This is a genomic window from Myxococcota bacterium (genome assembly GCA_041389495.1).
In the GTDB taxonomy this organism is placed as follows: Bacteria; Myxococcota_A; UBA9160; order UBA9160; family UBA4427; genus JAWKRT01.
Genome location: JAWKRT010000002.1, coordinates 1134996 through 1192076 on the forward strand (window position 1 = coordinate 1134996; position 57081 = coordinate 1192076).

The following is a 57081-nucleotide window of genomic DNA, read 5'->3' on the forward strand; positions in this document are numbered from 1 at the left end:
GCCCTCGCCGAACAGCAGGTTCGCCTCGCGGTCGATCTCGTGCGTGCGCACGAAGCGCGCCACCGCGCGACCGCGCTCGCGCAGCGCCGGCCCCCGCTCGAGCACGTCGACGCGCACGCCGTGGAGTGCGAGCACGTGTGCGGCGAAGACGCCGGCCGGCCCGCTCCCGACGACCACGGCGCGCCGCCCGCGCCAGCCGGGCTGCGCGTCGGCGACCTCGAGCCGCGCGGGCGGAGGGAGCTCGCGCGCGCGGTTCGCGGACACGGCGCGCGCGATCGCCGCGCGCGACGCCGAGCGGGCGACGGCGACGTCCGCGTGGACGACGAAGCGCAGCGCGTGCGCGCCGCCGCGCCGCCGCGCGTCGAGCGCCTTGCGCGCGACCCGCAGGTGCTCGACCTCGTGCGCGGCGATTCCGAGCGCCGCGGCGGCGCGCGCGCGGAGCGCGCTCTCCGGCTCGTCCGTGCCGAGCTCGAGCGCGAGCACGCGCAGGCGCGCGTCCGCATCCGCGTGCGCGCTCGCGGTGCGGTCGCGGTCGCCGGCGCGGTCGCGGAGTGCGTCGTCGTCGGGGGCCACGGCGCGCGGAGCATATCCCGCCCCGCGTCGCCGCCGCGCTTCAGCGGGCGAGGGCGGCGAGCGCCTCGGCCGTGCGCTCCCACGTCGCGCCCGCGTCGGAGAGGGGTGCGGCGAGGAGATCGGTCATTCCCGCGTCCGCGTAGCGCGCGAGCGCGCCGGCGACGGCGCGCTCGTCGCCGACGATGCACGCGTCCGCGATGTCGTCGGTGCCGCCGAGCTCGACCATCCGCCGGTAGCGCGGGAGCTGCATGTACGTCGCGAAGTGCGCGCGCGCGGCGTCGCGCGCGCGCGCGGCGTCGTTCGTCACGAGCACCGGGACGACGCCCGCGATGCGCGGCTCGGGCCGGCCCGCGTCCTGCGCGGCGCGGCGGAGCTCGGGCGCGATCGCGCGCTCGATCGCGCGCGGCGGGCTCCACGTCGCGATCGTGCCGTCGGCGAGCGCGCCGGCCGCGCGCAGCATGAGCGGGCCGAGCGCGCCGACGAGCACGCTCCCGAGCGGGCTCGCGCCGGGCGTCCCGTAGATCGAGCCGACGCGGAAGAGCTCGCCCTCGAACTGCACGAGGCCCGCGTGCTCGCGCTCGCCGGCCGGCGCGGCGCCCGCGCGCAGCGCCGCGTCGAGCACACCGAGGTATTCGCGCACGTGCTGCGCCGGGCGCTCGTAGGCGAGCCCGTGCATCGCGATCACGGCCTCGTTCGAGCAGCCGATGCCGAGCTCGATCGGGCGCCCGATCGCGGCCTGCACGGTCGCGGCCTGGCGCGCGAGCGCGAGCGGGTGGAACAGGTAGGTCGGGATCACGGCCGTGCCGAGCGCGATCGCGCGCGTCGCGTCGCCCGCGGCCTGGATCGAGGCGAGCGCGTCGAGCGACCAAGGCAGGTAGGGCACCCACGCGCTCGCGAAGCCGAGCGCCTCGGCGCGCTGCGCGCGCGCGCGCACCTCGGCGACGTCCGACCCGCCGCCCCACGTCTCGGAGACGAAGATCCCGATGCGCACGCGCCTTCCTCCTGCCGCCGCACGCACCGGCTCGGGTGCGCGCTCCCGCCTTGCCCGGGCCGCGGCGCGCATGGTATCGACGGCGGCGCGCGAGAGGGGGAGCGAATGCCGGGTGTGCCCGCGACCGCCGAGGACGTCGATGCGCGCTGGCTCGAGGCCGCACTCGCCGCGCGCCACCCGGGCGTGCGCGTCGCGGGCGTCGAGCTCGTCGAGGCGCACGAGGCGACGAACGCGCACGCGCGTCTTCGCGTCGCGTACGAGGCGGACGCTGGATGCCCGGCGACGCTCTTCTGCAAGCTCCTGCCGACGCGGGAGCCGACGCGCGCCGCGATCGCCGCGACCGGCATGGGCCTGCGCGAGGCGCTCTTCTACGAGCGGCTCGCGCACCGGCTCGCGCTCCGCACGCCGGCCGTGCACGCGGCGCTCTGCGACGAGGCGACGGGCGCCTTCGCGCTCCTGCTCGAGGACCTGCGCGCGACGGGCTGCACGATCTCGACCGGGCCGGAAGGCGTCGCGCCCGACGCGGCCGCGCGTGCGCTCGAGGAGCTCGCGCAGATGCACGCTCGCTATGCGAGCGCCGAGCGGCGCCGCGCCGAGGCCGGGTTCGTGCGCGCGCCCGACCCGCCGAGCGACTACGGCGTGACGCGTCTGCGCTACGGGCTCGACCACCACCGCGAGCGGCTCGCTCCCGCCTTCGCCGAGCTCGCCGAGCTCTACGTCGCGCGGCGCGACGCCGTGCACGCGGCCTGGGAGGACGGGCCGCGCACCGTCGTGCACGGCGACACGCACGTCGGGAACCTCTTCGACGACGCCGGCCGCACGGGCTTCCTCGACTGGGGCATCGTGCACGTGGGCACGCCGCTGCGCGAGGTCTCCTACTTCCTGACGATGGCGATGGCGGTGGACGACCGCCGCGCGCACGAGCGCGACCTGTGGCGCGTGTGGCTCGACGCCTTTGCGGCGAACGGCGGCGAGCCGATCGCGTTCGACGACGCGTGGCGCGCGCACCGCCTCCACGCCGCCTACACCGTGCCCGCGAGCTGTCAGGTCGTGACGTTCCCCGACGACGCCTCGCCGGCGCGCCGCGTGTTCGCCGACGCCTTCCTCGCGCGCGCCGAGGCCGCCGTCGAGGATCTCGAGGCGCGCGCCGCGCTGCGCGACCTCAAGGGGGTGTGAACGCGTCGCGCGGCGGGCCGAGGCGCCGGACGAGGGCGACGAGCGGGAGTGCGGCGAGCGAGAGGGCGGCCATCGCGCCGAGCGCGAGCGGGTAGTCGAAGCGCGCCGCGAGCGCGCCGACCGTCCACGCCGACCACACGCTGCACAGGTTGATGCCGCCCATGTACGCGCTGAACTGCGTGCCGCCGAGGCGCGGGTCGGTGATCTCCATGAAGAGCGCGTAGGCGCTCGCGGTGTAGATCCCGAACAGCAGGTACACGAAGCCGAGCGTCGGGAGCAGCAGCGCGCGCGGCACGCCCGCGCCCTGCGTCGCCGCGGCGGCGAGGGCCGCGACGCCGAGCGCGAGCACGCCGATCGCCGCGGCGAGCGCGTGCGCGCGATCGCGCGGGCCGTCCGACAGGCGGCCTCCGACGAGCGCGCCGATCGCCATGCACAGCACGCCCGGGCCCGCGAAGAAGGCGCCGACGTCGGTCTTGTCGAGGCCGCGGTCGATCAGCAGCGGGCCGGCGACCGTGCCCGCCGCCTCCATCGCGGCGCCCGCGACGACGGCGATCGCGAGGCCGAGCCACGTCACGGGACGCCGCAGCACCTCGAGGAGCCCGCGCGCGAAGCGACCGAAGCGCTCGCGCGCGCTCCCGCCGACCGCGCTCGGCGCTTCGCGCGCGAGCCACACGAACGCGCTCGACGCCCACACCACCGCGACGAGCGCGAGCACGACCTCGCGCGCGCCGACCACCGCCTCGGCGGCGAGCGCGAGGCCGCCGAACGCGGCGCGCCCGGCGAGCATGCCGAGCTGCATCCAGGCCGTGGTCGCGCCGCGCTCGCGGGCCGGCGTCGAGGCGACGGCGAGCGCGTCGATCGCGACGTCCTGCGTGGCCGCCGCGAACGCGTGCGCGAGCAGCGCGACGAGCAGCAGGTCGTAGCCGGCGACGGGGTCGAGGCCGGCGATCGGGAGCAGCGTCGCACCCATCGCGAGCTGCGCGCCCGAGATCCACGCGCGCAGCCCCGCGCGCCGCGGTCGCAGCGCGTCGACGAGCGGCGCCCACAGGAACTTGAAGGCCCACGGCAGCGTGAGCAGCGCGGACAGCTTCGTGACGTCGTCGATCGCGACGCCGGCGTCGCGCAGCCGCGTCGGCAGCGCCCACCACACGTAGCCGATCGGCGCGCCCTCGGTGAAGTAGAGCAGCGCGAAGAACGCGCGACGGCCGAGCGTGCTGGCGAGCGGGTCGGGGCGCCGCGGCACGCGCTAGACCGAGCGTCCCGTCCCGTCGTCGGCCGTCCAGTGGACGGAGTAGAGATCCTTGCGGCGGTCGGTCCAGGGGCGGACCGTGCCGTTCGCGCGGTTGCGCTGGAGCAGCTCGACGTCGACGTCGTGCACGAGCACCGTCTCGATGTTGGGCGTGCTCTCGGCGGCGATCGCGTCGCGCGCGAAGCCGACGTCGGACGGCGTGAAGATGCCGCACTGCGAGTAGTGGATGTCCGCGTTCTCGACCGAGGGCAGGTTGCCCGCGCAGCCCGCGATGGCCACGTAGCACTGGTTCTCGATCGCGCGCGCCTGCGCACAGCTTCGCACGCGCAGGTAGCCGAGCCGGTCGTTGGTGTTGAACGGGACGAACAGCACGTTCGCACCCTGGGCGACCGCGATGCGCGCGAGCTCCGGGAACTCGATGTCGTAGCAGACGAGCACCGCGATCTTCCCGCGATCGGTGTCCATCACGTTCACGCGGTCGCCGCCGCGCACGCCCCACCAGCGCGCCTCGTTCGGCGTCACGTGGATCTTGTACTGCCGGTCGATCGTGCCGTCGCGGCGGAACAGGAACGAGACGTTGAAGAGCCCGTCCTCCTCCTCGACGAACTGCGAGCCGCCGATCACGTTCACGTTGTACTTCATCGCGAGGTCGGACATGAGCTCGAGGTACTGCGGCGTGAACGCGGCGAGCTTGCGCGCCGCGAAGCCCGGCTGTCGCTCGTCGAGGAACGAGAGGAGCTGGGTGGTGAAGAGCTCGGGCAGGAGGACGAAGTCGGCGAGGTAGTCGCCCGCGGTGTCGACGTAGTAGCGGCACTGCGTCGCGAACTCCTCGAACGAGTCGATGCGCCGCATGAAGTACTGCACGAGCCCGATGCGCTGGTTCCAGACCGAGCGCAGGTGGCGGCCCGGGTTCGGGCGGTAGTCGAGGTTGCGCCACTCGAGGTAGGTCGCGTAGCCGCGCGACTCGACGTCGCTCGGCAGGTAGTCGGGAATCAGCCCCTGGAGCGCGAAGCCGTTCGCGAGCTGCGCGGTGAGGACCGGGTCGTACAGGCTGCGCTCGATCACGCGCTCGACGTACTCGCGCGCGGTCATGTCGTCGGCGTGGTCGCCGTAGCCCGGGATGCGGCCGCCGATGATGATGCGCCGCAGGTTGTGCTCGCGCGCCACCTGCTTGCGCGCCTCGTAGAGGCGCCGCGAGAGCCGGTATCCGCGGAACTCGGGGTCGACCATGATCTCGATGCCGTACAGCGTGTCGCCGTCCGGATCGTGGTTGCGGATGAAGCCCGAGTCGGCGATCTCGCGCCAGCTGTGCCACGCATCGTAGTCGCCGAAGTCGACGATCAGGCTGCTCGACGACGCGACGACCTCGCCGTCGAACTCGATGCAGATCTGGCCTTCGGGGAAGGTCGCGAGCTGGCTCTCGACCTGCGCGCGCTCCCACGTCTGCGCGCCGGGAAAGCACTTCTCCTCGAGCGCGACGAGGGCGTCGAAGTCCTCGAGGCGGATCTTCCGCACGACGAGCTTCGACTGGAAATCGTCGAGATCGAGGTCCTTCACGCGGCGCTCCCTTCTCGCGCGACGTCGCGGGGAGAGTGGGCTCTCGCGGTCGCGCGCGATGCGACCATAGCGCGCGAGTGATTCCGGGTGCGGAAGCGCGGTGCTTCACGCGGCGTCGAGCAGCGCCTCGATCGCGAGCCGTTCCTCCTCGGCCGGTGCGCGCACGACGCGCCAGGGGTCGCCGATCTCCATCGTCGCGCGCTCGCGCGCGTCGTAGCGCGGCCAGTCGCCGAGGCCCGGCGCATCGCACGCGGGCGCGCCCCCGTGCGCGAAGCGCCCCCACGCGTCGATCATCGCGTCGGACACGGCGCGCGCGGACGGCGCGTCGCCGACGAGCGCGGGCGCCGCGTCGAGCGTGCCGAAGACGAACGGACAGTCGAGCGCGTGGCACGCGCCGAGGGCGCCGTCCTGCAGCGGCGAGGCCCACGTGAAGCGGTACGCGTAGGCCGCGTGGCCGCGCGCGGCGTGCAGCGCGGCGATGCGCGCGGCCGGCGTGCGCATCGCGAGATCGGCCTGGATCGCGTAGACGAGGTCGAGCCCGTCCGTGCTCTCGCCGCGCGCCGCGCGCCCGGCGCGGAACACGTCGACGAGCCGCTGCGCGCGCGCGCGGTCGCCGCACGCGCGGCCGGGCAGCTGGCCGGCGAGCGCGTTCGCGACGGCGTCCGCCGGGATGTCGATGCGGGGCGCGCCGTACTTGTAGAGCTGGAGCTCGTCGCGCGTCGTCCCGACGACGAGCGGAACGGGTGCGAGGCGCCCCGCGTGCGCAGCCTCGAGCGGGGACTCGGGGAGCACGTCGCCGTCGACGACGGGCGCGAAGAACATGCCCGTTCGCCAGAGCCGCTCGGTCGCGACCTCCTCCTGCGCGTCGAGCAGCGCATCGGCCGGCGCGTGCGCAAGCGCGCGCGCGTCGACGCCCAGCACGTCGAGCAGGCGCGCCGTGCGCTCGCGAGCCTCCTGCGGCAGGAGGAAGCCGTCCGGAGCGCCGCTCTGTGCGATCGCGCCCGCGAACAGGCCGCGCGCGCGCGGCATCGCGAGCAGGGCGTGGATGCTCCCCGCGCCCGCCGACTCGCCGACGACGGTCACGCGCGAGGCGTCGCCGCCGAACGCGCCGACGTGCGCGCGCACCCACTCGAGCGCCGCGACCTGGTCGAGCAGGCCGAGGTTCGCGCAGCGCGGCGCGCCGGGCGGCCCGCTCGCATCGAGGTAGGCGAAGCCGAGCGCGCCGACCCGGTAGTTGCACGTCACGACCACGGCGTTCGCGCGCGCCGCGAGCCGCAGGCCGTCGTACGTCGCGGCCGCGCCCGTGCCGGTCTGATAGGCGCCGCCGTGCAGCCAGAAGAGGACGGGCCGCGGCCCGTCGGCGTCCTGCGGCGCATCGACGTTCAGCGTGAGGCAATCCTCGGAGGTCGCGACGAGCGGCGTCATGCCGAGCAGCTCGGTGAGCGGCGTCGCACGCTGCGGCGGCGCCGCGCCGTAGCGCGTCGCGTCGAACGGGGCGGCGCCGCGTGCGGCAGGCGGCGGCGCGGGCGGCGCGAAGCGGAGCGCGCCGACGGGCGGCGCGGCGTACGGAATCCCGCGGAAGCGATGCACGACGCGCTCGCCGAACGTCGCGCGGATGCCGCGGAAGCTCCCCTGCGCCGTCGTCGCGACGGGCTCCGTGCTCATGCGCACGATCCTACCCGAGTGGCCGGCGCGCGGGTGTAGACTCGCGCGCCGTGTCGCACGTGACCCGCTACAGCGTGATGCCGATTCCGCCGGTCGAGGCGCACACGACGTGGTTCGACGCCGGCGCCGTGCGCGTCGGCGTCGAGTACCGGCTGCTCACCGACGCGATCGCGGCCGCCGCGACGCTCGACGCGGCGAGTGGCGACGAGCGCGGCCAGACGGAGGCGCTCGACGACTGCGGGGTGTCGCTGCACGTGGTCGCGACGCAGGACGGCGAGGAGCGCGAGCTCCTGCGCTTCGACTGCTTCCGCGAGGATCCGCACTACCACTACGTGTCGTGGCGCGAGCGCGCGAACGACATGATCCACCTCGACCCGGTCGCCGACGGCGACCCGCTCGCGTGGGCGCTCGAGCGCCTGCGCACGCGCCTCGCGCCCATGCTCGCGCGCGCGGGCGCACCCGAGGTCGCGGCCGCGCTCGACGCGCGCGCGCTCGACGCGGCGCTGCCGCGCATCGCCGAGTGCGCCTATCGCGCGCGCTTCGCCGAGCGCGACGCGCGCGCGTTCGAGGCCGAGGCGCTCGCGCGCGCCGGAGGCGCGCGGTGAGCGTCGGCGCCGGCGAGACGCGCGCCGCGCGGCTGCGCACCGAGCTCGGACACCCCGTGATCGACGCCGACGGGCACGTGATCGAGACGCCTCCCGTCTTCATGCCGTTCTTCGAGGACTACGTCCGCGACATCGCGGGCGGCGACATGGTGAAGCGCTTCCGCGCCGTCGGCGGGATGGACTTCGACGACATGGTGCTGCGGCCGTGGAGCGGCCTCTCGTGGAAGGAGCGCCGCGCCGCCTGGGCGACGCGCCCGTCGTGGTGGTCGCTGCCCGCCGCGAACTCGCTCGACCGCGCGACGAGCCACCTCCCGAAGCTCCTCTACGAGCGGCTCGACGACTTCGGCATCGACTTCGCCGTGCTCTACGGGAGCCGCACGCTCACGACGACCGCGATCCGCGACGCCGAGGTGAGGCAGGTCGCGTGCCGCGCGCTGAACGCGTTCAACGCGGACGCCTACGCGCCGTACGCGAGCCGCATGACGCCGGCCGCGCAGATCCCGACGCACACGCCGGAGGAGGCGATCGCCGAGCTCGAGCACGCCGTGGGCGGGCTCGGGATGAAGGCGATCATGATCAACGGGCTCGTGCACCGGCCGATCGGCGGCGAGGCGGCCGCGCACGACCCGCGTCTGCCGAACTGGGGCTCGGGGAGCGGCGAGCGCATCGATGCGCTCGGCATCGACGCCGAGTACGACTACGACCCGTTCTGGCGTCGCTGCGTCGAGCTGCGCGTCGCGCCCGCGTCGCACACGCCGGGCATGGGCTGGGGAAGTCGCCGCTCGGTGTCGAGCTACATGGCGAACCACCTCGGCTCGTTCGCCGCGAGTGCCGAGGCGGTGTGCCGCTCGCTCTTCATGGGCGGCGTGACGCATCGCTTCCCCGAGCTCGCGTTCGGGCTGCTCGAGGGCGGCGTCGGATGGGCGTGCATCCTGTTCGCCGACATCGTCTCGCACTGGGAGAAGCGCAACAAGGAGGCCATCCACCACCTCGACCCGAAGCGCATGGACGTCGACGCCATCGTGCGGCTCTTCGACGAGTACGCGGATGCGCACTTCCACGCGGGCGTGCCCGGGCTCGCCGAGAGCCTCGCGAAGCTCGAGCCCGAGCCGCCCTTCCTCGACGAGTGGGAGGCCTGCGGCATCGAGCGGCGCGAGGATCTCGCCGCGCGCTTCGTGCCGCACTTCTACTTCGGCTGCGAGGCGGACGACCCGACCGTCGCCTGGGCGTTCCGCGCGGCCTCGAACCCGATGGGCGCGCGGCTGCGCGCGATGTTCAGCTCGGACATGGGGCACTGGGACGTCCCCGACATGAGCGAGATCCTCTGCGAGGCCTTCGAGCTCGTCGAGCACGGGCACCTCGGGCCCGACGACTTCCGGGACTTCGTGTTCGCGAACCCCGTGCGCTTCTACACGCGCGTGAACCCCGACTTCTTCCGCGGCACGCGCGTCGAGGCCGAGGCTGCGCGCGTCGTCGCCGCGGAGCGGGCGCCGGCCTAGCATGCAGCCCCTCTCCGGAAGGGTCGCCGTCGTCACCGGCGCGAGCCGCGGCATCGGCAAGGGCTGTGCGATCGAGCTCGGCGCCGCGGGCGCGACGGTCTACGTCACCGGCCGCAGCGTGCGCGAGGGCGATGCGCCGCTCCCGGGCACCGTCGGCGCGACGGCGGCCGCGGTCGACGAGGCGGGAGGGCGCGGCATCGCCGTCGCGTGCGACCACCGCGACGACGCGCAGACCGAGGCGCTCTTCGAGCGCGTCGAGCGCGAGCAGGGCCGCCTCGACGTGCTCGTGAACAGCGCCTACGTCGTGCCGCGCGAGCTCACCGCGGGACGGCCGTTCTGGGAGACGCCGCTCTCGAACTGGGACGACATGGTCGGCGTCGGCACGCGCGGCGCCTACGTCGCGACGCACTGTGCGGCGCGGCGCATGGTGCGCGCGCGCGACGGCCTCGTCGCGAACGTCTCGAGCTCGGGCGCCGCCGAGTACGCCTGGCACGTCGCCTACGGCGTCGGGAAGTGCGCGCTCGATCGCCTGACGGCGGACGCCGCGCACGAGCTCCGCGCGCACGGCGTCGCCGTCGTCTCGCTCTGGCCCGGGCTCGTGATGACCGAGCGCATGGAGGGCGCGGCGAAGCGGCTCCCCACGCTCGACTTCACGACGGCCGAGTCGCAGCGCTTCACCGGCCGCGCGATCGTCGCGCTCGCTGCCGACCCCGGTCGCCTGCGCTGGAGCGGACGGGCGGTCGCCTCGCGCGAGCTCGCCGACGTCTACGGCTTCACCGACGTCGACGGCCGCCTGCCCGCGGGCCCGCTGCACGACCGCCCGGGCGGCGCGCACTAGCGCGCACCCGCGCGCGGTTCTGACGAAGCACCCGCGCGCTGCGCCGCGAAGCCGGCCTCACTCGTCGGGCGTCGTCTCGGATCCTTCGCTCCCGCTCGCCGCCGGCTCGCCGCGCACGGTCACCTTCGCGCGCAGTCCGACGTGCACGACGACGGCTCCGGCCACGCAGCGCACGGCGCTCGCGCTCTCGTACTCGACGCCGCGCGTGATCGAGACGACGTCGACGAGCGCGTCGCCGCCGGCGGCGCGCGCCTTCTCCTGCAGGATGCGGAGCGCGTCGAGGAAGGCGGCCTCGCAGGCGGTCGCGTCCGAGCGCAGCGCGCCGCTCGAGGTGCGCTCGACCTCGAGCGTCGAGAGCGTGCGCGCGACGGGCGGGTGCGGCTCGCCCTTCAAGAAGAAGGGGACGTCGAGCAGGAAGTCGCGCGCGCGTTCGGTCGCGGCGACCTCGCGCGCGTTCACGAAGCGCTCCGTCTCGCGCGCGCGGGCGGGTGCGGCGGCGACGACGAAGGCCAGACCTGCGAGCAGGACGAGCGGGAAGAGCGGAGCGACGCGGCGGAGCGGCGACATGGGTGCGGGCACCTCGGCGGCGCCGCGACGAGCGCGCGAGCCGGAGCCCGGGCGCGCGAGCGCGGCGCGAGGGTGGGGGAGGGCGCGCCGAGTCTAGCGGCGCGCGGCGCATCCTCGGCCGCCGCGCCGCCGCGCGCGCTCGGCGCGTGTCCTCGCTGCGGGGCGACCCGGGCCGTTCGGCCCGTCGGCGCCCGCCCGCGGCGGGCGTAGGCTCCGCGCGTCGTGAGCACGCAACGCGCCGCTCGGCGGGAGCGCTCGCGCGACGCCTCCGCCGTCTGCGCGGCGGCGTGGCGCGCCCGTTCCGGATCTTCGATGCTCCCCCGGTTCCACCGCCGGGGCCAGCGTGAAGATCCTCTCGTGCGAAGACCACGATCTCCTGCGCGACGGCCTGCAGCACGTGCTGGCCGACCTGCCCGGGACGCCGGAGCTGCTCGAGGCGAGGAACGCGGCCGAGGCGCGCGCGCTGCTGCGCGAGGCGGGCGACGTCGCGCTCGTGCTGCTCGACCTCGGGCTCCCGGACGTCGATGGTCTCGACCTGCTCGCCGAGCTGCGCGCCGCGCATCCGGCGACCGCCGTCGCCGTCTTCTCCGGCTCCGAGCGCCCGAGCGACGTGCGCGCCGCGCTCGACCGCGGCGCGCAGGGCTACATCCCGAAGTCGGCGAGCCGCTCGGAGCTGCTCGCCGCGCTCTCGAAGATCCTCGATGGCGAGGTGTTCGTGCCGAGCGGCCTGCGCGCGGCGGCGGAGGCGCTCGCGTCGACGCACCTCACGCCGCGGCAGCGCGACGTGGCGGAGCTGCTCGTGCGCGGCCTGACGAACCGCGAGATCGGCGAGCAGCTCGGCATCCATCTCGGCACCGTGAAGAAGAACGTCGAGGCGATCCTCGTCGCGCTCGACGTCACGAACCGCACCGAGGCGGTGCTCGTGCTGGTCGAGCGCGGGATCGTGGCGCCGCCGCGCGCGGGAAGCTAGGCCGGCGCCGGCGGCCCGCGCGATGAACCGGCTCGACCGCGCGCTGCTCCTCCTGCTCACGCCCGTGTGGCTCGTCGCCTTCGCGCTCTCCGTGCGCTCGCTCGGCCGCGACGAGGTGGTCGCGCCCTTCCGCGCGACGGGCGCGGCGAGCGCTTCGGCCTACCCGCGCGTGTCGCGCATTCCCGAGTGGACGATCGTTCCCGATCGCGCGGCGGAGCGGCTGCGCGCGGGCGATGCGCTCGTCGAGATCGGCGGCGTCGACGCGCGCGGCGCGTCGGCGCCGCGCGCGATCGCGCTCGCGTGGGACGGCATGGATGCGAGCGGCGCGCTCGCGCTCGTCGTCGAGCGCGACGGTGCGCGCCTGCCGCTCGTCGCGCGCATCCCCGGCACGATTCCCAAGTGGCCGGTGCTCGCCGTGTCGCTCGCATTCGCCGCGACCGCGCTCGTCGCGCTGCTGCGATTCCCGCACCTGCGCGTCGCGCGCCTCGGCTTCCCGGCGCTGATGGGGGCCGCGATCTGGACGGGGAGCTACTTCGGGACGACCCCCGCGGAGTGGCTCGCCGCATTCGCGCTGCGGGCGGGCTCGCTGTGCTTCCTGCAGCCCGCGGCCGTGCGCGCGCTGCGGAGCTTCCCCGACGGCGTCGACCGCGTGCCGTGGGCGCGGGGCTGGCCCGCGCTGCTCGGTCTGAACGGCGTGCTGCTCGTCGACGGAACGATGGGAGGCGTGCTGCCGGATGGCGTGGCGAGCCAGGCCGGCCGGGCGTTCGCCGTCGTCGGCGGCGCGCTCTTCGCCGCGATCTGCGCCGTGCGCTACCGCGCGGCGAACCGCACCGACCGGCGGCGCTTCAAGTGGCTCTTCCTCGGCGTGCTCGTCGGCACGGCACCCGGGGCGATGGTGGCGCTGGCGTCGGCCGTGCGGCCCGAGCTCGGGCGCTGGTTCCTGCCGAGCCAGCTCGCGCAGCTCGCGATCCCGCTCGCGCTGTACGTCGGCGTGACGCGCCATCGCCTCTTCGACATCGACCGGCTGCTCGACGCGACGGTCGTCGCCGTCGCGGGGCTCGCGCTGCTCGTCGGCGCGGCGCTCTTCGCGGGCCCGGCTGCCGCGCGCGCGCTCGAGGCGGCGGGGCTCTCGGGCGGCGCGGCGCGCCTCGCGCTCGGCGTGGGCGGCGCCGCGCTCGTCGCGCCGGCCGCGCTCGCCGCGCGCCGCCGGCTCGACGACTGGGTGCTCCGCGATCGCCGCGCGCGCCGCGCGCGCGCACGCGCTGCTCGAGCCGCTCTCGCGCTGCGAGAAGCTGCGCGAGGTCGCCGAGACGGCGGCGGCCGGGCTCGCGGACGTGCTCGGCGCGCGCGGCGCGGCATGTCGCGTCGAGATCGACGGCCGCGTCGCGTGCGAGGTCGCCGTCGGTGAGGCGCCGGCGCTCGCGCCGCCGGCGACCGCAGCGGATGCGTTCCCAGCGACGAGCGCCGCGCGCGCACGCGGTGGCGTCGAGCGCCGCGCGGGGGCGTGCTCGTCGCGCCGCTCGAGGCGACGGCCGACGGCCGCCCCGTGCGCGGCGCGCTCGCGCTCGCGCCGCCGCGCTCGGGCGAGGACTTCGAGGACGAGGACGCCGCGCTCGTCGCCCTCGTCGCCGCGCGCGCGGCGGCCGCCGCGGCGTCGGTCGAGGAGCGCGGCCTGCTCTCGCGCACGCGCGCGCGCAACGTCGCGCTCGGCGAGGAGAAGGCGCGCGCCGAGCGCGAGAGCGCGGAGAAGACGCGGCTGCTCGCGGCCGCGAGCCACGATGCGCGTCAGCCGCTGCAGGCGCTGCGCCTCTTCCTCGGCGCGCTCGAGGCCTCTGCCGCCGAGCCGTCGCAGCGCGAGCTCGCGCGCAAGGCGCAGCTCGCGACGCTCTCGCTGCAGCAGTCGCTCGACGCACTGCTCGACGAGGCGCGGCTCGAGGCGGGCGTGCTCGCGCCGCGCGTCGAGGCGGTCGCGCTCGCGAGCGCGTTCGCCGAGCTCGAGGCGACGTTCGCGCCGCTCGCGCGCGCGAAGGGCCTCGCGCTCGAGGTCGAGCCGAGCGATGCGCTCGTCGAGAGCGACCCGGCGCTCCTGCGCTCGATCCTGCAGAACCTCGCGGCCAACGCGGTCCGCTACACGGACGCGGGGCGCGTGCGCATCGCGGCGCGCGCGGTGGACGACGAGCCCGGCGCCGCGCGCGCGGGCGGCGCGGGCGACCCGCGCGTCGAGATCGAGGTCGCGGACACCGGGCGCGGCATCGACGGTGAGGAGCTGCGCGACGTCTTCGACGCGTGGCAGCGCGGCGAGAGCGCGCGCGGCGATGCGGCGGGTCTCGGCCTCGGGCTCTCGATCGTCGCGCGCCTCGCGGCCGCGCTCGGCCACGACGTCGAGGTCGATTCGTCGCCGGGGGAGGGCACGCGCTTCCGCGTGCGCGTGCCGCGCGCGCGCGGCGCGCCGCTCGCGGACGGGCCCGGGGCGCGCATCGCCGCGAGTGCGAGGGCGGACGCGAGCGAGGGCGCGCGCGCCCTCGTCCTCGTGGTCGACGACGACGCGGCCGCGCGCGAGGCCCTCGCGGCGATGCTCGGCCACTGGTCGTGCGACGTCGCCGCGGCCGCGACCGCGCGCGAGCTGATCGAGGCGCATTCGTCGCGCGCGCCGGCCGTCGCGCTCCTCGACCACGCGCTCGCGCACGGCACCGGCTTCGACGCGCTCGCGGAGCTCGAGGCGGCGTTCGGGCCGCTGCCGGCCGCGCTCGTGACGGCCGACGCCGGGCCGGACGTCGCCGCGCGCGCGGCGGAGCGCGGCCTCCCGCTGCTGCGCAAGCCCGTGCTGCCCGTGCAGCTGCGCGCGGTGCTCGCGAGCCTCCTGGACGGACGTTAGTCGGGGCGCCGCGCGCGCGTGCGCGCGTGCGCGCGCTCAGCCCGCCTCGACGTCGATGCCCACCACGTCGTCGCGCAGCACGTCGGGGCGGAGCGTGACCTCCTCCTCGTCGTCCATGTCGCGCCGCAGCCAGGACGCGATCTCGAGCAGCAGGTCGGCGAGCTCGGCGCGCGGCGCGTCGCGGCGGCGGAGGGCGTCGAGATAGACGCGCATCTGCGCGCGCTGGGCGCGGTGGTCCTCCTCGACGAGGTGCGCGCGCTCGGGGCCCCAGGCGTCGATCGTGCGCAGGAGCGGCACGAGCTGGTCGTCCTCGTGCCGCATGTGCTCCTCGAGCTGGAACAGGAAGTGCTCGCCGGCGCGCCGCAGCTCCTCGCGACCGGTGGCACCGCGATCGAGCGCGGCGTGCGACAGTTCCTCGAGGTCGGCGAGAGCGCGCCGCAGCTGGGCGTGGTCCGAGAGGATGCGTTCGCGGAGCTCGTTCGGCGTCATGTCGGTCCTCCGTGCTCGGTTCGGGCGTCGTCGCGCGTGCGTGTCGCCGCGCCGCAGTGCAGGACGCGTGCCGGCGAGCCGGGCCGTCTCGCGAGCGTAACGCCCGCTCGCGGGGTGCGCGCCGGCGGGGCGTGTCGCGCGGCCACGCTCGCGTGACAGGCTGACGGCCTGCGCGAGCGTGCACGGGCGTCCCCGGTCGGCGGGGGCGATCGCGAAGCAGGGGGTGTGCGGGTGGCGGGCAGTGCGGAGCGGATGATCGAGGCGCTGCGGCGTCCGGAGGCCTACCCGCATCCGGTGCGCGAGCCCGTCGAGGTGCTCGAGACGCACGCGTCGTGGATCGCGCTCGCGGGCGATCGCGCGTACAAGCTCAAGAAGCCCGTCGACCTCGGCTTCCTCGACTTCTCGACGCTCGAGCGCCGCCTGCACTTCTGCCGCGAGGAGCTGCGCTTGAACCGCCGGCTCGCGCCCGCGATGTACGAGGCGGTCGTGCCCGTCCTCGGGCCGCCCGAGCGCGCGCGCATCGGCAAACCGGGCGAACCGGGCGCACCGGGCGAACCGGGCGAGACGGCGGACGCGATCGAGTACGCGGTGCGGATGCGCCGCTTTCCGCAGGACCGGCTGCTGTCCGAGGTCGCGCGCCGCGGCGAGCTCGCGGGCGGGGCGGTCGACGCGCTCGCGGCGCGCGTCGCGCGCTTCCACGCCGAGGTCGAGGTCGCGCCCGCGGGCTCGCGGTTCGGCACGCCCGAAGCGGTGTGGAGCGCCGTCGACGACACGCTCGCCCTGCTGTGCGGGCACCCGCACGCGCCGCGCATGCAGGAGCGGCTCTCGGCGCTGCGCGCGTGGTGCGAGGCCGAGCGCGCGCGGCTCGCGCCGGTGTTCGCGGAGCGGCTCGCGCAGGGCTTCGTGCGCGAGTGCCACGGCGACATGCACCTCGGCAACATGATCCTCGAGGGCGACGAGGTCGTCGTCTTCGACGGCATCGAGTTCGCGCCCGAGCTGCGCTGGATCGACACGGCGAGCGAGATCGCGTTCACGGAGATGGACCTGCTGCGCCGCGACCAGCGCGCGCTCGCGCACCGCTTCGTGAACGCGTGGTGCGAGGCGAGCGGCGACTACGGCGCGCTGCGCGTGCTGCCCTTCTACGCCACGTACCGCGCGCTCGTGCGCGCGAAGGTCGACGAGATCCGGCGCGACCAGAGTGCGCGCGGAGCGGGCGAGGCCGGCGACGCAGGGGCGGTGCGCGAGCTCGAGCGCGACTTCGCGGGCTACGTCGCACTCGCCGAGGCGCTCGCCGCGCCGCGCGCGCCGACGCTCGCCATCACGTACGGGCTCTCGGGGAGCGGCAAGACCACGGGCACGACGCCGCTCGTCGAGGAGCGCGGCGCGGTGCGCGTGCGCTCCGACGTCGAGCGCAAGCGCCTCCACGGGCTCGACGCGCTCGCGCGCACGGGCGCCGCGCCGGGCTCCGGCATCTACGGCGCCGACGCCAGCGCGCGCACCTACGCGCGGCTGCGCGAGCTCGCCGGCGTCGCGCTCGCGGCGGGTCGCGACGCGATCGTCGACGCGACGTTCCTCGCGCGCGCCGAGCGCGCTCCGTTCCGGGCGCTCGCCCGCGAGCTCGGCGTCCCGTTCGAGATCCTCGTGTTCGAAGCGGACGAGGCGGTGCTGCGCGCGCGCGTCGCCGCGCGCGCCGAGCGCGCGGACGACGCCTCCGAGGCGACGGTCGACGTGCTCGAGGCGCAGATCGCGCGCGCCGAGCCACCTCGCGCGGACGAAGCCGATCGCGTCACGCGCGTCGCGCCGGCTCCCCGTCGCTAGGCGCGGTCGAGCCCCATGGTCGCGGCCGACAGACGCCGCGGACGGAAGGCGTCCCAGCGCGGCGTCTCGAAGGCGGGCTGCGGGTCGTCGCCCAGGATCGTCACCCGGCTGATCACGCGCTCGCCCTCGTAGTCGTTGACCGCGCAGTGCTGCGTGCAGCGGTTGTCCCAGATGCCGATCGTCCCGGGGCGCCACGCATAACGACAGGTGAACTCGGCCTTCTCGGCGTGGTCGAAGAGGAGGGCGAGCAGGGCCTCGCTCTCGTCGCGCGACAGCTCGACGATGCGGCGCGTGAACTGGCGGTTCACGAAGAGGGAAGGGCGCCCCGTCTCCGGGTGTCGGCGCACGACGGGGTGGATCGCGTGGTTCTCGGGATGGCCGTAGTTCGACGCGTCGTGCCGCGCGTGCAGCCCCGCGAGCAGCGCGCGGATCGGCGCCGAGAGCGCTTCGTAGGCGAGGTGCTGGTTCGACCACATCGTGTCGCCGCCCGAGGCCGGCATCTCGAGCGCGTTGAGCACGGAGCAGACGGGCGGCGACGCGTCGAAGGTGACGTCCGTGTGCCAGACGTCGGCGATGTAGCCGCCGCCCGCGCGCAGCACGACGATCTCCGGGTGCGCGTCGTCGAGCTTGGGGATGAACGGGTGGATCTCGGGCGGCCCGAAGCGAAGCGCGAACGCGCGGTGCGCGTCGGGCGCGAGGTGCTGCTCGGGGAAGAAGAGCACGAGGTGCTCGCGCAGCAGGTCGCGCAGCTTGGCGAAGCCGTTCTCGTCGAGGTCGCCGAGCGCCACGCCCGTGACCTCGGCGCCGAGCGCGCCGGCGATGGGGCGGACCTGGAAGGGCGGGGTCGAGCGCGTCATGGGGGCTCCTCCTGGAGGCGCGGGCCGGAGTGCGCGGCGCACCGCGGCGTCGCGCGGCGTCCGAGCCTGCCCGCCGCCGCCCGCGAGCGTCAACGGACGACTGCGAACGCGCCGAACGCGCGGTTCGATGCAAGAAATTCCCTTGCGGAGTGGGCGCTTGCATGTTTTAGTAAGTGTTCACTAACCGCTGGCCTCGCCGCCGACACGAGACCCCCCGCATGTCCGAGACCCCCGAGCCCGCCGCGCCGCCCGCGCGCGATGCCCGCCGCGCGCGCCGCCGGCCGACCGCCGACGAGCGCCGCGAGGAGATCGTGAGCGCCGCCATCCGCTGCTTCGCCGAGCGCGGCTTCCACGGCACGACCACGCGCCGCATCGCCGAGGCGGTGGGCATCACCGAGGCGGCGCTGTACCGCTACTTCGCGAGCAAGGACGCGCTCTACGACGCGATCGTGGAGCGCAAGCTCCGCTCGCCCTCGCTCGTCGATGCCGTGCGCGCGGATGCGGCGCGACGCGACGACGACGCCGTCTTCCGCGGGCTCGCGCGCGCGATCCTCGAGGCGGGCACGGGCGACCCCGACTTCGTGCGGCTGATGTTCTTCACCGGCCTCGAGTCGCACGCGCTCGCGACGCCGCTCTACGTCGGGCGCATCGAGCCCGTGCGCGCGTTCGTCACGAGCTACGTGCGGTCGCGCATCGAGGAGGGCGCGTTCCGCGCGATCGATCCGATGCTCGGTGCGCGCGCGTTCCTCGGGATGATCTGGGACTACCTGAACGTCCGCGTCGTCCACGGACAGGCCGAGGTGTATCCGCAGGGCCTCGACGAGGTCGTCGACACCTTCGTCGACCTGTTCCTCGCGGGCATCGCGATGGGTCGCGACGACGGCGGCGCGGCCCCGCGCGTGGGCGGCGGCGCGGCCGCCTCGGCGGACACGGGCGGCGCGGCCGCCGGAAGGGAAGAAGGCTCGTGACTCCGGCTCGGCGCTTCGCGCTCTCGCTCCGCGGCGGCAAGCCCGGCACGTGGATCAGCATCGTCGCGCTCGTCGTCGCCATCGCGGCGGGCGCGTTCGAGTACCACCGCCGCTCCGGCTTCGAGCGCACCGACGACGCGTTCGTCGAGGGCACGCTCGGACGTCTCGCGCCCGAGGTGTCGGGGCGCATCGTCGAGATCCTCGTCGACGAGCACGAGGCGGTGGCGGCCGGCGACGTGCTCGTGCGGCTCGACCGCGCGGATTTCGTCGCGCGCCTCGACCGCGCGCGCGCCGATCTCGACGCCGCGCGCAACCGGATCGAGGCCTCGCAGGCCTCGGCGGCCTCGTCCGAGGCCGGGGCGAAGGCGGCGCGCGTCGAGGTGTGGCGCGCGGGGCGCGAGCTCGCGCGCGTCGAGCAGCTCGTGCGGAGTGCGGCCGCGAGCGCGCAGCAGCTCGACGCGGCGCGCGCCGCGAACGACGCGGCCGTCGCGCGCGTGCGCGCGCTCGAGCTGCAGGCGAAGGCCGAGCGCGAGGTCGTCGCGAACGAGGCGCCGCTCCGCCAGGCCGAGGCGGCGCTGCGCGAGGCCGAGCTCGCGCTCGCCCGCACCGAGGTGCGCGCGCCCTTCGACGGCGTCGTCGGCCGCAAGAGCGCGCACGAGGGCGACATCGTGCGCGAGGGGCAGCCGCTGATGGCCCTGCGCCGCAGCGAGGCGAGCTGGATCGTCGCGAACTTCAAGGAGACGCAGCTGCGGCGCATGCGCGTCGGCGCGCCGGCCGACGTGCGCGTCGACGCCTTCCCCGCCTTCACGTGGCACGGCCACGTCGAGTCCTTCTCGCCCGCGAGCGGTGCGAAGTACGCGCTCATCCCGCCGGAGCCGGCGTCGGGCAACTTCACGAAGGTCGTGCAGCGCGTGCCCGTGAAGATCGTGCTCGACGAGGTCGAGAACGACGAGGGTCGCGCGCCCGTCGCGAGCGCGACCGACGCCCCCGTGCTCGCGCTCGGCCTCTCCGCCGAGGTGGCGGTCGATGTCCGCTGACGGAGCGGCGCTGCCCTCCCTCACGTCGGAGGAGGACTACCGGCTCGACCTGCGCCGCATCCTGATCGTCTTCTCGACGATGCTCGCCGTGCTGCTCGAGATCATCGACACGAGCATCGTGAACGTCGCGATCCCGTCGATGATGGGGAACCTCGGCGCGACGCTCGACGAGATCGACTGGGTGATCACGTCGTACATCATCTCGAACGTCGTGATCATCCCGCTCACGGGCTGGTTCGCGGCGCGCTTCGGGCGCAAGCGCTACTTCACGGTCTCGATCGGCATCTTCACCGCGTCGTCGCTCATGTGCGGCGCGTCGATGACGGTCGACCAGCTGATCTTCTGGCGCATCGTGCAGGGGCTCGGGGGCGGCGCACTCGTCGCCACGTCGCAGGCCATCCTCGTCGAGTCGTTCCCGCCCTCGAAGCAGGGCGTGGGGCAGGCGCTGTTCGGCATCGGCGCGATGGTCGGCCCGAGCCTCGGGCCGACGCTCGGCGGCTTCCTCACCGACAACTACTCGTGGCACTGGTGCTTCCTGATCAACGTGCCGCTCGGCATCCTCGCCGCGACCCTCGTGATGGCGAACCTCGAGGATCCGCCGCATCTCTCGGGCGGCCGGGGCGGGCGCGTCGACTGGCTCGGCATCGCGCTGCTCGTCGTCGGCGTGGGCTCGCTGCAGACCATGCTCGAGCGCGGCCACAAGGACGACTGGTTCGAGAGCCCGCAGATCGTCGCGCTCGCGATCGGTGCGGCCGTCGGGCTCGGCGGGCTCGTCTGGCGCGAGCTGCGCATCGAGAACCCCATCATCGAGCTGCGCGTGCTGCGCCGCCCGCAGCTCGCGATCGGCTGCGTGCTCGGCGCCGTCACCGGCATGGGCCTCTTCGGACTGATCTTCCTGTTCCCGGTCTACACGCAGACGCTGCTCGGCTGGACGGCGTGGAACTCGGGCCTGGCCGTGCTGCCGTCGAGCATCGCGACGGCGGCGATGATGGCGATCATCGGGCCCATGGTCTGGCGCGTCGGCCCGCGGCCGATCTTCCTCGTCGGCATGGCGCTCATGCCCGTGACGCTGTGGATGATGAGCCAGTGGACGCTCGCGTCGGGCTGGGAGGACGTGCTGCTCCCGCAGCTCATGCGCGGCATCACGATGGGCTTCCTGTTCGTGCCGCTCTCGACCGCGGCGCTCCGCTCGCTGCCGTCGCGCGAGATCGTGCACGGAGCCGCGATGTACAACCTGTTCCGGCAGCTCGGTGGGAGCTTCGGCATCGCCGCGCTCGCCTCGATCCTCGACCGCAGTGCCGAGCTGCACCGCACCGAGCTCGCGCGGCACGTCGGGCCCTTCGACCTCCCCACCGTCGCACGGCTCGACGCCCTGTCGCAGCACTTCGTCTACGCGGGCGTCGACCCGGCCGCCGCGCAGGTCGCCGCGACCGGGATCATCGATCGCATGCTCGGCATGCAGGCCTCGATGGAGGCGTTCTACGACGCCTACGCCTTCATCGGGCTCGCCTTCCTGTTCGTCTTCCCGGTCGCGTGCAAGCTCGCGCGCCACGCGCCGGGCAAGTACGCGCCGATCGAATGAGCGCGCGCACCGGTGCGCGCGAGCGCGCGGCCTTCGCCGCGCTCGTCGCGCTCCAGCTCGTTCCCGTCTGGGCCTTCGGGCCGTTCGCGACGCAGGACGGTGCGACGCACCTGTTCAACGCCGTCGCGCTCGCGGAGTGGTCCGACCCCGCGCGCGCGCTGCTGCGCGAGGTGTTCGCGGTCTCGCGCGAGCCGAACCCGAACTGGACGGCGCAGCTCGTGCTCGCGGCGCTCGCGCGCGCGCTCGACCCGGACGTCGCGGAGCGCGTGCTCGTCTCGGCGTACGTCGTGGGCCTCCCGCTCGCGCTGCACGCGCTCCTGCGCGCGCTCGGGCACGCGCGGCCGTGGCTCGCCCTCGCCGCCGTGCCGCTCGCGCACGGCTTCGCGCTCGGCATGGGCCTCTACAACTTCTGCCTGAGCGTCGCGCTGTGGGCGTGGGCGCTCGCGCTGTACGTGCGCGCGGCGGAGCGTGGCGGCGTCGCGCGCTTCGCCGCGTTCGGCGCCGCGTGCGTGCTGCTCTACTTCACGCACGTCGTCTCGACGCTCGCGCTGGCGGTGACGATCGGCGCGCTCGAGCTCGCGGAGCTCGCGCGCGCGCCGCGCGCGTGGCGCGCGCAGGCCGCGCGCGTCGGCCGGGCCGCCGTCGCGGCGCTTCCGTGCGCGCTCCTCGTGCTGTGGTTCGCGAGCTCGGAGGGCGGGCCGGCGGGTCTCGTGTTCGCGGGTCGCGCCGTGCTCGTGAACGTGCGCAACACGTTCGCGCTCGTCTTCTTCTCGGCCTGGGGCGACCAGGACGTCGCGCCGCTCGCTCCGATGCTCTTCGCGCTCGCGCTGCTCGCGACGTCGCTCGACCGCCGCGGCGCGCGCCACCCGGCCGCGCGCGGGCTCGGCATCGCCGCGCTCGCGCTGCTCGCGCTCGCGGTCGTGATGCCGTCGTCGTCGCTCGCCGGCGAGATGCTGACGCCGCGCCTCGTCCTCTACCCCGTGCTGCTCGCCGCCGCGTGGATCGGCGCGCGCACGCCCGACGCCGACGGCGCCGGCGGCGCCGGCACGGGCGACGCGGGTAGAGCGGGCCGCGCGGGCGACGCGACGGGCAGTGCGGGCCCGCGGCCCGCGAGCCTCGCAGGCGTCGCGCTCGGCCTCGCGGCGCTGCTCGCGGCCGCGGTCGCCGCGCTCGACCAGCGCGCTGCGTCGGCGGAGCTCGCCGCCTATCACGCGTGCGACGCCGCGATTCCGGAGGGCGCCGTGCTGCTCCCGCTCACGTTCGAGCCGACGGCGCGCTTCGCGGGCGTGGGCTCGCTCTACGCGCCGGTCGACCCCTTCGTCCACGCCGGCGCGCGCTCGGCCCTCCGCCGCGGCGCGGTGAACCTCGACAACCACACCGCCGAGAACGGCAACCACCCGCTCGTGTGGCGCGCGGGCTTCGTGCCGGTGCGCACGATCGGCTGCGTCGAGTGCATGCCGCCCGTCGACCTCGACCTCGAGGCCTACCCGCGGCCCGTCGACGCCGTGCTGCTGTGGAAGGCGCCCGCGAGCGTGCCCGGCGCCCTCGGGCGTGCGCTCGCGCGCGACTACGCGCTCGCCTGCGGCGCCGAGCCGGGTGCGCGCACGCAGCTCTGGGTGCGGCGTGCGCGCGGCGCCCGCGAGCCCGCCGCGGTGCCGCGCGCGCCGGAGGGCGGCGCGTGAGCCCGGACGCGCCGCGCGGGCGCGGGCTCCTCGGTGCCTTCGGTGTCTATCGCGACGCCCGCCTGCTCGCGATCTTCGGCATGGGCATCGCGAGCGGGCTGCCTCTCCTGCTCACGACGTCGACGCTCGCCTACTGGCTCGCGCGCGAAGGCCTCGACACGACGTCGATCGGCCTGTTCGCCGCGGTGGGCCTGCCGTACGCGCTCAAGTTCCTGTGGGCGCCGGTGCTCGATCGCGTCGCGTGGCCCGGCATCGGGCGCCTCGGCCGGCGACGCTCGTGGATCCTCGCGACGCAGGCCGGGCTCGTCGCGGCGATCCTCGCGCTCGGCGGCGCCGAGCCCGCGGCGCGGCCGCTCGCGACCGGCCTGCTGGCCCTCGCGATCGCCTTCCTGTCCGCGACGCAGGACGTCGCCGTCGACGCGTATCGCATCGAGATCCTGGGGACGCACGAGCAGGGGCCGGGCGCGGCCGCGACACAGGCGGGCTATCGCGTCGGCCTCGTGCTGGCCGGTGCGGGTGCGATCGCGCTCTCGGACTTCGTCGCCTGGAACCTCGTCTTCGCGTCGCTCGCGGGCGTGCAGGCGCTCGCGATGCTCTTCGTCGTCGCCGCGCCCGAGCCCGCGCCGACCGCGGGCGCCTCGATCGCGGACGCGCCGATCGCGCGCGCGTGGGTCGAGCCGCTCGCCGACGTGCTCCGCTGGCCGCGCGTCGGTGCCATCCTCGCGTTCGCACTGCTGTACAAGCTCGGCGACGCGGTCGCGGGCGCGATGGCGAGCCCGTTCTACGTCGACCTCGGGTTCTCGGGCGTCGAGATCGCGAGCGTGACGAAGGTGGCGGGCGTCGCCGCGCAGGTCGTCGGCATCGCGGCGGGCGGCGTGCTCGTCGCGCGCGCGCGGCTCGGGCCGGCGCTCCTCGTCGGCGGCGTGCTGCAGGCGGCGACGAACCTGCTGTTCTCGTGGCTCGCGGGCGAAGGCCACGACGTCGCCGCGCTCGCGGTGGCCGTCGTCGCGGACAGCTTCACGGGCGGCGTCGCTGCCACGGCCTTCGTCGCGTACTTCTCGGGCTGGAGCCGCGGGCCGTACAGCGCGTCGCAGTACGCGCTCCTCACGTCGCTCATGGCGCTCGGGCGCGCGCTCTTCGGCGCGGCCTCCGGGTGGCTCGCCGCAGAGCTCGGATGGGGCGCGTTCTTCGCGCTCACCGCCGCGCTCGCGCTTCCCGGCCTCGCGCTGATCGCCGTGGTGCCGCAGCCCGGCGAGCGCGGGGAACGTAGTTAGGCGGCGGCGATGATCCAGGCGAAGGTGAGCGCGCTGAGCGGGAGGCCGAGCCGCGCGTAGTCGCCGAAGCGGTAGCCGCCCGGTCCGTAGACCATCAGGTTCGTCTGGTAGCCGATGGGCGTGAGGAACGAGCACGAGGCGGCGACGGCGACCGCGATCGCGAAGCGCCGCGGCTCGATGCCGACCTCGGTCGCGGTGGCCACGGCGATCGGGAACACGAGCGCGGCGGCGGCGTTGTTCGAGATGAACTCGGTCAGCGCGAACGTGGCGAGCACGACGGCCGCGAGGGCGAAGCGCCAGCCGAGGCCGGACGCGCCCTCGACGACGCGATGCGCGAGCGCAGCGGCGAGCCCGGAGTCCTCGATCGCGGCGCCGATGCCGAAGGACGCCGCGATGACGACGAGCACGTCGATCTCGATCGACGCGCGCGCCTCGTGCACCGTGAGTGCGCGCGTCGCGACGACGGCGAGCGCGCCGAGCAAGGACGCGTGCAGGATCGGCAGCGCGCCGCTGCCCGCGACGACGACGACGCCGAAGGCGATCGCCGCCGGCAGCACGCCGCGAACGCCGCGGGGCCGCACCGGCGTGGCGTCGTCGTCGGCGACGACGACGAAGTCCGGGCGGTCGCTCCAGCGCGCGGAGAATCCCTCGTCGGCGAGCAGCAGCAACGTATCGCCGAGTCGCAGCTTCACGGCGCCGAGCTTCGCCGCGACGGGCGCGCCCTCGCGGTGGATGCCGACGATCGCCGCGCCGTAGCGCGCGCGGAAGCCGACCTCCTTGGGTGTCCTCCCGAGCAGCGGTGAAGCGGGACCGAGCACGACCTCGACGAGCCCGTGCGCGTTGCCGTCGAGCCCGAGCAGGTGCGAGTGCTCGGCCGACACGAGGCCCGCGTGCGCGCGGAGCTCGGCCACGTCGCGCGCCTCGCCGACGAAGAGCAGGTGGTCGCCCGCCTGCAGCACGGTCTCCGGCGTGGCCGGCGCGAGCGGCTCGCCCGCGCGCTCGATCTGCGCGAGGAAGACCCGCTCGAGGCTGCGCAGGCGCGCCGCCTCGACGGTGCGCCCGACGAGCGGGCCGCGCGGGTCGACGAGCATGCGCACGACGAACTCGCGCTCGGCGGCAGCGAGGCGGCTGCGCGGCGAGTCCCGGTCCGGCAAGAGGCGCGGCGCCGTCCACGCGAGCAGCGCGACGCCGAGCGCGGCGAGCGGCGCGCCGACGCGCGAGATCTCGAACACGCCGAGCGGCTCGCCGCCCGCCGCGTCGAGCAATCCCGAGACGACGAGGTTCGTCGACGTGCCGAGCGTCGTCGCCACGCCGCCGAGCACGACCGCGAACGACAGCGGCATCAGCGTGCGCGAAGGCGGGACGCGCTGCGCCTCGGAAGCGCGCAGGATCCCGGGCATCAGCACCGCGAGGATGGGTGTGTTGTTGAGGAACGCGGAGGCGGCGGCGGAGGGCACGAGCAGGCGCAGCAGGCCCCGCACGGGAGCCTCTCCGGCGACGACGGCGCCGCGCAGCAGGGGTCGGAGTACGCCGCTGCGCTCGACGGCGCGCGCGACCACGTAGAGCGCGGCGACCGTCATCGGCGCCGCGTTCGCGAAGCCGGCGAAGGCGCGCCGCTCGTCGACGACGCCGAGCGAGAGGAGCGCGACGAGCGCGCCGACGACCGCGATCGCCGGCGACGTCCCGCGCACCATGAGCGCGAACATCGCGACGACGACGCACGAGGTGGCCCATGCCGCGGCGGTCACGGCGCGGGAGCGTAGGGCGGGCTCGGGTCGCGGGCGATGGGGGTCGCGCGGGGCTGCGCGCCGATCGTTCGCTCAGTCGAGCACGTCCGCCGCGACGAGCTCCTCGAGGTAGGGCGTGTCCCACCAGGAGAGCTGGAGCGCCTTGGCGCGCCGGAAGAACATCTGCTGGTCGTACTCGATGGTGAACGCGACGCCGCCCCAGATCTGGGCGCACACGCGCGTCGTCTCGCGATAGGTCTCGCAGCAGAAGAGCTTCGCCATCGGGGCGAGGCGCGCGACCTCGCGCCCCTGCGCGCGGTTCCAGGCCGCCTCCCACACGAGCACGCGGCCGCCGTCGATGCGCGTCGACGCGTCGGCCATGTAGTGCGCGAGGGCCTGGAAGGCGCCGAGCGGCTTGTCGAACTGCACGCGCTGCTTGGCGTAGTCGACGGTCTCCTCGAGGCAGCGCTGCGCGCCGCCGACCGCGGAGGCCGCGAGCAGCACGATGCCGTCGTGCATCGCGGCGTTCCACGTCGCCCATCCGGTTCCCGGCGCACCGATGCGCGCGCTCGCGGGAACGCGCACGCCCGCGAGCTCGACGCGGTACTGCGGGTCGCGGCCCTGCGCGAGCACGTGCTTCATCGTCACGCCCTTCGCCTGCGGATCGACGAGGAAGAGGTCGACGCCCGCGTCGGTGCGCGCCAGCACGATCAGGCGATCGGCCGAGCTCGCGTAGCCGACGTGGCGCTTCACGCCGTCGAGCACGAAGTCGCCCCCGTCGGCCTTCGCGCGAAGTGCGATGCCGCGCTCGCCGTAGCCGCGGTCGGGCTCGAGCCAGGCCGGCGTCAGGATGGCGTCGCCGCTCGCGATCTTCGGCAGCCACTCCTGCTTCTGCTCGTCGCTCCCCGCGGCGAGCAGCACGCCCGCGCCCATCACGCACGAGACGAAGTGCGGGACGGGCGCCATCGCGCGGCCGATCTCCTCGTACACGAGCGCGGCGTCGAACAGCGTCATGCCGCCGCCGCCGTACGACTCGGGGATCAGGATGCCGTTCAGCCCGAGCTCGCCCATCTGCTTCCACAGGTCGTCGGGGTAGCCCTTCGGGTCGTCTTCCATCAGACGGACCGTCTCCGCGGTCGAGTGCTCTTCGAGCATCGAGCGCGTCATGTCGACGATCATCTGCTGCTCTTCGGTGAGGTCGAGGTCCATCGGAGGGGCTCCCGCTAGAAGTTCTTGGGCAGGCCGAGGTGCCGGCGCGCGATGATGTTCTTCTGGATCTCGGACGCACCGCCGCCGACGGTCTCGTTCATCGTCGCGCGATAGGCGCCCTCGAAGCGGCCGAGCAGGGGCGCCTCGTCCTGGCCTTCCATGATCGTGCCGGTCGCGCCCATGATGTCGAGCGCGTCCTTGCACACGCGCTGCGACAGCGTCGTCGTGAACAGCTTGTACTGCGACGACTCGACGGTCGGCGGCTTGCCGCCGCTCTTCGCCGCGCACACGAAGCGCGTGCTGAGCGCCTTGGCGACCGCCGTGTCGGTCACGATCTGCGCGATCGTGCGGCGCACGTTCGGGTCGTCCTTGAGCGGCTCGTCGTCGCGCGTCGCCTGCTTCACCCAGTCGACGAGCACGTTGGTGCGGTTCGCGATCGGCGAGAGCGTGAACATCGTGAAGCGCTCGAGGTCGAGCGCCTCGGAGATGTACTGGAAGCCCTTGCCGCGCTGTCCGACGAGGTAGTCGTCGGGCACGAACACGTCGTGGAAGAAGACCTGGTTCGTCGTGTCCTTGCCGATCGTCGGGAGGCTCTGGACCTCGAGGCCCGGGTGGTCCATCGGGATCAGGAAGAGCGAGAGGCCGTCGTGCTTCGGCTTGTCCGGGTCGGTGCGCGCGCCCACCCAGTACCAGTCGGCGAAGTGCGCGGACGTCGTCCACATCTTCTGGCCGTTCAGCAGCCAGCCGCCGTCGACCTTCTCGGCCTTGAGCTGCATGTTCGCGGCGTCCGAGCCCGCGTTCGGCTCGCTGTAGCCGACGGCGAACTCGATCTCCGCGCGCAGGATCTTCGGAAGGAACTCCTGCTTCAGCTTGTCGCTGCCGTGGCGGATCAGCGTCTTGCCGATGATGCCGACGCCCTTGCCGATCTGCGGCGCGGCGTGCTTCGAGAGCGCTTCGTTCAGGATGTACTCGTAGACGCCCTCGATCTCCTGGCCGCCGTACTCCTTCGGCCACGACATCCCGAGCCAGCCCTTGTCGGCGAGCTTCTGCATGAACGCGCGGCGCTCGGGCGTATCCGAGAGCTGCGTGAAGTTCTCGCGGTGGTGGTCCATCACGACGGGGTCGTGGTTGTCGACGAGCCACTGCTCGACCTCGTCGGCGAACTTCTGCTCGATGGGGGAGAAGTCGAAGTCCACGGAGCTTCCTCCTGAGGGTGTCGGGCTGCCGGCCGCACGCGGACCGGAGCGGTGCCGGCTCTCGCGCGCGCCGGAACCGTCGAGTCGTCGGCGGTCGCGTTCGGTCTCTTGCGGTCGCGGACCGTCGCGAACGGCGCAAACGGCGCGACCGCGCTCGTCACGCCGTCGCGCGCGGCGCCGGCACGCTATACGAAACGAGGCGTATTGTAAATCGCCCCGCTCGCCCGTCGACTCCGATCCCGGACTTGCCGCGGCGGCCGCGCGGCGGGCAGGCTGTGCGCGTGGCCCCCGTCCCTGCCTCTCGCGCCGCCCTCGCGTGCCTCGGCGTTCTCGCCATCGGCGCGCTCGTCGGTTGCGCCGCCTTCCGGCCGCTTCCGGAGGGCTCCGACTTCGCCCTCGCTCCCGACGAGGGCCTGCTCGTCGTCCACACCGAGACGGACCGCCCGATCGTGTACGTCGCGGTCGACGGCGAGCGCGTCGTGCGAGGGCTCGCGCGCGGCGTCCGCTACGAGATCGTCGTCGCGAAGGCGGGCTCCTATCGGTGGAGCGGGTTCATGCTCGCCGAGCGCGACGACGAGTCGCGCGTCCTGCGCAGCCGCGTGCAGACGCGGCGCGTGAACGACTACTGGCGATTCCGCGTCGAGCCGGGCGTCCTCAACTACCCCGGGCAGCTCGTCGTCTACACGGCCGGCGGCCTGCGCAAGGGCATCGCCGACGCCCGCGTCGTCGACCGCAGTGCGCTCGTGTACACGACGCTGCGCGAGTGGAATCGCGAGCTCGTCGATCGCTTCCCGCTCGTCTACACGGGCGGCACGCGCGACGTCTTCCTCGAGCGCGTGGTCGGGCGCGGCGATGCCGCGCGCGAAGGAGCGGGAGCGCCGTGAGCGCGCGCCGGCTCGCGCTCGCCTGCGTCGCGACGCTCGCGCTGCTCGTCGCCGGCGCGCGCCACGCGCCGGCCTTCGAGCGCAAGCCGGTCGCGATCGCCGCGTTCTTCCGCCCGCCCGAGGTGCAGCAGGTCCGCGTGAGCGCCGACGGCGCGTTCCTCACGGCGATCGTGCGTCTCGGTGCGAAGCGCGAGATCCGCGTCTACCGGCGTTCGAGCATGGAGGTCGACGTCGCGCTCAAGGTCCCGAGCAGCGTCGACCTCGACGTCGAGTGGGTCGCCCGCGACCGCTTCGTGATCGAGTCGTGGCGGCGCAGAGGGACGAAGTGGGCGTACGAGGTGGTGGTCGTCGGCGGCGACGAGGGGAGGGTCATCCAGTCGCGCCACGCGCTCGCGGTGGCCGGGACGATCGTGGCGCCGCTCCCGGGGAGCGACGGCCACGTGCTGTTCCAGCGGGCTCGCGACGTCTACCGGATCGACCTGCGCGAGATCGCCGACGAGAAGGCCGTCGCGAAGTGGATCGCGGACGACCGCCGCGTCACGCGGCTTCCGGAGGGCGCCTCCACCGCGGTCGTCGACCGCGACGGAGACGTGCGCGCCGCGCTGGTGCTGGAAGACGACGACGGCGAGGTCGCGCGGCGGCGCATCGTGCACCGCGCGCGGGGCGCGCGCGCGTTCCGCGAGGTGCTCGCGTGGGATGCCGACGAGCCGTTCTTCGTCGCTCCACTCGGCTTCACGGCCGACGGCGAGCGACTCCTCGTCGCGTCGAACCGCGATCGCGACCGCTTCGCCCTCGTCGAGCTCGACCCCGCGACGGGCGCGGAGGGGCGCGTGATCTTCGAGCACGAGACGGCCGAGATCGTCGACCTCGCCTGGAGCTACGACCGCGCCTCGCTCGCCGGCGTGGTCTACCTCGACAACGGCGAGCCGCGCATGCACTACCTCGACGGCGCCTACGCGGCAGAGCGCGAGCGCATCGCGGCCCTCGCGCCGGGCCACACGGTGCGGGTGCTGTCGACGAGTGCCGACCTCGGCGTCGTCGCGTACGCCGCCTACTCCGATACGGACAGCGGCGGCTTCTCCTTGTTCGACGCGAAGGACGGCAGCGCGCGCGAGATCGGGCGCGTCTCGACGCTGCTCGACGCGATCGACTTCGCGCCGCGGCGCCGCTTCACCGTGCGCGCGGCGGAGGGGCCGGAGATCGAGGCGATCTTCACCGAGCCCGTGGAGCCGCCTGCGCCGATCCGCGCGTGGGACGAGCCCGCCGCACCGCGCACGCCGCCGCTCGTCGTGCTCCCGCACGGCGGGCCGCTCGGCGTGCGCGACGACCTCGGCTTCGATCCCGTGGCCCAGCTGCTCGCCTACTACGGGTACGCCGTGCTGCAGGTGAACTACCGGGGTTCGGGCGGGCGGGGCAAGGCGTTCGAGGCGGCGGGCTTCGGCGAGGTCGGCCGCGGCATCGAGGACGACATCGACGCCGCCTACGACTACGTCGTCGCGCAGCGCTGGGTCGACCCGGATCGCGTCGCCGCGGTCGGCGGGAGCTACGGCGGGTACGCCTCGCTCATGGGCGCGATCCGGCATCCCGACCGCTACCGGTGCGTCGTCAGCTTCGCGGGCGTGACGGACCTTCCGGTCCTCTTCGACGAATGGCCGGCGCGGCGCTCCGAGCGCGTTCGCAACCATCTGGTCGATCTGGTCGGGGACCCCGATCGCGATCTCGAGGACATGGTCCAGCGTTCGCCCGTCTATCGCGCGAGCGAGATCTCGACGCCCGTCTTCCTCGTGCACGGTTCGAAGGACGTGAACGTCGACGTCGACCACGCCTACCGCATGCGCCTCGCGCTCGAGCGCGCGGGCGTGCCAGTGCGATTCCGCGTCCTGGCGGGGCTCGACCACTCGTTCGGGAGCCCGGCCACGGCCGACGACATCCTGGAGGACGTCCTTCGCTTCCTCGACGAGCACATGAAGCCGCGCGCGGCGCGCGGAGGCGCCGGGGATGCGGACCGCGCCGGGCGCGGCGAGGGATCGGCCCGCTAGAGGCCCATCTCGGCGAGCGCGTCGACGACGCGCCCGGTCGCCCAGGTGAGCTTCGGGTGCGTGCGCTCGAACTCCTCGAGCGCCGCGCGCAGGCGCGCGCCGAGGCCGGACGGCAGCTCGGGAGGCCCGTCGCCACACTCGGCGAGGGCGCGCCGGATGTCGTCGGCCGCGAGGCGCAGCTCCGCGCGCAGCGGACCGTCGAGCTCGACCCCTTCGAGCTCGGCGTGCAGCGCTTCGAGGGTCTCGTGGAGGGTGCGCGTCTTGTCCGGCACGGGCGGCCTCGCTGGGAGCGGGTGGCGCAGGGCCGCGGGAAGGACTCCCTCCCGGGCGGTCGCGCAGCATAGCCGCGCCGGCCGTCGACCACAGCGCAGCGGCGCCGCTATGGTGCGCGGCCATGGAGGACGAGGACCTCTACGCCGTGCTCGGCGTCGATCGCACGGCGGACGCCGACGCGATCCGCACGGCCTACCGACGGCTCGCGCGCGAGCACCATCCCGACGTCAACCCCGACGATCCGGCGGCGGAGGAGCGCTTCAAGCGCGTCTCGGCCGCGCACCACGTCCTCTCGGACCCCGACAAGCGCAAGCTCTACGACGAGTTCGGGCGCGCGGGGCTCGCCGACGGGTTCGACCCCGAGCAGGCGCGCGCCTACCGCCGCTGGGCGGAGGGCGCGCGCCGCAGCCCCTACCACGAGACGTTCCGCGCGCAGGGAGCGGGCGACGAGGACGTCGACATCGAGGAGCTGCTCTCGAGCTTCTTCGGCGGCGCGCCCGGTGGCGCGCCGGGCGGAGGCTCCGCGCAGTGGCGCGCGGCGCGCGGGCCGCGCCGCGGTCGCGACGCGCGCGGCGACGTCGAAGTCGGCTTCCTCGACGCGGTGCGCGGCGGCGAGGTGTCGATCGAGCTCGAGGGGCACGGGCGGCTGCGCGTGCGCATCCCGCCCGGGGCCGACGACGGCACGCGCATCCGCCTCGCCGGCAAGGGCGAGCCGGGACGCGACGGAGGCCCGCCCGGCGATCTCGTGCTCGCGTTGCACGTGCGCCCGCACGCGCTCTACGAGCGCGACGGCGACGACCTCTCGTACGACCTCCCCGTGACGCTTCCCGAGCTCGTGCTCGGCGCGGAGGTCGACGTGCCGACGCCCGACGGCGCCGTCTCGATGACCGTTCCGCCCGGCTCTCCCAACGGCCGCCGCCTGCGCCTGCGCGGCAAGGGCGCGACCCGACGCGGCGCGAAGAGCGGGGAGGGCGCGCGCGGCGACCTCATCGTGCGGCTCGTCGCCGTGCTGCCCGAGGAGAGCGACGCGCTGCGGCGCGTCGCCGAGGAGATGCGCTCGCTCTACGAGGGCGCCGACGTGCGCGCCGCGGTGGCGGAGGCGGCGCGGCGATGACGACGCGGACCTACACGCGCCGCGAGATCGCGGTGCTGCTCGAGCTCGACGAGCCGTTCGTCGCGGCGCTCGAGCGCGAGCGGGTGATCGAGATGGACGCGCCCGACGACGCGCGCGGCGGCTACTCGGAGCGCATGCTCGAGCGGGTGCGCGTCGCCCACCAGCTCGTCGACGAGCTCGAGGTGAATCTCGCCGGCGCGGCGGTGATCGTGCGCATGCGCGAGGAGCTGATCGGCGCGCGGCGCGACCTGCGCGCGCTGCTGCTCGAGCTGCGCCGGCGCGGCGGTCGCTAGCTCGTCGAGCCGCGCGGCGCTTCGACCTGCGCGCGGAGCCGGGCGCGGACGGCCTCGAGCGCCTCGCCCGAGATCAGGAAGCGCTTGTCGTGCGAGGTCGCGCCCGCGAGCAGCGCGACGCGCGAGCGCGGCACGCCGAGCGCCCGCGCGAGCACGCGCGCCACGGCGTCGTTCGCCTTCCCCTTCTCGGGCGGTGCCGTCACGGCGACCTTGAGGCGGCCGTCGTGGACGCCCGCGATGGCGTCGCGCCGCGCGCGCGGCGCGACGCGCACGCAGACGACGACGCCTTCCTCGCGCGCCTCGAGCGACGGCTCCACGGCGCGGACGCTAGGCGAGCCGCCCGCCGCCGGCCATGCGCGGTCGGCTACCGGGGAGTCGGCGACGCGGCGGAGGGTTGCGCGGCTTCGCCGGCGAGCGCGGCGCTCTCCGACGCGACCTCGACCCGGTCGCGGCCGCCGTTCTTCGCGCGGTAGAGGGCGCGATCGGCGCGCTCGACCCACTCGGGGGGCGACTCGCCGTCGCGAAGCTGCGCCACGCCGATCGAGGCCGTGACGCCGATCGGCGGCCAGTCGTCCACGGCGATCTCGAGCTCGCGCAGCGCGTGGAGCGCGCGCTCGGCGAGCTGGCGCGCCGTGTGCTCGTTCACCTCGCGCAGGACGATCGCGAACTCCTCGCCGCCGTAGCGCGCGATGTAGTCGTCCTTGCGCATGAAGCAGCGCGCGAGCACGTCCGCGACGCGGCGGAGCACCTCGTCCCCGAAGCGGTGGCCGCGCTCGTCGTTGACGCGCTTGAAGTGGTCGATGTCGAGCATGAGGAGAGCGCGGTCGGTGCGGAAGAGGAGGGAGAGGTCGACCTCGCGCTCGAGCTGCTCGTCGAAGGCGCCGCGGTTGAACAGGCCGGTGAGCGCGTCGGTGGCCGCCTCGCTGCGCGCGGCCTCGAGCTCGGCGCGCAGCGCGTCGAGCCGGCTGGCGAGCTCGGCGACCTGCGTCGCGCTGCGCTCCTCGCGTTCGGTGAGCACGCGCGCGATCACGGTGACTGCGTCCTGCGCCTCGGCCTTGATGCGCGCGGCGTCGCCGTCGCGGACGGCCGCTTCGAGGCCCTGCATGCGCGCGCTCACCTGGTCGTCGCTGATGCGGTCGGAGGCGAGCGAGCGACGCAGTCCGCCGAGGAAGGCCCACGTCGCCTGGCGGTAGTGGCCGAGCGTCGTGGTCACGAAGTCGCGCTCGGCGCGCCGGTGGTCGCGGAATGCGCGCCGCGCGCGGCCGGTCTCGCGCTTCGCGGGCGGGCCGCCGCCCTCCGGAGCACCCTCTCCCGGAATCGGCGCGCCCACGAGGATGTGGCGCGCCCACTGGTCGAACGCGCCGCGCGTCTCGAGCGCGCCGGCCTCGTCGAGGTCGAAGGCGTTCTCGCCGTACGTGCGGAGCAGGTCGGCGGCGAGGTCGAGTGCGTCGTCGGCCGAGACGCCGGCGGCGGCCGGAGCCGCCGCGCGCTCGGCCGGAGGGTCGCTGCTGGACTTGTCGCGTCGGAAGAACATGGCCGGCTATCGGTGCGATGCGGCGTCGACTCCACGGCGAAGTGCGCGACGGCGCGCGACGCGCCGGCGCCCTCGCGGGATCGCCGGAAGCCCGCTCGGAGGAACGCCCGATCCCCGCAGTCGCCTAACGTCGAAGCCGCGCGCGCAGGAAGCCGATCGCGTCGCGCGCGAGCTGCTCCTCCGACTCGAACGCGTTGCGCCAGACGTTCGCGGCGGCGACGAGGCCCGGGTCGCGCGTGCCGAACGCCTCGACGACGACCCAGTCGTCGTAGCCGATCGCGGCGAGCGCCTCGAACGTGCCGCTCCAGTCGACGCGGCCCGTGCCGAGCGTCCCGCGGTGGCTCTCGCTCGCGTGGACGTGCAGCAGCTCGCCGCGCACCGCGGGCAGTGCGCTCCGCGCGTCGGGGTCCTCGATGTGCGCGTGGTGCGTGTCGTAGAGGACGCCGACCGACGCGAGCCCGACGTCGCGGACCATGCGCGCCGCGCGCTCCGACGTGTTGACGAGGTGCACCTCGAAGCGGTTGAGGAACTCGAGGCCGAGGCGGATGCCCGCGGCGGCCGCCCGCTCGCCCGCCGCGCGCAGGAAGTCGGCGCTGCGCCGCCACTCGTCCTCGGTCGGCGGGAGACCGGTGAACACCTTGTGCGCCTGGTAGAGCGCGCCCACGAGGAGGTCGGCACCGAGCGCGGCGGCGGCATCGATGCGCTGCGCGATCAGCGCGAGGGCGGCGCGTCGCACCGCGGCGTCGGGCGAGATCGGATTCGCCTCGGGCGGAATGAAGGTGGCGGTCGTGACGGCGAGGCCGAGCGTCTCGGTCGCGCGTCGCAGCGCCGCGATCTCCGCGTCGGGCTGTCCCACGACGGGGATCTCGACACCGTCGTAGCCGGCGCTGCGGAGCATCTCGAGGACGGGGAGGTGCGACGAGTCGATCTCGACGCCCCACAGCAGCAGGTTCATGCCGATGCGCACGATGTTAGGCCTCCCGTCGGCGCGGCCGCCGCGGTTCGAGCTGCGCCGCGGCGGCGCATCCTAGCTCCGCGCCGCGTGCGCGCGGCCACGGGCGGGACGCGCGCTCGGGCGGCCGCGCGCCGAGGGGCGGCGCCTTGCTAGGATGCGCGCGCCGTGCCGCTCCGGACTCGCGCCGCGCCGCTCGCTCTCGCTCCGCTCGCCGCCGTCGCGTTCGCGTGCGGCCCGCCGTCCGCGCCGCGCGACGCCTGGAGCCAGGTCGACCTGTGGCGCGCCGCGCCCGAGGCCGCGCGCACCACCTATGCGACGCGCCACCAGCGCACGATCCGCGCCGTCGCGCCCGCCGTGGGCGCTCCGCTCGTGTTCGACCTCGCGCTCGGCGCGTCGCCGCGGCTGTCGTTCCGGCCGCTCGCGCGCGCGGCCGAGGGGTGCCGGTTCGCCGTCGCGGTGGGCCGCGCAGGCGAGGAGGACGGCTCGCGCGCCGCCGCCGCGGCCCGCGCGGACGAGCGCCTCGACGCCCCGCGCGCGAGCGGGCGCCGCGAGGTCGATGCGCGCGACGTCGCGCCCGCGAGCGACACGCTTCCGCGCGTCGTCGACGTCGATCTCGCGGAGTGGGCGGGCGCGCGCGTCGAGCTCGCGCTCTCCGCGACCGCGCCGAGCGGCGTGCCGTGCGATGCCGCGTGGGGCAGCCCCGTGGTCGTCGATCGCCGCGCGCGCATCGCCGCGCGCGGGCGCGGGGCGCAGCTCCCGAACGTGCTCTTCCTCGGCGCCGACACGCTGCGCGCCGACGCGGTCGGCTTCCTCGGGCGCGCGCCGAGCCCGACGCCGGCGCTCGACGGGCTCGCCGCCGGGAGTCACGTCTTCACCGACGCCTACAGCAGCATCAACAACACGAATCCGAGCTTCGCGTCGCTGATGACCGGCAAGTACGTCAAGAACCACCGCGTCTTCGACCTCAAGTCGCGGCTCCCCGACGCGCACGTGACGCTCGCCGAAGTGCTGCGCGATGCGGGCTACGACACGAAGGCGATCGTCTCGGTCGCGCACCTCGGCCGCGCCGGGCTCCGCCAGGGGTTCGACTCGTTCACGCGCCCGGGAGGCCAGTTCTTCGCGGAGACGGTCGTCGACATGGCGATCGACTGGCTGTCGGAGCCGAGCCCGCGTCCATTCTTCCTATGGCTCCACTTCTTCGACCCGCACATCCCGCACACGCCGCCTTCGCCCTACGACGAAGGGCTCCACCCGGCGGCCGCCTACGGAATGGGGCCGGTCGAGGCCTGGGCGGAGTTCCGCGAGCCCGGGCGCGTCGCGCTCGAGCCCTCGGCGCGCGGCCCGGGCGGGGGCTCGGCGAAGCTCTACCACGGCGAGGTCGCGTACCTCGACCGCCAGCTCGATCGCCTGCTCGGCTTCCTCGACGCGGCCGGTCTCCTCGACGAGACGCTCGTCGTCTTCGTCGCCGACCACGGCGAGACGCTGGGCGAGCGGCTCTCGTTCTTCGACCACGTCGGCCTCTACGAGGAGACGACGCACGTGCCGCTCGTGGTGCGCGTGCCGGGCCAGCGCGAGGGGCGCGTGCACCGCGGCCTCGTGCAGCACTTCGACGTGTTCCCGACCGTCCTCGCCCGGCTCGGCCTCGCCGCGCCCGCGCAGGACGGCATCGACCTGCTCGCGCGCGGCGCCGAGAGCGCCGACGCTCCCGTGCGCGACGCGGTCTTCGCGAACCACGCGAACGATCGGGGCGAGATGATGCGGACGCCGTCGTTCCTGTACCTCGTCAGCCGCGGCATCCCGCGGCTTCCGCGCGGCCCCCATCTCTACGACCTCGAACGCGATCCGCACGCGCGCGACGACGTCGCCGGGGGCGGGCGGCCCGAGGAGGCGCAGCTCGCGGGCGCGCTCGCGCGCTGGCTCGACCAACGCAGCGCGGCCTCCGCTCCCGAGAGCGTTCCGATCGGGGACGAGGAGCGCCGCCAGCTCGAGGCTCTCGGCTATGGCGACTGATTCGCCCTCGCTCGCGGCGCGCGTGTTCGGCATCGACACGCGCTCGCTCGCCGCGCTGCGCATCGCGGTGGCGTCGCTCGCGCTGATCGATCTCGCGAACCGGCTCACGGGGTTCGACGCGCTGTACACGGATGCGGGCGTCGCGCCGCTCGCGCTCGGCCGCACGCTCGGGCGCACGTTCTCGCTCTACGGTCTCGACGGCAGCGAGGCCTTCGCGCTCGCCCTCGCCGCCGCGCAGGCGATCGCGTGCGCGATGCTGCTCGTCGGCTACCGGACGCGCGCCGCGTCCGTCGCGAGCTTCGCGCTCGTCGCGTCGCTCGAGCTGCGCAACCCGTTCGTGAACAACGGCGGCGACGCGTTCCTCCGCATGCTCCTGTTCTGGTGCATGTTCCTGCCGCTCGGCGCGACGGCGTCGATCGACGCGCTCCGCGCCCGGCGCCGCGGCGCGCCCGCCGGCCCGTTCCTCGCGTGCTCGCCCGCGACCGCGGCCGTGATGCTCCAGCTCGGCATCCTCTACTTCGTCGCCGGCGTGACGAAGACGGGGCCCGAATGGGTGGACGGGAGCGCGCTCCGCATCGCGCTCGATCAGCGCTACTGGACGCGCGAGTTCGCCTTCGTGCTCGCGAGCCATCCCGACGGCCTCGTCGTCGGCACGTATGCGACGCGCTGGCTCGAGATCGCGCTGCCGCTCCTGCTGTTCGTTCCGGCGCTCGCGAGCGACCGCGCCGGGCAGCGCGCGCGCATCGCGACGGTGCTCGGGCTGTGGATCTTCCAGGCCGGGCTCGCCTCCACCTTCGTGCTCAACCTGTTTCCGTGGGCGTCGACGTGCGGGACGCTCGCCTTCCTTCCGCCGCGCTTCTGGGCGTGGATCCGCGCGCGGACCGGGCCGGACGCGTACGACACACCGCCGCTCCTCGCGCGTCCGCCCGGTGCGCTGCGCGCCGCGGGCGACGCCGCCGTGCTCGTCGCGCTCGCGGCCAACCTCGCGCTCGCGGGGGCGACGGCGGTGCATGCCTCCGCGCCGCGCTGGCTCGACCGCGCGGGCGGCTTCCTCGGCTTCGAGCAGTCCTGGACCATGTACGCGCCGAGCCCGATCGAGTTCGACCTCGACGTCGAGGTGCTCGGCCACTTCGAGTCGGGCGAGATCGAGCGGCTGCTCGGGCCGGTGTCGAGCACGCGCTTCCGCGCGCCCGCGACGCGCGCGCCCGGCGCCGCGGGCTCGCCCGAGCGCGCCGGCTGGGAGCGCGTCGTCGCGCTCCACGACGGGCACCGCCTCAAGGTCTATCTCGAGACGGGGCTCCGCATGGGCAAGCGCGTCGAGGCGCTGCGGCAGGGCTACCTCGCCTGGGTGTGCCGCGAGTGGAACCGCGCGGCGCGGGAGGGAGAGCGCATCGACGCCGTCGCGTTCGTCGGGCTCTCGCGACGCACCGGCGTCGACGGGCCCGAGCCGCCGAAGACGCTGCAGCTGAGCGAGCGCTCGTGCGCGGCCGACCCGACCGATCTCTCGGTGGGCATCGCGGACTGAGGAAGCGTGCGCGGCTCGGTCCGGCGCGCGCGCGTCGCTAGTCGGAGACGCGCGCCACCGCGGCCACGGGCTCGCGCGCGGCCGCGCGGGCGACGACGCCCAGCAGCCACGGGTCGTAGAGCCCGGCGCTCCCCTCGCCCGTGAACACGCGCGGGAGGTGCCGATCGAGATGCCCGGCGAACGCGCGCCCCAGCAGCGACTGCGGCGCGCGGTCGCGCATCGCGAGCAGCGCGACGAACCGGCCGTCGTAGTAGAGGTCGACCGCGCGCTGCCACGCGCGCAGGTGGCGCAGGTGGCGGCGCTCGTAGCCGCGCAGTGCGCGCGTGCTCCCGCGCAGGAGTGCGTCCGCGAGTGCGCGGGCCGACGAGAGCGCGAGGTGGAGCCCGCTCGAGAACACGGGGTCGACGAAGCCGAACGCGTCGCCGGCGAGCGCCCAGTTCGCACCCGCGCCGCGCCGCGTCGCGAGCTGGTAGTTCGAGTACCGGAGCACCGGAGTGATCCGCCGCGCGCCGGCGGCGACCTCGCGCAGCCGCGGCTCGGTCGCGAGCAGCGCGTCGTACTGGCGCTCGGCCGTCGGCCCGTACGCCGCGAGCGCGTCCGGCGGCGCCACGACCCCGAGCGACACGCGGCCCGGGAGCGGGATGCGCCAGCACCAGCCGCGCGCGAGCTGGTCCGTGTGCACGTGGCCGGGCGCGTCGATCGCGACGCCCTCGCAGTGCGCGAAGAGCGCCGCGTCGCGGCGCGGGCCGGCCTCGGTCGGGAGGCCGAGCAGCCGCGCGACTGCGCGCGCGCGCCCCGTCGCATCGATCACGAAGTCGGGCGGCGCGCCGAGCGCGGAGGCGGCGGCCGCGCGCGACGCGCCCGCGAGCGCGACGCCGTCGCCGCCCCGCGGCGCGCGCTCGAGGTGCGCCGGCTCGCGCACGATCTGCGCGCCGCTCTTCTCGCACGCGGCGAGCAGCGACGCGTCGAGGCGATCGCGCGGGACGTTGTAGGCGTAGGGCGGGGCGCTCGTGCAGGAGCTCGCGAAGTCGATCGCGACGCGGCTCCCGTCCGCGACGACGAACGTCGCGCCGGGCTTGCGCGTCGCGTAGCCGCGCACCTCGTCCTCGATGCCGAGCTCGCGCAGACGCGGGACGACGCCGGGCACGAGCGACTCTCCGACGACGAGCCCCGCCGGCCGACCGCGCGCGAACAGCACGACGCGCGCGCCGGCGCGCGCGAGGTGGGTGGCGACCGCCGTCCCGGCCGGTCCGTCGCCGACCACGGCGACGCGCAGCGACGAGCGGGACGGGAGGAGCGCCATGACAGGATGGAATCGCGGCCGCCGGTGTTTGTCGATCCGGGAGTGCGCGAGTAGCGTGCGCGCCATGCCGGGCATCGCCGCCGTCGCGCGCGGAGCGGGAGCCGCGCTCGCAACGCTCCTCGTCGTCGCGTACCCGCTCGTCGTGTGGTTCGCGTGGACGCGCCTCGACGTGCGCGCGACGGGCGCGCTGCTGCTCGGGCTCGTCGCCGCGACCGCCGCGCTCCGCGCACGGGGCGCGCCCGGCGAGCTCGCCGCGCTCGCCCGCCAGTACGCGCCACTCGTCGCCCTGGTCGGTCTCGCGGTCGCGACCGGCGAGCGCGTCGTGCTGCTCTGGATGCCCGTCGTCGTGAACCTCTTCCTGTTCGCGACGTTCGCGCACAGCCTGTTCGTCGGGATGCCCGTGATCGAGCGCTTCGCGCGCACGGTCGACGGCGACCTCCCCGGCTTCTGCGTGCCGTACTGCCGCAAGGTGACGATCGTCTGGTGCGCATTCCTGCTCGCGAACGCGCTCGTCGCGGCGGTGCTCGCCGTCGCCGGCCCCATCGAGTGGTGGACGCTCTACACGGGCGCCGTCGGCTACGTGCTGATGGGGCTCCTCTTCGCGGGCGAGTTCGTCGTTCGCAAGCTCTGGTTCCGCCACTACAAGGGCGGGCCGCTCGACGCGACGTTCGCGCGGCTCTTTCCCGCGGAGCGGACGGCGAACGGGCGCCGCTCGCTCGCGTGGGTCGCCGCGCGCGAGGCGCGTGCGGCGGAGCGGGCTCGTTAGGCAGGCCGCGGCGCGGCACGCACGGGCCGTGGCCGGCGTCCACGGGCCGATCGGCCCGCACCCCGTGCGCGCTCCGCGCGCAGCTCCCGTGCAGACGACCTAGGCCGATCGGCGTATACGGCGGGCCGCCCCAGGCGTGTAGACTGCCTCGCGTCCGCTCGGGGAGCGCCCGCACGCGGGCAGGCCCGAGCGCGACCCGGCGCGGCACGACCCGAGCCGTCGAAGGGAGGTCCGATGGGATTCACGGTGGCGGAGCTCGCGAAGCTCTGCGAAGCGGTCTACCACAAGGATCTCGGCGAGCGGCAGAAGTGGGTCACGCCGGGCGTCCACGAGCGCACCTTCGACGACGGCACGATCGACACGCTCGCCGCGGCGAAGACCGGCTTCCACGGCGGCTGCTACGTCAAGGACGACACCGCCGCGATCGTCTTCGCCGGCACGAACGCGCGCAGCATGAAGGACCTCGTCGCCGACGTCCGCATGGTGTGCGGACAGATCCCCGCCCAGGCGCAGCGCGCGGCCGACCTGATCCAGACGTACGGCTCCTGGGCCAAGAGCCACGAGGGCGTGAAGACCTTCGTCGTCGCCGGGCACTCGCTCGGCGGCGCGCTGACGCAGCTCGTCGCGACCGCGCAGGATCTTCCCTTCGTCACCTTCAACGCCTACGGCACGCTCGCCCTCGCCAAGGACGGCTCGAACGCGATCGGCCAGGTCGCGAAGTGGTCGAAGGACGGAGCCCAGGGCATCAACGTGCGCGACTCGAACGACCCGGTGAGCAAGGTCTCGGAGCACATCGGGAAGGTCGTGACGCTCGCGTTCGGGAGCTCGATCACGGGTGCGCACTCGATGGGCAGCCTCGCGCGCAACCTCGAGGGCGCGCACGGCGGCGCGCGCCCCTTCGTCGACGAGCCGTTCAACTGATGCGCGCGGCCTTCCCGCTGCCGCGAGACACGAACGCCGCGCTCGCGGCCACCCACGAGCGAGTGGGCGCGGGGAGGAACTCCCACGGTCCTGCGAGGAGTTCGCTGGAGGGCGTGCTTGACCTGCGGCAGTGGAAGGGCTCCAATCGCGAGGCCTCCTCGTGGGGACGCGCAGAGCGCGGCAGAGGGTGCGACGCGCGCGACGGCGCGCCGCGCCGCAGAGGTGCGGCCCTCGCGGGCCGCGTGAGGTGAGGCGTCGATGGCGGACCTCGACGAGCTGCTGAAGCCGGTGTCCGACGCCGACCCGACCGGGGCCGACGTCCGCTACGACGCGGCCGACCTCGCGCTCGACCGCATCAAGCAGCTGCGCACCGCGGTCTCGCCCGACCTCGACCCCGACGGCCGCGGGCGCGATGCCGACTGGCGCGGCGTCGCGCGCGAGTGCGAGACGCTGCTCCGCACGCGCACCAAGGATCTCGAGGTCGCCGGGTGGCTCGCCGAGGCCTGGGCGCGGCTCGAAGGTCCGGCGGGGCTCGAGCGCGGGCTCGCGCTCGTCGCGGAGCTCGTCGACCGCTACTGGGAGCGCCTCCATCCAGGTTGGGACGCGGACGACGGCGTGACGCTGCCCGTGCGGGCGCGCCCGCTCGCGTGGCTCGGCGGCTCGCAGTCCTTCCTCCAGTCTCTGAAGGAGGCGCCGCTCGTGCAGGCCTCCGGTGGGCGCGTCCTCACGTGGGCGCTCTACGAGGGCGCGCAGCGCCTCGACGAGCCGACGGTCGGCGACGATCGGCGCGCCGAGCTCGTGGAGGCCGGCGCCATCACGAGCGATGCGTGGGCGGCCGCGCTCGACAGCGTCTCGCCCGCCGAGCTCGACGATGCGCGCGCGAGCCTCGCGCGCGCGAGCGGGCACGTCGACGCGCTCGGCGACCGCGTCGCCTCGCTCTTCGAGGACGACGAGGCCCCCGAGCTGCACCGGCTCGCGCGCCTGCTGCGCGACATCGACGAGACGCTCGGCGGCGGCGGCGCGCATGGCGGCGCGCACGACGACGCGTCGGCCGGCGAGACGTCGTCCGCGCCCGAGGGCGCGCGCGCTCCCGCCGCGCGCGCGTCGGGCGCGCCGAGCGGCCCCATCGCGTCGCGCGAGGACGCGCTGCGCCGGCTGCGCGAGGTGGCGGACTACTTCCGCCGCACGGAGCCGCACAGCCCGCTCGCGTCGCTGATCGCGCGCGGCGTGCGCTGGGGGTCGATGTCGTTCGAGGAGGTGCTGCGCGATCTCGCGCGCGACGACGACTTCCTCGGGAAGATCTGGGAGACGCTCGGGATCGAGCCCGCGCGCTCGTCCGACGACGACTGACGAACACGTCGCGCGACGCGGGCACCGCGTCGCGCGCGAGATCCTGGAGGTGGCGAGATGCCCGAGAGCGTGTACGACAAGAAGAAGCGCGTGCGTCCGCCGCGCGTGAACATCACGTACGACGTCGAGCTCGGCGGCGCGCAGGTCGCGAAGGAGCTGCCCTTCGTCGTCGGCGTCGTCTCCGACCTGTCGGGGCACCCCGCCGAGGCGCTCCCGAAGCTCAAGGACCGCAAGTTCACCGAGATCGATCGCGACAACTTCGACGACGTGATGAAGAGCATGAAGCCGCGGCTCGACATCAAGGTGGACAACGCGCTCGTCGGCGACGGGAGCGAGCTCAAGGTCGAGCTCGCGTTCTCGAAGCTCGAGGACTTCTCGCCCGACGCGCTCGTCGAGAAGGTCGAGCCGCTGCGCAAGCTGATGGAGGTGCGCAGCAAGCTGAAGGACCTCCAGAGCCGCACCGAGGGCAACGACCGCCTCGAGGAGCTGCTCGACGCGGTGATCGAGAGCCCGGAGCTGCGCGCGAAGCTCGGCGCGGCGACGGGCGTGGGGGCCGGCGACGCGGGCGACGACGCGGCGTCGAGCGACGGAGAGGAGTAGTCGATGGCAGCCCGCACCAAGGCGGTGAAGGTCGAGAAGCTCGGCGAGCTCGAGGGCGAGGACCTGCTCGCCCAGATGATCGACACCGGCATCAAGCCGCGCGGCGACGAGGCGCACGACCGCGCGCGCGAGCTCGTCCGCAACTTCGTGGCCGAGCTGCTCGACCCGGGGATGGTCACCGCGAAGGGCGTCACGAAGACGATCAACGCGCGCATCGCGGCGATCGACGAGCTGCTCTCGAAGCAGGTGAACGCGATCCTCCACCACCCCGAGTTCCAGCAGCTCGAGGCGTCGTGGCGCGGGCTCCACAAGCTCGTGCACGGGAGCGAGACCGGCGAGAACCTCAAGGTCCGCGTGCTCAACGTCTCCAAGAAGGACCTGCTCAAGGACTTCAAGGCGGCGCCGGAGTTCACGGAGAGCGCGCTCTGGAAGAAGGTCTACGAGTACGAGTTCGGGCTCTACGGCGGCGACCCCTACGGCGCGCTCGTCGGCGACTTCGAGTTCGGCAAGGGGCCGCAGGACGTCGAGCTGCTGACGGAGATGTCCCAGGTCGCGGCGGCCGCGCACGCGCCCTTCATCACCGCGTCGGCGCCCGACATGTTCGGCATGGACTCGTTCACGCAGATGCCGAACCCGCGCGACCTCGCGAAGATCTTCGACAAGAGCAACCCCGAGAACACGAAGTGGCTCTCGTTCCGCGACTCGGAGGATTCGCGCTTCGTCGCGATGGTGCTGCCGCACGTGCTGCGACGCCTGCCGTACTCGATGAAGGACAATCCCGTCGAGAACTTCGACTTCGACGAGCAGGCGACCGAGCACGACCACTACTGCTGGGGCAACGCCGCCTACGACTACGCGCAGCGGCTCACGGCGGCCTTCGCGCAGCACCACTGGTGCGTCGCGATCCGCGGGCCCGAGGGCGGCGGCATGGTCGAGGACCTGCCGATCCACACCTTCAAGACGGCCGAGGGCGACGTCGCCGCGAAGTGTCCGACCGAGGTGATGATCCCGGACACGCGCGAGAAGGAGCTCTCGGATCTCGGCTTCATCGGGCTGCTCAACTGCAAGAACACCGACTATGCGGCGTTCTTCGGCGGCAACTCGGTGCAGCGCCCCAGGAAGTACGACACGAAGGAGGCGACGGCGAACGCGAAGCTCTCCAGCCAGATCCCGTATCTGATGGCGACCTCGCGCATCGCCCACTACCTCAAGGCGATCTGCCGCGACAAGATCGGCTCCTTCATGTCCCGCAGCGAGTGCGAGACGTTCCTGAACCGCTGGATCAAGAACCTCGAGCTCGACATGGACGACGCCACGCAGGAGGCCAAGGCGCAGCGGCCCCTGCGCGAGGCGCGCATCGACGTCATCGACGACAAGGCGAGGCCCGGTTGCTACCAGGCGATCGCCTATCTCAAGCCCCACTTCCAGCTCGACGAGCTGGGCGTGTCGTTGCGGTTGGTCGCGGACCTGCCGGAGCCGGCGCAGAAGTAGTGCTTCGTTCGGCGCGGTCGGAGGGTCCGAGCGCGGGGAACGATCCGAGATCCGAAGCGGTCGGGGGACCACATGGCCACGAAGCAGTTCATGAAGATCGGGAGCGTGAAGGGCAACTCGAAGGACGGCAAGCACGACGGCTGGAGCGACGTGAAGAGCATCTCCACCGGCGTCGGCAACGCCGTCAACTGCGTGCAGGCGGCGAAGGGGAAGTCGAGCGGGGCCGCCGCGACGCTCTCCAACATCAGCGTGAAGATGGAGGTCGACAAGTCGATCCCCGAGCTGCTCGCCTACTGCGCCGTCGGCAAGGTGTGGGACAAGGCCGAGTTCGAGATCTGCGAGGAGGGCGAGTCCGACCCGCTGCTCCGCATCGAGCTCGGCGACAAGGTCGCGGTGACGTCGTGCAACGTGCAGGCGGACGCGGCCGGCTCGCCCGAGGTCACGCTCGGCATCGCCTTCGCGAAGATCACGTGGAAGTACAAGACCGACAAGGATCTCTTCTGGGACCTCAAGAAGAACGAAGGCAGCTTGAAGGCCAAGTAGATCCGACGGCGCCGCGGCGAGGTCGCCCGCGCGACGGAGCCGGTCGGCGTGCGTCGATGGGAGTGTCGTCGACGTGAGCGCCGAGGACGCCTTCCGAGCGGGGAAGCTCGACGACGCGGTCGCGGAGCAGGGCGCCGTCGTGCGCGCGGCGCCGCTCGACGCCGATGCGCGCTGGAAGCTCTTCGTGCTGCTCTGCTTCGCGGGCGAGCTCGAGCGCGCCGAGAAGCAGCTCGATGCGCTCGCGACGCGCGACGACGGGCTCGCGCGGAGCGCGGTCGTGCACCGCGCGCTGCTCGCGTCCGAGCTCGAGCGCACGCTCGTCTTCGACGGCGCGCGCGCGCCGTCGCTCCCTCCCGATGCGCCGCGCCACGCCCGGCTGCGCGTCGAGGCGCTCGCCGCGCTCGGGCACGGCGACGAGGAGGGCGCGTCGCGTCTCGTCGCCGAAGCGGTCGAGGCGACGCCGCCGCTCGCCGGGCTCCTCGACGGCGAGCCGTTCGACGGGCTCTGCGACCTCGACGACCGCTTCGGCGCCGTGCTCGAGGTGCACGCGGGCGGGCGCTACCTGTGGATCCCGCTCGACGGCGTGCGGCGCGTCGACGTGCACGCGCCGTCGAGCGCGATCGACGTGCTCTGGCGGCCCGCCGAGATCGTCGACGCGAGCGGCGCGACGGCGCGCGTCTTCCTGCCGTCGATCTATCCGCGCAGCCGCGAGAGCGCGAATCCGCTCGTCGCGGTCGGCCGCGAGACCGAGACGCTCGCGAGCGGCGGGCTCGAGCTCGCGCGCGGCCACCGCCGCTTCCTCGTCGCGCGCGGCGACGCGCTCGGCGAGATTCCGCTCGCGGCGCTGCGCTCGCTCGAGCTCGGCGGTTAGGCGTCGGCGTGGCGCGCGCGGAGACGAGCGACGTCCTGCGGCCGTCGATCCTCGACCGGCTGATCGACGACAGCGGCGCGTCGTCGTTCCAGGGCGTGACGGTGCGCGAGCTCAAGGCCTCGGTCGCGCGCGACGTCGAGTGGCTGCTGAACACGCGCGTCTTCTGCCCGTGGGACCTGTCCGGCCACGACGAGGCGCGCGCCTCGCTGCTCACCTACGGCCTTCCCGACCTCTCGTCGTACTCGTGGACGGAGGCCGCGCACGGGCGCCGCATCGCCGCGCTGATCGAGGAGCGCATCAAGCGCTTCGAGCCGCGCATCCAGGAGCGCTCGGTCCGCTGCGCCGTGCAGCGGGCGGACGACGTCGCCGACTTCCGCCTGCGCGTGCGCATCGAGGCGATCCTGCACGTCGAGCCCATCCTCGAGCCCGTCGTCTTCGACTCGGGGCTCGACCTCGCGGGGGGCAGCTTCCGGATCGAGAGCTTCGAATGAGGCGCGACGACCTGCTCGAGTACTACGAGCGCGAGCTGCGCTTCATCCGGCGCATGGCCGCCGACTTCGCGGAGAAGTACCCGGAGGTCGCGGGGCGCCTGCTGCTCGAGCCGACGAAGTGCGACGACCCGCACATCGAGCGGCTGATCGAGTCGTTCGCGATGCTGACGGCGCGCGTGCAGCTGCGCCTCGACGACGGCTTCGCGGACATCAACGAGTCGCTGCTCGACGTCCTCTACCCGCACTACCTGCGGCCCGTGCCGTCGATGAGCATCGCGCAGCTCGAGGCCGACCCGGCGGCCGCGGCCGTCGCGGGCGGGCTGCGCGTCGACGCGCACTCCCTGCTCGAGTCGAAGCCGGTCGGCGGCGTGCGCTGCCGCTTCCGCACCGCCTATCCGGTGCAGCTCTTCCCGATCGAGATCGTCTCGGTCGAGCGCGTGAGCGCGACCGCGCTCGGCGCGCCCGCACCCGACGACGTGCTGTCGGCGCTGCGCATCCGTCTGCGCACGCAGGGCGGCGTCCCCGTCGCGGGCCTCGCGATCGACCGCCTGCGCTTCTTCCTCGACGCCGTGAGCGGCGACATCCACGCGCTCCACGAGCTCTTCCTGCGCGACGCGCGCGGCCTGTGGGTGCGCGGCGCGGACGACGCACCGCCCGTCGCCGTCGGCGCGCATGCGATCCGCGCCGTCGGGTTCGAGCGCGACGAGGGGCTGCTCGAGTACCCGCGCGAGTCGTTCCTCGGCTACCGGCTCCTGCACGAGTACTTCGCCTTCCCCGAGAAGTTCCTGTTCGTCGACCTCGCCGAGCTCGCGCCCGCGACGTCGCGCATCGCAGGCACGGAGCTCGTCGTCGACGTGCTGCTCGGGCCGTCGCTCGCGCAGCGCGACGTGAACGTCGGGCCCGAGAACCTCCGGCTCGGCTGCACGCCCGTCATCAACCTCTTCCCGAAGACCGCCGACCCGATCCGCCTCACGAACGCCACCGTCGACCACCCCGTGGTGCCCGACGCGCGCGCGCCGCTCGCGTTCGAGGTGCACTCGGTGACGGGCGTCGAGACGTCGCGGCCCGGCCGCGAACGCCGCGCCTATCGTCCGTTCTACGGCCTCGGCTACGGCGAGGCGACGACGCGCGGCGACGCCTTCTGGCACGCGACGCGGCGCGCGTCGCTGCGCAAGGCCGACGCGGGGACCGAGGTCGCGATCTCCCTCGTCGACGCCGACTTCGAGCCCGCGGACGTCGACGGCGCCGTGCTCCACGTCGAGACGCTGTGCACGAACCGCGAGCTTCCGGCGCGGCTCCCGTTCGGCGACCCGAAGGGCGACTTCCAGCTCGAGGGACGGCCCGGCGTGCGCCGCATCGTCGCGCTGCGCAAGCCCACCGCGCCGCACGCGCCGCCGATCGGCGCGGGAGCGCGCTGGCGGCTCGTCTCGCACCTCGCGCTCAACCACCTGTCGCTGTCGGGCGCGCCGGGCGGCTCGCTCGCGGGGCGCCCCGAGGCGGCCGGCGACGCGCTCGTCGCGCTGCGCGAGATCCTGCGGCTCTACGACTTCGACGACTCGCCCGTGACGCGCCAGCGCATCGCGGGCATCGCATCGATGCGCACGCGCGCGGTCGTGCGTCGCATCGCGCACGCGCGCGGCGGCGGCTTCGCGCGCGGCATCGAGGTCGAGCTCGGCTTCGACCCGTCGCAGTACACGGGCGCGGGCGTGCTGCTCTTCGCGTCGGTGCTCGAGCGCTTCTTCGCGCTCTACGCGTCCGTCAACTCGTTCACGCAGACGGTGGCGAGCCTCGAGGGCCAGGCGACGCCGCTCAAGCGCTTCCCGCCCCGCGTCGGCGCGCAGGCGCTCCTGTGACGGCGGAGCGCAGCGCCTACGACGGCGTCGAGTTCTTCCAGCTCGTGCGGCGGCTGCAGCGCGAGCGCCCCGCGCGGCGCGCGGTCGGCCACGCGTCGGAGCCCGCCGACGAGGCAGTGCGCTTCGCTTCGGCGACCGATCTCGCGTTCGCGGCGCGCGACGTGCAACGGGTCGAGGTCGCGGACGACGGGCCGGTGCGCGTCGAGGTCGGCTTCCTCGGCGTCGCGTCGCCGCACAGCTTCGGCTCGCTGCCCGCGCCGTACGTCGAGGAGGTGCACCGCCGCGCGAGCGCGCGCAGCACCGCGCTGCGCGACTTCCTCGACGTCTTCAACCACCGGCTCGTCTCGCTCTTCTACCGCGCGTGGGAGCGCAGTCGCATCGACGTCGCGCACGAGCGCGCGCCCGACAACGCCTTCCGCGCGGTGCTGCGCGCCGTGCTCGGGCTCGAGGGGCCGGGCCTCGCCGAGCGCGTTCCCGTCGACGATCGCGAGCTGCTCGGCCGCGCGGGACTCCTCGCGATGCGGCCGGCGCCCGCGGCTGCGCTCGAGGGTGCGCTCGCGAGCCTGTTCGACCTCGATGTCGAGGTCGTGCCGTTCTCGCCGTGCTGGTTCGAGATCGATCCCGAGGATCGCGCGCGGCTCGGCGTCGCGAACGCGACGCTCGGCAGCGACGCCGCGCTCGGCTCCTCGGTCTGCCTCGTCGATGCGCGCTTCCGCATCCGCATCGGGCCGATGGACTGGGAGCGCTACCGGAGCCTGCTGCCCGGCTCGGAGGGCTTCACGGCGCTCGTGTCCGTGGTGCGGCTCGCCGTCGGCAACGAGCTCGACTTCGACGTGTGTCTCGTGCTCGACGGCGCGAGCGTGCCGCCGCTCGTGCTGCGCGGGCGCGGCGAGCAGGCGCCGCGGCTCGGCCACGCGACGTGGCTGCGGCGCGAGCCCGCCGCCGAGCCCGTCGACCAGGCGATCTTCCACGCGACGGCCGCGCGTCTCGACGGCGCGCGCGGCGCGCGCCGCGCGGCCGGAGGTGCCCCCCGATGACGCTCGATCTCCGTCAGCTGATCGGCAAGCTCGGCGAGACGCCGCGGCGCGCGCTCGAGGGCGCCGCCGGGCTCGCGCTCTCGCGCACGCACTACGAGGTCGAGCTCGAGCACTGGCTCGCCAAGCTCCTCGAGGCGGACGACGGCGACGTCGCGCTCGTGCTGCGGCGCTTCGAGCTCGACCCGGATCGCGTCGCGCGCGCGATCGACGCCGCGCTCGACCGGCTGCGCAGCGGCAACCAGCGTCGCCCCGACCTCACCGAGACGATCGTCGACGTCGCGCGCGACGCGTGGGTGTGGTGCTCGGTGAACTACGGGCTCGCGCGCGTGCGCTCGGGCGGGCTCCTGCTCGCGGCGCTGCACGACGCGCGGCTGCGCCGGCGCCTCGTCGAGATCGAGCCGCAAGTCGAGCGCGTGAACCCGGAGACGCTCGCGCGCGACTTCGTCGCGCTCGTCGCGGGCGGGCGCGAGGACGGCGAGGCGCAGGCGGCGCTCGCGAGCGCGGGCGGCGCGGCGCGCGGCGACGGGCGCGCCCCGTCGGGCGGGCCGTCGCAGACGCCCGCGCTCGACCAGTACACGGTCGACCTCACGGCGGAGGCGCGCGCCGGGCGCATCGATCCGGTGCTCGGCCGCGAGGCCGAGGTCCGCCAGATCGTCGACGTGCTGACGCGGCGGCGGCAGAACAACCCGATCCTCACCGGCGAGGCGGGCGTCGGGAAGACGGCGGTCGTCGAGGGCTTCGCGCGCCGCATCGCTCTCGGCGACGTGCCCGAGCCGCTGCGCAACGTCGCGGTGCGCGCGCTCGACCTCGGGCTCCTGCAGGCGGGCGCGAGCGTGAAGGGCGAGTTCGAGAACCGGCTCAAGCAGGTGATCGACGAGGTCAAGCGCTCGCCGCAGCCGATCGTCCTGTTCATCGACGAGGCGCACACGCTGATCGGCGCCGGCGGGCAGGAGGGGCAGAACGACGCCGCGAACCTGCTCAAGCCCGCGCTCGCGCGCGGCGAGCTGCGCACCATCGCCGCGACGACGTGGGCCGAGTACAAGAAGTACTTCGAGAAGGATCCCGCGCTGACGCGGCGCTTCCAGCCCGTGAAGGTCGAGGAGCCGGACGAGGAGACGGCGATCCGCATGATGCGCGGCGTCGCCGACCGGTTCGAGGCGCACCACGGCGTGCACGTGCTCGACGAGGCGATCGTCGAGTCGGTGCGGCTCTCGGCGCGCTACGTGCCCGCGCGCCAGCTGCCGGACAAGTCGGTCAGCGTGCTCGACACGGCGTGCGCGCGCGTCGCGATCGGGCGCGCGGGCGTGCCCGCGCCGATCGAGGACCTGCGGCGGCGCATCGACGCGCTCGAGACGGAGCGCCGCGCGCTCCTGCGCGAGCGCGCGCTCGGCGCCGATCACTCGGTGCGCGTCGCGGCGATCGATGCGGACGCGGCGCGCACGCGCGAGGACCTCGCGGCGCTCGAGGAGCGCTGGGAGCGCGAGAAGGAGATCGTGGATCGCATCGCCGGGCTGCGGCGCGCGCTCGTCGGCGACGGCGACGACGAGGCGGCGGGAGCGGACGAGGCGGCCGGTGCGCACGGCGCGGCGAGCGGGGACGAGGCGGCCGACGTCGCGGGTGCGCCCGACCCCGACGCGCTGCGCGCCGAGCTCGACGCCGCGAAGCGCGAGCTCGCGGAGCTGCAGGGCGACGACCCGCTCGTCTCGATCGACGTCGACGGGCAGGCGATCGCCCAGGTGATCTCGTCGCAGACGGGCATCCCCGTCGGCCGCATGCTCGCCGACGAGATCCGCTCCGTGCTCGCGCTCTCGGACACGCTCCGTCAGCGCGTGCTCGGCCAGGACCACGCGCTCGAGACGATCGCGCGCCGCATCCACACGTCGCGCGCGAACCTCGACAACCCGCAGAAGCCGATCGGCGTGTTCCTGCTCGTCGGGCCCTCGGGCGTCGGCAAGACGGAGACGGCGATGACGATCGCCGAGCAGCTCTACGGCGGCGAGCGCAACGCGATCGTGATCAACATGTCGGAGTACCAGGAGGCCCACACCGTCTCGAGCCTGAAGGGCAGCCCGCCCGGCTATGTCGGCTACGGCGAGGGCGGCGTGCTGACGGAGGCCGTGCGCCGCCGGCCGTACTCGGTCGTGCTGCTCGACGAGGTCGAGAAGGCGCACCCCGACGTGATGGAGCTCTTCTTCCAGGTGTTCGACAAGGGCGTGCTCGAGGACGGCGAAGGCCGCGAGATCGACTTCAAGAACACCGTCATCCTGCTGACCTCGAACGTCGCGAGCGACACCATCATGGCGCTCTCCGCCGACGAGGAGACGCGGCCCGAGCCCGATGCGATCGTCGAGGCCGTGCGCCCCGAGCTCCTGAAGGCGTTCCCGGCCGCGCTGATCGGGCGGCTCGTCGTGGTGCCGTACTACCCGGTGACGGGCGACGTGCTCGCGCGCATCGTGCGCCTGCAGGTCGATCGCATCGCGCGCCGCGTGCGCGCGAACCACGGGGCCGAGTTCGTGTACGGCGACGAGCTGGTCGCGGCCGTGGTCGCGCGCTGCAACGACGTCGAGAGCGGCGGGCGCGCGGTGGACAACATCCTCACGCACTCGATGCTGCCGCAGCTGTCGGCCGAGGTGCTCGCCCGCATGGCGGAGGGGCGCGCGTTCGCGAAGGTCGCGGTCGCGGTCGACGACGACGGCGGCTTCCGTTTCGATCTCTCCTAGCGGAGTCACGGGCCCGTCGCGCAGCGGCGGCCGAGGAGCGACGCCCCATGGCGCTCAGCACGAAGAACCGCACCTGTCGCGTCCACGCGCCGAACGGCGACGACGTGTTCCAGCTGGTCTCGCTCTCGGGCACCGAGCGCATCTCGGGGCTCTACGAGCTCGACCTCGTGCTCGCCTCCGAGGACGTCGACGTGAAGCTCGACGCACTCGTCGGCCAGCCGCTCGCCGTCGAGGTCGCGCTCGGCACCGGCGAGCGCTTCTTCCACGGCATCGTCGCGAGCTTCGGGCTCGCGAGCGCGGGCGGCGACCGCGTCGAGTACCGCGCGAAGCTCGTGCCGTGGCCGTGGCTGCTCGGACGCAGCGCGGACTGCCGGATCTTCCAGCAGAAGTCCGTGCTCGACATCGCGAAGGAGGTCTTCGACGCGCTCGACCTCACCGACTACCGCATCGACGCCGACGCCGGGAGCTATCCCGCGCTCGAGTACACGGTGCAGTACCGCGAGACCGACCTCGACTTCGTGTCGCGCCTGCTCGAGGAGCACGGCATCGGCTTCTACTTCGAGCACGAGAAGAGCAAGCACACGCTCGTGCTCTTCGACGCCTCCGACCAGAACCCGGATTGCCCCGTGCACGCGAAGGCGTCGTACGTCGGCGAGGAGGCCGAGCAGACGCCCGGCATCGTGACGCGCTGGAACGCACGGCTCGACCTGCGCAGCGGCGCGTGCGCCCTCCAGGACTACAACTTCGAGGATCCGAGCGTCGACCTGATGGCGACGCAGCCGACGACGAAGCCCGTCGGCGGCAACGATCGGCTCGAGGTCTACGAGTACCCGGGCTCGCACCAGAGCACGTCCGAGGGCAGCGCGCGCGCGCGGCGTCGGATCGAGGCGGAGGAGGCGGCGGCGCAGGTCGTCGACGGCGCGAGCACGTGCCACGACTTCTCGCCGGGCTACCGCTTCGAGCTGCGCGGCCACGACCGCAAGGACTTCGCCGGCCGCTACCTGCTGCGCGAGGTGCGACACGCGCTCGAGCCCGACGCCGGCGGGTCCGCCTATCGCAACGAGTTCGTCTGCATGCCGGCGTCGGTGCGCTACCGCCCGCTCGCGACGACGCCGCGCCCGCGCATCCACGGCGCACAGACGGCGGTCGTCGTCGGCGAGGCCGGGCGCGAGATCGACGTCGACGACTACGGCTCGGTCTACCTGCGCTTCCACTGGGACCGGCGCAAGGAGGACCTCCCGAGCCCGACCTGCCGCGTGCGCGTCGCCCAGCACTGGGCCGGCAAGGAGTGGGGCGCCTACTTCGCGCCGCGCATCGGGCAGGAGGTGATCGTCGAGTTCCTCGACGGCGATCCCGCCCGGCCGCTCGTCACCGGCCGCGTCTACAACGGCCAGAACAAGCCGCCCTACGCGAACCCCGAAGAGGGCGGCATCAAGAGCCGCAGCACGAAGGAGGGCGGGGCGGACGAGTTCAACGAGATCCGCCTCGTCGACAGCAAGGGCAGCGAGCTCTTCTTCGTGCAGGCGCAGCGGGACTGGCAGGCGAACGTCAAGAACGACGCGCTCGAAGAGGTGGGCCGCGACCGCACGCGCAAGGTCGTCAACGACGAGAAGGTCGAGATCGGGAACGACCGCACCGTCGACGTCAAGAACGACCACACCGAGAAGGTCGGCCGCAACGAGAAGCTCGAGGTCGGCGAGGACCGCTCGCGCTCCGTCACCGGCAACGAGGACGTCGCGGTCCGCAAGGCCCAGCGCATCTCCGTGGACGAGAAGCGCACGCTCACCGTCGGGAAGGCGCACGAGATCACGATCCGCGACGACCAGGGCGAGGTGGTCGAGGGCAAGTACGACCTCGACGTGCGCAAGGCGTGGTCGGGGCGCGCGAAGACGATCTCGTTCGAGGCCGCCGACGAGGTGCGCATCCGCACGGGCTCCGCGGAGATCGTCATGAAGAAGAACGGCGACATCACGATCAGCGGCAAGAAGATCAACGTCAAGGGGACGGGAGATGTCATCCTCGAAGGCAAGTCGATCAAGCAGAACTAGCGACGCCGTCGGCGCGGACGCGACCTCGGAAGCGAGCAGCGGCGCGCGCACGGACGCGCGCGCGGGCGAGCGCGGGGCGCACGGGCTGCTCGACGCGATCCTCGCGTCGCCCCGCGGCGACGGAGCACCGTCGCACGCCGTCGCCGTGGCCCGCGTCGTCGCGATCGACGAGGCGGGCGCCCCCGTCGTCGCGCTCGGCGTCGCGGGCGGTGTCGCGCGCGTCGCGGCGCGCGCGACGATCGCCGTCGCGGCCGGCGACGTCGGGCGCGACGCCGTCGTCGCGTTCGAGGACGGAGACCGCGCGCGCCCGATCGTCACCGGCCTGCTCGTCGCGCCGGCGGGCGACGCCGCCTCGTGCGCGCCGACCGCGCGCGCCGCGTCGCCGCCGCGGCGCGTCGAGATCGAGGCCGCCGACGAGCTCGTGCTCCGCTGCGGCGCGGCGAGCGTCGAGCTCCGCGCCGACGGCCGCATCGTGATCCTCGGCGGCTACGTCGTGAGTCGCGCGACGGGCGCGCACCGGATCCAGGGCGGATCGGTCCAGATCAACTAGCGAGCCCGGGAGCGCGCGATGGCGCAGGCCACGCCCGACATCGTCGAGGAGCACGTCGACATGGCCGAGTTCCTGCTCGGCCAGCGCGAGCTCGCGCTCGCGTCGCTCGACTTCGACGCGGCCGACCTCGCCGACCTCGACGAGCGGCTCGTCGCGCACGTCGACGCGCTCGCGCTGGCGGGCCGCGTCGGACGCGCGACGTGCGCGTCCGAGCTCGAGGGCGGGTCGCGCGGCCGCGCGTGCGCGGCCGGCCTCGCGGCGCTCGCGTCGTGCGACGCGGAGCGCGTCGACGACGTGGTGCGCGCGTTCGGCGCGGCGGCCGGACCGACGCTCGAGGGCCTCGCGCTCGCGCTCGGGCTCGGCGGTGCCGCGGCGGGCGCCGCGGCGCGCGCGCGCATCGCGGAGGGCGACCTCGACGACCCGCTGCGCGCCGCGGCGGCGCTGCGCGCGGCGACGGCCGCGCGCGACGCGGACGCGGCGCTCGTCGCGCGGTGTCTCGCGCTTCCCGCCGTCGAGCCGCAGCGCGCCGCGTGCGAGGCGATCGGTGCGCTCCGCCTGCACCGGCTCGCCGACGCCGTGCGCGAGCGCGCCGGCGCCGCCGACGCCGCGCTCCGCGCCGCTGCGCTCCGCGCGCTCGCACTCGTCACCGCCCCCGACGCGCGCGCGCGCTGCCTCGAAGCGGCCGCGCGCGCGAGCGGCGACGCGCCGACGGACGACGACCTCGCACTCGCGTGCGCCGCCCTCGAGGTGCTCGGCGCGATCGCGTCGCCCGACGACGCCGACGCGATCGGCCGCCTCGCGACGGGCGGCGCGGCGCCGGTCGCGCGCGCCGCGCTGCTCGCGCTCGCGGGGCTCGGAACGCCCGAGGCCGTCGAGGCGATCGTCGCGTGCGTCGAAGCCGGCCGCGAGTCGGGAACCGCGGGCGTCGCCTATCTCTACGTCGTCGGTGCGCTCGACGAGCGCCCGGCCGAGCGTCTGCACGCGCAGCCGCCCGAGCGCGCGCGCGACGACGCCGCGCTCGTCGCGGAGGCGCAGGCGTGGGACGCGTCTTCCGACCTGCCCGCGTTCGACCCGTCGCGCGTGCGCGCCGACTGGGAGGCGCGTCGCGCCGCGCTCGCGCCGCGCACGCGCCACCGCGCCGGGGTCGCGCTCGCGATCGACGCCGGGGTGGCGCCGACGAGCCCGCTCCCGCTGCAGCGCCTCGAGGCAGTCGCGGCCGCGCTCGCCCGCCCCGCGGCCGTCCTCGAGCCGGTCGAGGCGCTGCGGTCGCCGCTCGTGCGCGCGGCGGTCGCGGCGTGCTGAGCGTCGACAACGCGACGCCCTACGCCGTCGCGGCGATCCCGTATGCGGACAAGCACGGGCGCGACGGGCTCGCGGTCGTCGCGAAGGGCACGTTCGAGATCGCGGGCCCGGGCGAGCCGGTCGCGCTCGCCGACGAGCAGGAGCCGGTCGCGTTCGCCGACGCGTGGCACGGCGAGCCCGGCGCGTCGAGCCTGCGCTACGCCG

General features: G+C 74.6%; 50 protein-coding genes (2 of these 50 running past the window's edge). 34 read left to right on the plus strand and 16 right to left on the minus strand.

Translation table 11 applies throughout. The annotated features are described in order from the left end of the window. Together R3E88_15685 and R3E88_15690 are read right to left on the minus strand one after the other, a co-directional pair. Positions 1–573, minus strand: the beginning of a protein-coding gene (locus R3E88_15685; protein MEZ4217927.1) for an FAD-dependent monooxygenase. The gene continues 1152 nt to the left of window position 1, outside the view; the window shows 573 of its 1725 coding nt (coding positions 1–573); the start codon lies at positions 571–573; its stop codon lies off the left edge, out of view. A gap of 40 nt (positions 574–613) precedes the next feature. Beyond that, complete coding sequence (locus R3E88_15690; GenBank protein ID MEZ4217928.1) at positions 614–1564, minus strand: TIGR03564 family F420-dependent LLM class oxidoreductase; 951 nt, start codon at positions 1562–1564, stop codon at positions 614–616. Between the two features lie 105 nt (positions 1565–1669). Between R3E88_15690 and R3E88_15695 the strand changes: the two genes are divergently transcribed. Beyond that, positions 1670–2740: a phosphotransferase gene (locus R3E88_15695; protein ID MEZ4217929.1), complete on the plus strand. Its 1071-nt coding sequence runs from the start codon at positions 1670–1672 to the stop codon at positions 2738–2740. On the opposite strand, the gene R3E88_15700 is transcribed toward R3E88_15695, so the two are convergent. The 3 genes from R3E88_15700 to R3E88_15710 form a co-directional block, all read right to left on the minus strand. Further along, the gene (locus R3E88_15700; protein ID MEZ4217930.1) at positions 2727–3983 is read right to left on the minus strand and encodes an MFS transporter; all 1257 of its coding nucleotides are present in this window, start codon (positions 3981–3983) and stop codon (positions 2727–2729) included. The two genes, R3E88_15695 and R3E88_15700, sit on opposite strands and share 14 nt — an antisense overlap. A 3-nt stretch (positions 3984–3986) precedes the next feature. Continuing rightward, positions 3987–5546, minus strand: coding sequence for a GNAT family N-acetyltransferase (locus R3E88_15705; protein MEZ4217931.1), 1560 nt, complete (start codon positions 5544–5546; stop codon positions 3987–3989). Between the two features lie 105 nt (positions 5547–5651). Beyond that, positions 5652–7211, minus strand: coding sequence for a carboxylesterase family protein (locus tag R3E88_15710; GenBank protein MEZ4217932.1), 1560 nt, complete (start codon positions 7209–7211; stop codon positions 5652–5654). A 50-nt stretch (positions 7212–7261) separates the two neighbouring features. Here R3E88_15710 and R3E88_15715 point away from each other — a divergent pair, with 50 nt between their 5' ends. From R3E88_15715 to R3E88_15725, 3 genes are read left to right on the plus strand one after another with little or no spacing between them, the layout of a single operon-like run. Then, a complete protein-coding gene (locus R3E88_15715) occupies positions 7262–7816 on the plus strand; it encodes a hypothetical protein (protein MEZ4217933.1) in 555 nt (184 codons plus the stop codon). Next, positions 7813–9315, plus strand: a complete 1503-nt coding sequence (locus tag R3E88_15720; GenBank protein MEZ4217934.1) for an amidohydrolase family protein — start codon at positions 7813–7815, stop codon at positions 9313–9315. Before R3E88_15715 ends, R3E88_15720 begins: the two co-directional genes overlap by 4 nt. Before the next feature lies 1 nt (position 9316). Then, positions 9317–10153, plus strand: a complete 837-nt coding sequence (locus tag R3E88_15725) for an SDR family NAD(P)-dependent oxidoreductase (protein ID MEZ4217935.1) — start codon at positions 9317–9319, stop codon at positions 10151–10153. A gap of 57 nt (positions 10154–10210) precedes the next feature. Here the strand turns inward: R3E88_15725 and R3E88_15730 are convergent, their stop codons facing one another. Further along, positions 10211–10720 (minus strand): hypothetical protein, encoded by a 510-nt coding sequence (locus R3E88_15730; protein MEZ4217936.1) that lies wholly within the window; start codon positions 10718–10720, stop codon positions 10211–10213. Positions 10721–11063: 343 nt separating this feature from the next. Here R3E88_15730 and R3E88_15735 point away from each other — a divergent pair, with 343 nt between their 5' ends. From R3E88_15735 to R3E88_15745, 3 genes are all read left to right on the plus strand, one after another. Continuing rightward, entirely contained in the window at positions 11064–11690 is a 627-nt protein-coding gene (locus tag R3E88_15735; GenBank protein MEZ4217937.1) for a response regulator transcription factor, read from the plus strand. Positions 11691–11712: 22 nt separating this feature from the next. Continuing rightward, on the plus strand, positions 11713–13098 hold the full coding sequence (locus tag R3E88_15740; GenBank protein ID MEZ4217938.1) for a hypothetical protein: 1386 nt from the start codon (positions 11713–11715) through the stop codon (positions 13096–13098). 96 nt (positions 13099–13194) lie between these two features. Beyond that, positions 13195–14565 carry a hybrid sensor histidine kinase/response regulator gene (locus tag R3E88_15745; protein MEZ4217939.1) on the plus strand — a complete coding sequence of 457 codons (1371 nt, stop codon included), beginning with the start codon at positions 13195–13197 and terminating at the stop codon, positions 14563–14565. Between the two features lie 36 nt (positions 14566–14601). Here R3E88_15745 and R3E88_15750 read toward each other — a convergent pair whose 3' ends face one another. Beyond that, the gene (locus tag R3E88_15750) at positions 14602–15054 is read right to left on the minus strand and encodes a hemerythrin domain-containing protein (protein ID MEZ4217940.1); all 453 of its coding nucleotides are present in this window, start codon (positions 15052–15054) and stop codon (positions 14602–14604) included. A 252-nt stretch (positions 15055–15306) separates the two neighbouring features. On the opposite strand from R3E88_15750, the gene R3E88_15755 reads away from it, so the two are divergent. Then, positions 15307–16872: an AAA family ATPase gene (locus R3E88_15755; protein ID MEZ4217941.1), complete on the plus strand. Its 1566-nt coding sequence runs from the start codon at positions 15307–15309 to the stop codon at positions 16870–16872. Here the strand turns inward: R3E88_15755 and R3E88_15760 are convergent. Continuing rightward, positions 16869–17729, minus strand: coding sequence for a TauD/TfdA family dioxygenase (locus R3E88_15760; GenBank protein ID MEZ4217942.1), 861 nt, complete (start codon positions 17727–17729; stop codon positions 16869–16871). The genes R3E88_15755 and R3E88_15760 overlap by 4 nt on opposite strands. A gap of 218 nt (positions 17730–17947) precedes the next feature. Here R3E88_15760 and R3E88_15765 point away from each other — a divergent pair, with 218 nt between their 5' ends. The 5 genes from R3E88_15765 to R3E88_15785 are packed head-to-tail and all read left to right on the plus strand — an operon-like array spanning position 17948 to position 24272. Next, positions 17948–18697 (plus strand): TetR/AcrR family transcriptional regulator, encoded by a 750-nt coding sequence (locus R3E88_15765; GenBank protein ID MEZ4217943.1) that lies wholly within the window; start codon positions 17948–17950, stop codon positions 18695–18697. After that, the gene (locus R3E88_15770; protein ID MEZ4217944.1) at positions 18694–19734 is read left to right on the plus strand and encodes an HlyD family secretion protein; all 1041 of its coding nucleotides are present in this window, start codon (positions 18694–18696) and stop codon (positions 19732–19734) included. Before R3E88_15765 ends, R3E88_15770 begins: the two co-directional genes overlap by 4 nt. After that, positions 19724–21316, plus strand: coding sequence for a DHA2 family efflux MFS transporter permease subunit (locus R3E88_15775; protein ID MEZ4217945.1), 1593 nt, complete (start codon positions 19724–19726; stop codon positions 21314–21316). The genes R3E88_15770 and R3E88_15775 overlap by 11 nt, the downstream gene beginning before the upstream one ends. Next, a complete protein-coding gene (locus R3E88_15780) occupies positions 21313–22998 on the plus strand; it encodes a hypothetical protein (protein MEZ4217946.1) in 1686 nt (561 codons plus the stop codon). The genes R3E88_15775 and R3E88_15780 overlap by 4 nt, the downstream gene beginning before the upstream one ends. After that, entirely contained in the window at positions 22995–24272 is a 1278-nt protein-coding gene (locus R3E88_15785; protein ID MEZ4217947.1) for an MFS transporter, read from the plus strand. Before R3E88_15780 ends, R3E88_15785 begins: the two co-directional genes overlap by 4 nt. On the opposite strand, the gene R3E88_15790 is transcribed toward R3E88_15785, so the two are convergent. The 3 genes from R3E88_15790 to R3E88_15800 form a co-directional block, all read right to left on the minus strand. Further along, positions 24269–26020 carry an SLC13 family permease gene (locus R3E88_15790; protein MEZ4217948.1) on the minus strand — a complete coding sequence of 584 codons (1752 nt, stop codon included), beginning with the start codon at positions 26018–26020 and terminating at the stop codon, positions 24269–24271. The two genes, R3E88_15785 and R3E88_15790, sit on opposite strands and share 4 nt — an antisense overlap. 72 nt (positions 26021–26092) lie before the next feature. Further along, positions 26093–27208, minus strand: a complete 1116-nt coding sequence (locus tag R3E88_15795; GenBank protein MEZ4217949.1) for an acyl-CoA dehydrogenase family protein — start codon at positions 27206–27208, stop codon at positions 26093–26095. A 14-nt stretch (positions 27209–27222) separates the two neighbouring features. After that, positions 27223–28404 carry an acyl-CoA dehydrogenase family protein gene (locus R3E88_15800; protein MEZ4217950.1) on the minus strand — a complete coding sequence of 394 codons (1182 nt, stop codon included), beginning with the start codon at positions 28402–28404 and terminating at the stop codon, positions 27223–27225. A 281-nt stretch (positions 28405–28685) separates the two neighbouring features. Here R3E88_15800 and R3E88_15805 point away from each other — a divergent pair, with 281 nt between their 5' ends. After that, positions 28686–29288: a hypothetical protein gene (locus R3E88_15805; protein ID MEZ4217951.1), complete on the plus strand. Its 603-nt coding sequence runs from the start codon at positions 28686–28688 to the stop codon at positions 29286–29288. Then, complete coding sequence (locus tag R3E88_15810) at positions 29285–31327, plus strand: alpha/beta fold hydrolase (GenBank protein MEZ4217952.1); 2043 nt, start codon at positions 29285–29287, stop codon at positions 31325–31327. The genes R3E88_15805 and R3E88_15810 overlap by 4 nt, the downstream gene beginning before the upstream one ends. Here R3E88_15810 and R3E88_15815 read toward each other — a convergent pair. After that, positions 31324–31599, minus strand: a complete 276-nt coding sequence (locus R3E88_15815) for a DUF4404 family protein (GenBank protein MEZ4217953.1) — start codon at positions 31597–31599, stop codon at positions 31324–31326. The two genes, R3E88_15810 and R3E88_15815, sit on opposite strands and share 4 nt — an antisense overlap. A 122-nt stretch (positions 31600–31721) precedes the next feature. Here R3E88_15815 and R3E88_15820 point away from each other — a divergent pair, with 122 nt between their 5' ends. After that, entirely contained in the window at positions 31722–32714 is a 993-nt protein-coding gene (locus tag R3E88_15820; GenBank protein MEZ4217954.1) for a DnaJ C-terminal domain-containing protein, read from the plus strand. Continuing rightward, entirely contained in the window at positions 32711–33007 is a 297-nt protein-coding gene (locus R3E88_15825; GenBank protein MEZ4217955.1) for a chaperone modulator CbpM, read from the plus strand. The genes R3E88_15820 and R3E88_15825 overlap by 4 nt, the downstream gene beginning before the upstream one ends. On the opposite strand, the gene R3E88_15830 is transcribed toward R3E88_15825, so the two are convergent. The 3 genes from R3E88_15830 to R3E88_15840 all read right to left on the minus strand — a co-directional run bounded on the left by R3E88_15830 (position 33004) and on the right by R3E88_15840 (position 35508). Then, entirely contained in the window at positions 33004–33324 is a 321-nt protein-coding gene (locus tag R3E88_15830) for a DUF167 domain-containing protein (protein MEZ4217956.1), read from the minus strand. The genes R3E88_15825 and R3E88_15830 overlap by 4 nt on opposite strands. Before the next feature lie 47 nt (positions 33325–33371). After that, positions 33372–34541: a GGDEF domain-containing protein gene (locus R3E88_15835; protein MEZ4217957.1), complete on the minus strand. Its 1170-nt coding sequence runs from the start codon at positions 34539–34541 to the stop codon at positions 33372–33374. Between the two features lie 124 nt (positions 34542–34665). Further along, positions 34666–35508 carry a sugar phosphate isomerase/epimerase gene (locus R3E88_15840; GenBank protein ID MEZ4217958.1) on the minus strand — a complete coding sequence of 281 codons (843 nt, stop codon included), beginning with the start codon at positions 35506–35508 and terminating at the stop codon, positions 34666–34668. A gap of 153 nt (positions 35509–35661) precedes the next feature. Here R3E88_15840 and R3E88_15845 point away from each other — a divergent pair, with 153 nt between their 5' ends. Both R3E88_15845 and R3E88_15850 read left to right on the plus strand, forming a co-directional pair. Beyond that, on the plus strand, positions 35662–37506 hold the full coding sequence (locus R3E88_15845; protein ID MEZ4217959.1) for a sulfatase: 1845 nt from the start codon (positions 35662–35664) through the stop codon (positions 37504–37506). After that, on the plus strand, positions 37496–39031 hold the full coding sequence (locus R3E88_15850) for an HTTM domain-containing protein (GenBank protein ID MEZ4217960.1): 1536 nt from the start codon (positions 37496–37498) through the stop codon (positions 39029–39031). Before R3E88_15845 ends, R3E88_15850 begins: the two co-directional genes overlap by 11 nt. Positions 39032–39068: 37 nt before the next feature. On the opposite strand, the gene R3E88_15855 is transcribed toward R3E88_15850, so the two are convergent. Beyond that, the gene (locus tag R3E88_15855; protein ID MEZ4217961.1) at positions 39069–40334 is read right to left on the minus strand and encodes an NAD(P)/FAD-dependent oxidoreductase; all 1266 of its coding nucleotides are present in this window, start codon (positions 40332–40334) and stop codon (positions 39069–39071) included. A gap of 64 nt (positions 40335–40398) precedes the next feature. Here R3E88_15855 and R3E88_15860 point away from each other — a divergent pair, with 64 nt between their 5' ends. From R3E88_15860 to R3E88_15930, 15 genes are all read left to right on the plus strand, one after another. Continuing rightward, positions 40399–41100 (plus strand): hypothetical protein, encoded by a 702-nt coding sequence (locus R3E88_15860; protein MEZ4217962.1) that lies wholly within the window; start codon positions 40399–40401, stop codon positions 41098–41100. Between the two features lie 234 nt (positions 41101–41334). Next, complete coding sequence (locus R3E88_15865) at positions 41335–42021, plus strand: hypothetical protein (protein MEZ4217963.1); 687 nt, start codon at positions 41335–41337, stop codon at positions 42019–42021. Positions 42022–42279: 258 nt separating this feature from the next. After that, on the plus strand, positions 42280–43371 hold the full coding sequence (gene tssA, locus R3E88_15870; protein ID MEZ4217964.1) for a type VI secretion system protein TssA: 1092 nt from the start codon (positions 42280–42282) through the stop codon (positions 43369–43371). A gap of 57 nt (positions 43372–43428) precedes the next feature. Beyond that, a complete protein-coding gene (gene tssB, locus R3E88_15875) occupies positions 43429–43971 on the plus strand; it encodes a type VI secretion system contractile sheath small subunit (protein MEZ4217965.1) in 543 nt (180 codons plus the stop codon). A gap of 3 nt (positions 43972–43974) precedes the next feature. Then, entirely contained in the window at positions 43975–45462 is a 1488-nt protein-coding gene (gene tssC, locus R3E88_15880; protein ID MEZ4217966.1) for a type VI secretion system contractile sheath large subunit, read from the plus strand. 72 nt (positions 45463–45534) lie between these two features. Then, positions 45535–46005: a type VI secretion system tube protein Hcp gene (locus R3E88_15885; GenBank protein MEZ4217967.1), complete on the plus strand. Its 471-nt coding sequence runs from the start codon at positions 45535–45537 to the stop codon at positions 46003–46005. A 73-nt stretch (positions 46006–46078) separates the two neighbouring features. Next, on the plus strand, positions 46079–46876 hold the full coding sequence (locus tag R3E88_15890) for a type VI secretion system accessory protein TagJ (protein ID MEZ4217968.1): 798 nt from the start codon (positions 46079–46081) through the stop codon (positions 46874–46876). Between the two features lie 8 nt (positions 46877–46884). Beyond that, on the plus strand, positions 46885–47367 hold the full coding sequence (gene tssE, locus R3E88_15895) for a type VI secretion system baseplate subunit TssE (protein ID MEZ4217969.1): 483 nt from the start codon (positions 46885–46887) through the stop codon (positions 47365–47367). Beyond that, positions 47364–49220: a type VI secretion system baseplate subunit TssF gene (gene tssF / locus R3E88_15900; protein MEZ4217970.1), complete on the plus strand. Its 1857-nt coding sequence runs from the start codon at positions 47364–47366 to the stop codon at positions 49218–49220. The genes tssE and tssF overlap by 4 nt, the downstream gene beginning before the upstream one ends. Then, entirely contained in the window at positions 49217–50257 is a 1041-nt protein-coding gene (gene tssG / locus R3E88_15905; protein ID MEZ4217971.1) for a type VI secretion system baseplate subunit TssG, read from the plus strand. The genes tssF and tssG overlap by 4 nt, the downstream gene beginning before the upstream one ends. Next, entirely contained in the window at positions 50254–52977 is a 2724-nt protein-coding gene (gene tssH / locus R3E88_15910; GenBank protein ID MEZ4217972.1) for a type VI secretion system ATPase TssH, read from the plus strand. The genes tssG and tssH overlap by 4 nt, the downstream gene beginning before the upstream one ends. Before the next feature lie 47 nt (positions 52978–53024). Further along, entirely contained in the window at positions 53025–55025 is a 2001-nt protein-coding gene (gene tssI / locus R3E88_15915; GenBank protein MEZ4217973.1) for a type VI secretion system tip protein TssI/VgrG, read from the plus strand. A gap of 145 nt (positions 55026–55170) precedes the next feature. After that, positions 55171–55575 (plus strand): DUF6484 domain-containing protein, encoded by a 405-nt coding sequence (locus R3E88_15920; protein ID MEZ4217974.1) that lies wholly within the window; start codon positions 55171–55173, stop codon positions 55573–55575. An 18-nt stretch (positions 55576–55593) separates the two neighbouring features. Beyond that, a complete protein-coding gene (locus tag R3E88_15925; GenBank protein MEZ4217975.1) occupies positions 55594–56877 on the plus strand; it encodes a hypothetical protein in 1284 nt (427 codons plus the stop codon). Next, a protein-coding gene (locus tag R3E88_15930; protein MEZ4217976.1) for a DUF2169 domain-containing protein crosses the window boundary here: on the plus strand, positions 56871–57081 show its 5' end (the start). 839 nt of this gene lie beyond the right edge of the window; only the first 211 of its 1050 coding nucleotides appear in the window; it begins with the start codon at positions 56871–56873; its stop codon lies beyond the right edge, outside the window. The genes R3E88_15925 and R3E88_15930 overlap by 7 nt, the downstream gene beginning before the upstream one ends.

Bases quoted from the DNA above. Each gene is read 5' to 3' on its own strand.
- R3E88_15695 (MEZ4217929.1), top strand. From the start codon at position 1,670: ATGCCGGGTGTGCCCGCGACCGCCGAGGACGTCGATGCGCGCTGGCTC.
- R3E88_15710 (MEZ4217932.1), bottom strand. From the start codon at position 7,211: ATGAGCACGGAGCCCGTCGCGACGACGGCGCAGGGGAGCTTCCGCGGC.
- R3E88_15725 (MEZ4217935.1), top strand. From the start codon at position 9,317: ATGCAGCCCCTCTCCGGAAGGGTCGCCGTCGTCACCGGCGCGAGCCGC.
- R3E88_15730 (MEZ4217936.1), bottom strand. From the start codon at position 10,720: ATGTCGCCGCTCCGCCGCGTCGCTCCGCTCTTCCCGCTCGTCCTGCTC.
- R3E88_15740 (MEZ4217938.1), top strand. From the start codon at position 11,713: ATGAACCGGCTCGACCGCGCGCTGCTCCTCCTGCTCACGCCCGTGTGG.
- R3E88_15750 (MEZ4217940.1), bottom strand. From the start codon at position 15,054: ATGACGCCGAACGAGCTCCGCGAACGCATCCTCTCGGACCACGCCCAG.
- R3E88_15755 (MEZ4217941.1), top strand. From the start codon at position 15,307: ATGATCGAGGCGCTGCGGCGTCCGGAGGCCTACCCGCATCCGGTGCGC.
- R3E88_15760 (MEZ4217942.1), bottom strand. From the start codon at position 17,729: ATGACGCGCTCGACCCCGCCCTTCCAGGTCCGCCCCATCGCCGGCGCG.
- R3E88_15765 (MEZ4217943.1), top strand. From the start codon at position 17,948: ATGTCCGAGACCCCCGAGCCCGCCGCGCCGCCCGCGCGCGATGCCCGC.
- R3E88_15775 (MEZ4217945.1), top strand. From the start codon at position 19,724: ATGTCCGCTGACGGAGCGGCGCTGCCCTCCCTCACGTCGGAGGAGGAC.
- R3E88_15780 (MEZ4217946.1), top strand. From the start codon at position 21,313: ATGAGCGCGCGCACCGGTGCGCGCGAGCGCGCGGCCTTCGCCGCGCTC.
- R3E88_15795 (MEZ4217949.1), bottom strand. From the start codon at position 27,208: ATGGACCTCGACCTCACCGAAGAGCAGCAGATGATCGTCGACATGACG.
- R3E88_15820 (MEZ4217954.1), top strand. From the start codon at position 31,722: ATGGAGGACGAGGACCTCTACGCCGTGCTCGGCGTCGATCGCACGGCG.
- R3E88_15825 (MEZ4217955.1), top strand. From the start codon at position 32,711: ATGACGACGCGGACCTACACGCGCCGCGAGATCGCGGTGCTGCTCGAG.
- R3E88_15835 (MEZ4217957.1), bottom strand. From the start codon at position 34,541: ATGTTCTTCCGACGCGACAAGTCCAGCAGCGACCCTCCGGCCGAGCGC.
- R3E88_15850 (MEZ4217960.1), top strand. From the start codon at position 37,496: ATGGCGACTGATTCGCCCTCGCTCGCGGCGCGCGTGTTCGGCATCGAC.
- R3E88_15855 (MEZ4217961.1), bottom strand. From the start codon at position 40,334: ATGGCGCTCCTCCCGTCCCGCTCGTCGCTGCGCGTCGCCGTGGTCGGC.
- R3E88_15860 (MEZ4217962.1), top strand. From the start codon at position 40,399: ATGCCGGGCATCGCCGCCGTCGCGCGCGGAGCGGGAGCCGCGCTCGCA.
- R3E88_15865 (MEZ4217963.1), top strand. From the start codon at position 41,335: ATGGGATTCACGGTGGCGGAGCTCGCGAAGCTCTGCGAAGCGGTCTAC.
- tssA (MEZ4217964.1), top strand. From the start codon at position 42,280: ATGGCGGACCTCGACGAGCTGCTGAAGCCGGTGTCCGACGCCGACCCG.
- tssB (MEZ4217965.1), top strand. From the start codon at position 43,429: ATGCCCGAGAGCGTGTACGACAAGAAGAAGCGCGTGCGTCCGCCGCGC.
- tssC (MEZ4217966.1), top strand. From the start codon at position 43,975: ATGGCAGCCCGCACCAAGGCGGTGAAGGTCGAGAAGCTCGGCGAGCTC.
- R3E88_15885 (MEZ4217967.1), top strand. From the start codon at position 45,535: ATGGCCACGAAGCAGTTCATGAAGATCGGGAGCGTGAAGGGCAACTCG.
- tssF (MEZ4217970.1), top strand. From the start codon at position 47,364: ATGAGGCGCGACGACCTGCTCGAGTACTACGAGCGCGAGCTGCGCTTC.
- tssH (MEZ4217972.1), top strand. From the start codon at position 50,254: ATGACGCTCGATCTCCGTCAGCTGATCGGCAAGCTCGGCGAGACGCCG.
- tssI (MEZ4217973.1), top strand. From the start codon at position 53,025: ATGGCGCTCAGCACGAAGAACCGCACCTGTCGCGTCCACGCGCCGAAC.
- R3E88_15925 (MEZ4217975.1), top strand. From the start codon at position 55,594: ATGGCGCAGGCCACGCCCGACATCGTCGAGGAGCACGTCGACATGGCC.